The 57411-nt window shown below is 64.0% G+C and carries 52 protein-coding genes and 1 tRNA gene (2 of these 53 cut by a window edge); 39 read left to right on the top strand and 14 right to left on the bottom strand.

What is annotated here, in order from left to right; all coding sequences use genetic code 11:
* From JN280_RS23965 to JN280_RS23950, 4 genes are all read right to left on the bottom strand, one after another.
* Positions 1 to 572, bottom strand: the beginning of a protein-coding gene (locus JN280_RS23965) for an ABC transporter ATP-binding protein (RefSeq protein WP_202305937.1). 1072 nt of this gene lie to the left of the window's left edge; only the first 572 of its 1644 coding nucleotides appear in the window; its start codon is at positions 570 to 572; its stop codon lies beyond the left edge, outside the window.
* Positions 569 to 1360, bottom strand: a complete 792-nt coding sequence (locus JN280_RS23960; RefSeq protein ID WP_446720768.1) for an ABC transporter permease — start codon at positions 1358 to 1360, stop codon at positions 569 to 571. Before JN280_RS23960 ends, JN280_RS23965 begins: the two co-directional genes overlap by 4 nt.
* A 65-nt stretch (positions 1361 to 1425) precedes the next feature.
* Positions 1426 to 2364, bottom strand: coding sequence for an ABC transporter permease (locus tag JN280_RS23955; RefSeq protein ID WP_202305935.1), 939 nt, complete (start codon positions 2362 to 2364; stop codon positions 1426 to 1428).
* A 90-nt stretch (positions 2365 to 2454) separates the two neighbouring features.
* Positions 2455 to 3984 carry an ABC transporter substrate-binding protein gene (locus JN280_RS23950; protein ID WP_202305933.1) on the bottom strand — a complete coding sequence of 510 codons (1530 nt, stop codon included), beginning with the start codon at positions 3982 to 3984 and terminating at the stop codon, positions 2455 to 2457.
* A 313-nt stretch (positions 3985 to 4297) separates the two neighbouring features.
* Here JN280_RS23950 and JN280_RS23945 point away from each other — a divergent pair, with 313 nt between their 5' ends.
* The 9 genes from JN280_RS23945 to glpK all read left to right on the top strand — a co-directional run bounded on the left by JN280_RS23945 (position 4298) and on the right by glpK (position 14369).
* Positions 4298 to 5062, top strand: a complete 765-nt coding sequence (locus JN280_RS23945; RefSeq protein WP_202305932.1) for a DeoR/GlpR family DNA-binding transcription regulator — start codon at positions 4298 to 4300, stop codon at positions 5060 to 5062.
* 133 nt (positions 5063 to 5195) lie between these two features.
* On the top strand, positions 5196 to 6722 hold the full coding sequence (gene glpD, locus JN280_RS23940; RefSeq protein ID WP_244741983.1) for a glycerol-3-phosphate dehydrogenase: 1527 nt from the start codon (positions 5196 to 5198) through the stop codon (positions 6720 to 6722).
* Positions 6723 to 6742: 20 nt separating this feature from the next.
* Positions 6743 to 7825: an ABC transporter ATP-binding protein gene (locus JN280_RS23935; protein WP_202305930.1), complete on the top strand. Its 1083-nt coding sequence runs from the start codon at positions 6743 to 6745 to the stop codon at positions 7823 to 7825.
* Positions 7826 to 7836: 11 nt separating this feature from the next.
* Positions 7837 to 8907 carry an ABC transporter ATP-binding protein gene (locus JN280_RS23930; RefSeq protein WP_202305929.1) on the top strand — a complete coding sequence of 357 codons (1071 nt, stop codon included), beginning with the start codon at positions 7837 to 7839 and terminating at the stop codon, positions 8905 to 8907.
* A 2-nt stretch (positions 8908 to 8909) separates the two neighbouring features.
* Positions 8910 to 9776 carry a carbohydrate ABC transporter permease gene (locus JN280_RS23925; RefSeq protein WP_202305928.1) on the top strand — a complete coding sequence of 289 codons (867 nt, stop codon included), beginning with the start codon at positions 8910 to 8912 and terminating at the stop codon, positions 9774 to 9776.
* 49 nt (positions 9777 to 9825) lie between these two features.
* On the top strand, positions 9826 to 10710 hold the full coding sequence (locus JN280_RS23920) for an ABC transporter permease subunit (RefSeq protein WP_202315010.1): 885 nt from the start codon (positions 9826 to 9828) through the stop codon (positions 10708 to 10710).
* Positions 10711 to 10712: 2 nt separating this feature from the next.
* Positions 10713 to 10994 carry a DUF2160 domain-containing protein gene (locus JN280_RS23915; protein ID WP_202305927.1) on the top strand — a complete coding sequence of 94 codons (282 nt, stop codon included), beginning with the start codon at positions 10713 to 10715 and terminating at the stop codon, positions 10992 to 10994.
* Between the two features lie 77 nt (positions 10995 to 11071).
* A complete protein-coding gene (locus tag JN280_RS23910; RefSeq protein WP_202305926.1) occupies positions 11072 to 12796 on the top strand; it encodes an ABC transporter substrate-binding protein in 1725 nt (574 codons plus the stop codon).
* Between the two features lie 79 nt (positions 12797 to 12875).
* Positions 12876 to 14369, top strand: coding sequence for a glycerol kinase GlpK (gene glpK, locus JN280_RS23905; RefSeq protein WP_202305925.1), 1494 nt, complete (start codon positions 12876 to 12878; stop codon positions 14367 to 14369).
* Between the two features lie 54 nt (positions 14370 to 14423).
* Here the strand turns inward: glpK and JN280_RS23900 are convergent, their stop codons facing one another.
* A complete protein-coding gene (locus JN280_RS23900; protein ID WP_202305921.1) occupies positions 14424 to 15008 on the bottom strand; it encodes a BA14K family protein in 585 nt (194 codons plus the stop codon).
* Positions 15009 to 15173: 165 nt separating this feature from the next.
* On the opposite strand from JN280_RS23900, the gene JN280_RS23895 reads away from it, so the two are divergent.
* From JN280_RS23895 to JN280_RS23870, 6 genes are all read left to right on the top strand, one after another.
* On the top strand, positions 15174 to 15749 hold the full coding sequence (locus JN280_RS23895; protein WP_202305920.1) for an NUDIX domain-containing protein: 576 nt from the start codon (positions 15174 to 15176) through the stop codon (positions 15747 to 15749).
* 152 nt (positions 15750 to 15901) lie between these two features.
* A tRNA-Lys gene (locus JN280_RS23890) sits at positions 15902 to 15977 on the top strand.
* Between the two features lie 142 nt (positions 15978 to 16119).
* Positions 16120 to 16866 carry a cytochrome c biogenesis CcdA family protein gene (locus JN280_RS23885; RefSeq protein WP_202305919.1) on the top strand — a complete coding sequence of 249 codons (747 nt, stop codon included), beginning with the start codon at positions 16120 to 16122 and terminating at the stop codon, positions 16864 to 16866.
* A gap of 151 nt (positions 16867 to 17017) precedes the next feature.
* Positions 17018 to 18385, top strand: a complete 1368-nt coding sequence (glmU, locus tag JN280_RS23880) for a bifunctional UDP-N-acetylglucosamine diphosphorylase/glucosamine-1-phosphate N-acetyltransferase GlmU (protein ID WP_202305918.1) — start codon at positions 17018 to 17020, stop codon at positions 18383 to 18385.
* 163 nt (positions 18386 to 18548) lie between these two features.
* Positions 18549 to 20372: a glutamine--fructose-6-phosphate transaminase (isomerizing) gene (gene glmS, locus JN280_RS23875; RefSeq protein ID WP_202305917.1), complete on the top strand. Its 1824-nt coding sequence runs from the start codon at positions 18549 to 18551 to the stop codon at positions 20370 to 20372.
* Between the two features lie 98 nt (positions 20373 to 20470).
* Positions 20471 to 21229, top strand: coding sequence for a DUF502 domain-containing protein (locus JN280_RS23870; protein ID WP_202305916.1), 759 nt, complete (start codon positions 20471 to 20473; stop codon positions 21227 to 21229).
* Here JN280_RS23870 and recG read toward each other — a convergent pair.
* Positions 21181 to 23289, bottom strand: coding sequence for an ATP-dependent DNA helicase RecG (recG, locus tag JN280_RS23865; protein WP_202305915.1), 2109 nt, complete (start codon positions 23287 to 23289; stop codon positions 21181 to 21183). The genes JN280_RS23870 and recG overlap by 49 nt on opposite strands.
* Before the next feature lie 165 nt (positions 23290 to 23454).
* On the opposite strand from recG, the gene JN280_RS23860 reads away from it, so the two are divergent.
* Together JN280_RS23860 and mfd are read left to right on the top strand one after the other, a co-directional pair.
* The gene (locus tag JN280_RS23860; protein ID WP_202305914.1) at positions 23455 to 23742 is read left to right on the top strand and encodes an FAD assembly factor SdhE; all 288 of its coding nucleotides are present in this window, start codon (positions 23455 to 23457) and stop codon (positions 23740 to 23742) included.
* Between the two features lie 25 nt (positions 23743 to 23767).
* Complete coding sequence (gene mfd / locus JN280_RS23855) at positions 23768 to 27268, top strand: transcription-repair coupling factor (protein ID WP_202305912.1); 3501 nt, start codon at positions 23768 to 23770, stop codon at positions 27266 to 27268.
* A gap of 7 nt (positions 27269 to 27275) precedes the next feature.
* Here mfd and JN280_RS23850 read toward each other — a convergent pair whose 3' ends face one another.
* Entirely contained in the window at positions 27276 to 28172 is an 897-nt protein-coding gene (locus tag JN280_RS23850; RefSeq protein ID WP_202305910.1) for a LysR family transcriptional regulator, read from the bottom strand.
* Positions 28173 to 28309: 137 nt separating this feature from the next.
* Here JN280_RS23850 and JN280_RS23845 point away from each other — a divergent pair, with 137 nt between their 5' ends.
* Positions 28310 to 28564 (top strand): DUF2798 domain-containing protein, encoded by a 255-nt coding sequence (locus tag JN280_RS23845; protein ID WP_202305909.1) that lies wholly within the window; start codon positions 28310 to 28312, stop codon positions 28562 to 28564.
* A gap of 14 nt (positions 28565 to 28578) precedes the next feature.
* Here the strand turns inward: JN280_RS23845 and JN280_RS23840 are convergent, their stop codons facing one another.
* On the bottom strand, positions 28579 to 29256 hold the full coding sequence (locus JN280_RS23840) for a DsbA family oxidoreductase (RefSeq protein WP_202305908.1): 678 nt from the start codon (positions 29254 to 29256) through the stop codon (positions 28579 to 28581).
* 24 nt (positions 29257 to 29280) lie between these two features.
* Complete coding sequence (locus JN280_RS23835) at positions 29281 to 31086, bottom strand: extracellular solute-binding protein (protein WP_202305907.1); 1806 nt, start codon at positions 31084 to 31086, stop codon at positions 29281 to 29283.
* Between the two features lie 228 nt (positions 31087 to 31314).
* On the opposite strand from JN280_RS23835, the gene JN280_RS23830 reads away from it, so the two are divergent.
* A complete protein-coding gene (locus JN280_RS23830) occupies positions 31315 to 31941 on the top strand; it encodes an invasion associated locus B family protein (RefSeq protein WP_202305906.1) in 627 nt (208 codons plus the stop codon).
* Between the two features lie 83 nt (positions 31942 to 32024).
* On the opposite strand, the gene hspQ is transcribed toward JN280_RS23830, so the two are convergent.
* Positions 32025 to 32360, bottom strand: a complete 336-nt coding sequence (gene hspQ, locus JN280_RS23825) for a heat shock protein HspQ (RefSeq protein WP_202305905.1) — start codon at positions 32358 to 32360, stop codon at positions 32025 to 32027.
* A gap of 94 nt (positions 32361 to 32454) precedes the next feature.
* Between hspQ and JN280_RS23820 the strand changes: the two genes are divergently transcribed.
* The gene (locus JN280_RS23820) at positions 32455 to 33420 is read left to right on the top strand and encodes an AEC family transporter (protein ID WP_202305901.1); all 966 of its coding nucleotides are present in this window, start codon (positions 32455 to 32457) and stop codon (positions 33418 to 33420) included.
* Here JN280_RS23820 and JN280_RS23815 read toward each other — a convergent pair.
* Positions 33397 to 34608, bottom strand: a complete 1212-nt coding sequence (locus JN280_RS23815) for a UbiH/UbiF family hydroxylase (RefSeq protein WP_202305900.1) — start codon at positions 34606 to 34608, stop codon at positions 33397 to 33399. The two genes, JN280_RS23820 and JN280_RS23815, sit on opposite strands and share 24 nt — an antisense overlap.
* A gap of 177 nt (positions 34609 to 34785) precedes the next feature.
* Here JN280_RS23815 and JN280_RS23810 point away from each other — a divergent pair, with 177 nt between their 5' ends.
* The 9 genes from JN280_RS23810 (at position 34786) to JN280_RS23770 (ending at position 43693) form a co-directional block, all read left to right on the top strand.
* Complete coding sequence (locus JN280_RS23810; protein WP_202305899.1) at positions 34786 to 35676, top strand: DUF2182 domain-containing protein; 891 nt, start codon at positions 34786 to 34788, stop codon at positions 35674 to 35676.
* Between the two features lie 14 nt (positions 35677 to 35690).
* Positions 35691 to 36305: a DUF1326 domain-containing protein gene (locus tag JN280_RS23805; protein WP_202305898.1), complete on the top strand. Its 615-nt coding sequence runs from the start codon at positions 35691 to 35693 to the stop codon at positions 36303 to 36305.
* Positions 36306 to 36307: 2 nt separating this feature from the next.
* Positions 36308 to 37030, top strand: a complete 723-nt coding sequence (gene pcsA / locus JN280_RS23800; protein WP_202315009.1) for a phosphatidylcholine synthase — start codon at positions 36308 to 36310, stop codon at positions 37028 to 37030.
* A gap of 2 nt (positions 37031 to 37032) precedes the next feature.
* Positions 37033 to 38010: a quinone oxidoreductase family protein gene (locus JN280_RS23795; protein WP_202305896.1), complete on the top strand. Its 978-nt coding sequence runs from the start codon at positions 37033 to 37035 to the stop codon at positions 38008 to 38010.
* Between the two features lie 195 nt (positions 38011 to 38205).
* Positions 38206 to 39771 (top strand): ABC transporter ATP-binding protein, encoded by a 1566-nt coding sequence (locus JN280_RS23790; protein ID WP_202305894.1) that lies wholly within the window; start codon positions 38206 to 38208, stop codon positions 39769 to 39771.
* Entirely contained in the window at positions 39768 to 40868 is a 1101-nt protein-coding gene (locus JN280_RS23785) for an ABC transporter permease (protein WP_202315008.1), read from the top strand. The genes JN280_RS23790 and JN280_RS23785 overlap by 4 nt, the downstream gene beginning before the upstream one ends.
* Entirely contained in the window at positions 40861 to 41775 is a 915-nt protein-coding gene (locus JN280_RS23780) for an ABC transporter permease (RefSeq protein WP_202305892.1), read from the top strand. Before JN280_RS23785 ends, JN280_RS23780 begins: the two co-directional genes overlap by 8 nt.
* Before the next feature lie 52 nt (positions 41776 to 41827).
* Positions 41828 to 42901 carry a BMP family ABC transporter substrate-binding protein gene (locus JN280_RS23775; RefSeq protein ID WP_202305890.1) on the top strand — a complete coding sequence of 358 codons (1074 nt, stop codon included), beginning with the start codon at positions 41828 to 41830 and terminating at the stop codon, positions 42899 to 42901.
* Between the two features lie 165 nt (positions 42902 to 43066).
* Positions 43067 to 43693: a glutathione S-transferase family protein gene (locus JN280_RS23770; protein WP_202305888.1), complete on the top strand. Its 627-nt coding sequence runs from the start codon at positions 43067 to 43069 to the stop codon at positions 43691 to 43693.
* A 27-nt stretch (positions 43694 to 43720) separates the two neighbouring features.
* On the opposite strand, the gene rimO is transcribed toward JN280_RS23770, so the two are convergent.
* Entirely contained in the window at positions 43721 to 45040 is a 1320-nt protein-coding gene (gene rimO / locus JN280_RS23765) for a 30S ribosomal protein S12 methylthiotransferase RimO (protein WP_202305886.1), read from the bottom strand.
* A 221-nt stretch (positions 45041 to 45261) separates the two neighbouring features.
* Entirely contained in the window at positions 45262 to 45954 is a 693-nt protein-coding gene (locus JN280_RS23760; protein ID WP_202305884.1) for a TerC family protein, read from the bottom strand.
* 739 nt (positions 45955 to 46693) lie between these two features.
* On the opposite strand from JN280_RS23760, the gene JN280_RS23755 reads away from it, so the two are divergent.
* The 4 genes from JN280_RS23755 to JN280_RS23740 all read left to right on the top strand — a co-directional run bounded on the left by JN280_RS23755 (position 46694) and on the right by JN280_RS23740 (position 49612).
* Complete coding sequence (locus JN280_RS23755) at positions 46694 to 47932, top strand: TCR/Tet family MFS transporter (RefSeq protein WP_202305882.1); 1239 nt, start codon at positions 46694 to 46696, stop codon at positions 47930 to 47932.
* A 103-nt stretch (positions 47933 to 48035) separates the two neighbouring features.
* A complete protein-coding gene (gene kdsA, locus JN280_RS23750) occupies positions 48036 to 48866 on the top strand; it encodes a 3-deoxy-8-phosphooctulonate synthase (RefSeq protein ID WP_202305880.1) in 831 nt (276 codons plus the stop codon).
* 85 nt (positions 48867 to 48951) lie between these two features.
* Positions 48952 to 49155: a dodecin family protein gene (locus tag JN280_RS23745; protein WP_202305878.1), complete on the top strand. Its 204-nt coding sequence runs from the start codon at positions 48952 to 48954 to the stop codon at positions 49153 to 49155.
* Between the two features lie 91 nt (positions 49156 to 49246).
* The gene (locus tag JN280_RS23740; RefSeq protein ID WP_202305877.1) at positions 49247 to 49612 is read left to right on the top strand and encodes a PRC-barrel domain-containing protein; all 366 of its coding nucleotides are present in this window, start codon (positions 49247 to 49249) and stop codon (positions 49610 to 49612) included.
* A gap of 302 nt (positions 49613 to 49914) precedes the next feature.
* Here the strand turns inward: JN280_RS23740 and JN280_RS23735 are convergent, their stop codons facing one another.
* Entirely contained in the window at positions 49915 to 50928 is a 1014-nt protein-coding gene (locus JN280_RS23735) for an Lnb N-terminal periplasmic domain-containing protein (RefSeq protein WP_446720675.1), read from the bottom strand.
* Between the two features lie 155 nt (positions 50929 to 51083).
* On the opposite strand from JN280_RS23735, the gene eno reads away from it, so the two are divergent.
* The 6 genes from eno to JN280_RS23705 all read left to right on the top strand — a co-directional run.
* Complete coding sequence (gene eno / locus JN280_RS23730) at positions 51084 to 52358, top strand: phosphopyruvate hydratase (protein WP_202305875.1); 1275 nt, start codon at positions 51084 to 51086, stop codon at positions 52356 to 52358.
* Between the two features lie 174 nt (positions 52359 to 52532).
* Complete coding sequence (locus tag JN280_RS23725) at positions 52533 to 52859, top strand: FtsB family cell division protein (protein ID WP_202305874.1); 327 nt, start codon at positions 52533 to 52535, stop codon at positions 52857 to 52859.
* Positions 52860 to 53042: 183 nt separating this feature from the next.
* Positions 53043 to 54086 (top strand): pyruvate dehydrogenase (acetyl-transferring) E1 component subunit alpha, encoded by a 1044-nt coding sequence (gene pdhA / locus JN280_RS23720; RefSeq protein WP_202305873.1) that lies wholly within the window; start codon positions 53043 to 53045, stop codon positions 54084 to 54086.
* A 13-nt stretch (positions 54087 to 54099) separates the two neighbouring features.
* Positions 54100 to 55482, top strand: a complete 1383-nt coding sequence (locus tag JN280_RS23715; RefSeq protein WP_202305872.1) for a pyruvate dehydrogenase complex E1 component subunit beta — start codon at positions 54100 to 54102, stop codon at positions 55480 to 55482.
* A 16-nt stretch (positions 55483 to 55498) separates the two neighbouring features.
* On the top strand, positions 55499 to 56884 hold the full coding sequence (locus JN280_RS23710; RefSeq protein WP_202305871.1) for a pyruvate dehydrogenase complex dihydrolipoamide acetyltransferase: 1386 nt from the start codon (positions 55499 to 55501) through the stop codon (positions 56882 to 56884).
* 190 nt (positions 56885 to 57074) lie between these two features.
* Positions 57075 to 57411, top strand: the 5' portion of a protein-coding gene (locus JN280_RS23705) for an SGNH/GDSL hydrolase family protein (RefSeq protein WP_202305870.1). It continues 302 nt past the right edge of the window; only the first 337 of its 639 coding nucleotides appear in the window; its start codon is at positions 57075 to 57077; its stop codon lies beyond the right edge, outside the window.

Below are 57411 nucleotides of genomic sequence, written 5' to 3'. Positions count from 1 at the left end.
ACGGTCACGTCGAGCGCCGTCGTGGGCTCGTCGGCGATGAGAAGCTTCGGACCGCAGCCGATCGCCGCAGCGATCATGGCGCGTTGTTTCATGCCGCCGGAGAACTCATGCGGATAGGATCTGGCGCGCGCCTCCGGCTCGCGGATGCCAACATCGTCCAGCAGCTCGACCGCGCGCTGCAGCCCCTCACGCCGGCTGATGCCGAGGTGGCGCACCACAGGCGCGGCGACCTGGTTGCCGATACGGCGAAGCGGATCGAGATGCGAGGCCGGATTCTGGAAGATCATGGCCATGTCACGGCCACGAATGCCGCACCAGTCGCGCTCGCCGAGATCGAGCAGATCGCGTCCTTCGAGGCTTATCCGCCCGGCAACCGCCGCGGTCGCGGGGAGCAGTCCCATCAGTGCCCGGCAGGTTATCGATTTGCCCGAGCCGCTTTCGCCGACGATCCCGAGAATTTCGCCGGCGCCCAAGGCGAAGGAAACGCCCCTGACCGTCGGGACCCGGCCGAAGCCGATCGAGAGGTTTTCGACTTGCAGCAATGACGGCTCCACGCTCGATTTTTCGGTCATGCTGCAGCCTGTCGGCGTTGCATCTGGCCGAGCCCGTCGCCCAGAAAGGCGAAGCCAAGGCCAAGCGAGATGGCAGCGAGCCCCGGAAACAGACAGATCCACCAGGCTTGCTGTACGAAAGCCTGACCGTCCGCGATCATCACGCCCCATTCGGCCGTTGGCGGCTGCGCACCCATGCCGAGAAAACCGAAGGATGCCCCGGCCAGCATCACCAGCACGGCATCGCTGACGGCATAGGCGATGACTGGCCCGATGACGTTCGGCAAGACATGGCGCAGCAGGATGGCGCGCCGCGGATAACCGAGGCATTGAGCGGCCTGGATGTATTCGCTCTCGCGTACGGTCAGCACCTCGGCCCGCACGAGACGCGCATAACTCACCCAGCCCACCAGGGCGAGCGCGATCACGAAATTCACGAGGCCGGGCCCGAGCACGCCGACGATGGCAAGCACCAGGACGAAGAACGGGAACGCGACCGTGAGATCGTAGAGGCGCATGAAGACACCGTCGGTGAGACCGCCGAAATAGCCACTGGCGAGACCCACCGCCGTTCCGATGAGGAGCGGCGGCAGCACGCCCATGACACAGAGGAACAGGTCGACGCGCGCAGCGAATAGCACACGCGAGAAGACGTCGCGACCGACCTGATCCGTCCCGAACCAATGCCCGGCGCTCGGCGGGGCGAGCATGTTGAGGATATCCACCGCATCGGGTTCATAAGGGGCGATCAAGGGGGCCGAGAGCGCCAGAAACAGCCATCCTCCCAGTAGGGCGATCGCCACCGCCATGGTGAATGTCGGGCGGGCACGGTGCGGTAAGGCTTCAGGCAAGGCATTCGACATCGCTGCTTTCCTCAGAGGCGGACGCGCGGATCGATGAGGGCAGAAATGATATCGACGACCAGGGTGATCACGACGGTCGCAACCGCGAAGATCAGGGTGAGGCCTTGCACCACATAGTAGTCCCGCCCGAGCAATGCGCTGATCATCAGGGAACCCAGGCCGGGTACGGCATAGACCGTCTCCACTATGATGGCGCCGCCGATCATGAAAGCCACCATGACGCCGAACAGGTTGAGCGTGGGCAGGACGGCGTTGGGCAGGATGGTACCCCAGAAGATCTCTCTTTCGCTGGCGCCCTGAGCCCGCGCGGCCGTCACGAAATCCGCGGTCGCGCGCTCGATCAGCGCGGCTCGCAAGCTCTGGGTCAGCACCGGCACGAGCCAGATCGCGGTCGAGAGCGCTGGCAGAAAAAGGTGATGCAGATGACCGAAGAAGCCTTGCCCGTAGCCTGAGACGGGAAACCAGCCGAGCGCGACGCCGAAGAGGCGCAACATCATGATGCCGAGCCAGAAGACGGGTATCGTGAGTCCCGCGATGCCGAGCACACGGATGATCTGATCGGCCGTTCCGCCGGGGCGGCGGGCGCTGGTGATCGCAAGCACGATGGTGGGGGGCACTGTAAGACAGACGACATAGCCGGTCAGGAACAAGGTCGGCCACATGAAACGCTGGATGAGTTCGCCGACCGGCCGCTGGAAGCGAAGCGACTGGCCGAGATCTCCGCCGAGGAGATTGAGGACATAGGTGACGAACTGCCGCCACAGCGGCAGGTCCAGTCCGTACTGCACGCGGATCGCAGCCACCGTTTCCGCGCTCGCGCGGTCTCCGGCGAGTAGACGCGCCGGGTCGCCCGGTGCCATGTGCAGCAGGAGGAACGTCACCACCGAGATGCCGGCCAACACGCCGAACAACTGCGGCAGCCGGCGGACAAGGATTGGTAGGAAGCTCATCCGATCCTCCGGATATCGAGCTGTCGAGAATTTCAGGACCGCGACACCATGCGCCCGCCACCGGGGCGGCAGGCGGCACGCCGTTCCGGATCACTTGACGATCGTCGCGTCCTCCAGCGTCCACTGCAACGTCGGCAGCAGCTTGATCCCCTCGAGGCGCTTCGAATACGCGACCGCGTTCGGCGGATAGTAGAGAGGGATCTGCGAGACCTCTTCCGTGCTGATCTTCTGGATCTCCTTGTAGATCTCGGCTCGCTTGCCGGGGTCGGTCTCTTTCGTTCCCATCTCGACGAGTTCGTCTACCTTCTTGTTCTCGTAGAAGGTGTTGAAGGAATTGGAGCCGCAGCTCCCGCAGAGCGCCCAGCGCACGGCAAGGTCCGGATCGGGAACCTCGTTGTACCACCAGGTCGCCGCGGCGTCGTATTCGCCCTTCCCGGTCGCGTCCCACCAGGCGCCGGAATCGACATTGACGATGACCGGTTTCAGACCGATGGCCTGCCACTGAGCCTGGAGGAGCAGCGCGGTCTGCTGCTCGACTGTGCCCGTCGTGGCGAGGATCTTCACCTCGCGGCCTTCCATCCCGGACTCCGACAACAGCTGTTTCGCCTTGGCGACGTCATACGGGATCCCGGGGTGATCCTTGTCGTGGAAATCGACGCCTCCGGGCAAGGTGGTGTTGGCGGGCTTGGCATAGCCGAGTGTGATCGCCTTGGTCATCGCCTTGTTGTCGATGGCGGAAGCCGCCGCCTGCCGCGCCTTCACATTCGAGAACGGTTCGCGCCTGTTGTTGAGCAGTGTCATGTTGATGATGGTCGAGGGCTCGAACCGCACCTCGACATCCTCGGCCGCCCTGAGATCCTCGATCTGCGTCCACTGCACCGCCCGCGCGACATCGACCTCGCCGGCCTTAAGCATGGCGATGCGGGTGTCGGGCGATGCGATCTCGATGAGTTCGACGGTCGCGTCCGACTTCGGATATCCCTGGCGCCAGTAATGCGGGTTGGGAACCAGCACGAGTTTCTCGTTCGGCTTCCATTCCTTCACCGCATAAGGGCCCGAAGTGACCGGAATGGCCGAGAACGCCTTTTCCGCTCCCTCTTTCTCGACGCTGGCCTTGGACACGATGCCCATGTTCCAGATCTCGAGATTGCCGAGGAAGGGAGCGAAAGCCGATTTCAGCTTGATCACGACCGTCTTCGGATCGGCTGCCGCCACGGATTCGACCGCGCTCAGCGGCGCCGAATAGGCAGCCTGCTTGTCGGTGCGGATGCGCTCGAGGCTGAAGACAACGTCATCGGCAGTGATCGGCGAGCCGTCGGAGAACTGCGTGTCGCGCAGATGGAATGTGTAGGTGAGGTTGTCGCCGGAAATGTGCCAGCTCTCGGCAAGCGCCGGTTCCAGCGCTCCCGACGCCGGATTGCGCTGCAGGAGCCTGGCGTAAAGCTGACCGTAGGTCTCGATGTTTCCGGCCGCTGCGGAGCGCATCGGATCGAGCGTCGTCGTCGGATAGGGCGAAACGATGCGAATGAAATCGCTTGCCGACGCCGGGAGAACCGCGGCCGATGACAAAGCCAGCATCATTCCCGCGGCGAACGCGCGGGCACCCTTGAGATGTGCCATTCCTTCCTCCCGTTGCGTCGGTGTTTCCTTCAACACCGGCAGCGAGGCTATGTTAGAAACGCCACATCAGTCAACACTGACGTTGCATTACTAACAGTCGCGCTCGCGTCCTTTCCGGCCGGGCGGCGAAGGCGATCGCAATCCAGCAGTGTGGACCGGGCTCGCCGAGCGAATCCGGAGTGTCCTGCCGGATACGGTCCGGCTTGCCGACGCCGGGTGGATTACAGAACCGATCGAGCCTAACGAGGATTGACACCCGCGTGCTTTCGTTTTCGAATGAAGCAGCAAAAAACGAAAACGAAAGGACCTGACCGTGTTCTTGTCGCCGCGCCACACCGAGATCATCCAGATGGCAAAGGACAATGGCCGCGTCCTGGTCGATGAACTCGCGACGCATTTCAACGTCACGCCTCAGACGATCCGCAAGGATCTCAACGACCTTTGCGAACAGCGTCTTCTGACCCGCGTCCACGGCGGCGCGCTCTTCCCCTCGGGTATCGAGAACATGGAATATGAGGCGCGGCGCAAGATCGCCGCGGAGGAGAAGGATGCGATCGGGCGGGCGGCGGCACGACTGATCCCCGACAACGCCTCGCTCTTCATCAATATCGGCACCACGACCGAGGCGGTCAGCAAGGCGTTGCTCGATCATCACGGGCTGATGGTCATCACCAATAACATCAATGTGGCCAATAGGATGCGCGTCTATCCTTCGATCGAGGTGGTGATCGCGGGTGGAGTCGTGCGCGGCTCGGACGGAGGCGTGGTCGGCGAGGCCGCCGTCGATTTCATCAAGCAATTCAAGGTTGATTATGCCGTCATCGGCGCGTCTGCGATCGACCATGACGGGGCGCTGCTCGATTTCGATTTTCGCGAGGTGAAGGTGGCGCAGGCGATCATCGCCAATTCGCGCCATGTCATCCTGGTGTCCGACGCCACCAAGTTCGAGCGTACGGCGCCGGTCCGCATCGGCCATCTCAGCCAGGTCGACACTTTCATCACCGATCGCTGCGACATCGCGTCGGTTCGCAAGATCTGCGAGGAGGCCGAGGTCCAGATGATCGAGACGATACGGTGAACCTCGCCGGCTCCGACAGGGACCCGCGCTGGCGGAGATATTTCGTTTGACATTCGTAATGATTTCGAAATAATCCACAAACGTTTTCGAATAGAACAGCATCATGCTGCGCTGCGAAAGTGGGAGGGAGCGCTTGGATCGACCTGTGATCCACGACATCTTCGTCATCGGCGGAGGCATCAATGGCTGCGGCATTGCGCGTGACGCCGTCGGTCGCGGGTATTCGGTCTATCTCGCCGAGATGGACGATCTGGCCAGCGGCACGTCGTCCGGCTCCACCAAGCTGATCCACGGCGGGCTGCGTTATCTCGAGCATTACGAGTTCCGGCTGGTGCGCGAATCCCTCATGGAGCGCGAGGTCCTCTGGAAGAACGCGCCGCACATCATCTGGCCGATGCGCTTCGTGCTCCCTCATGCCGTCGGCCTTCGCCCTGCCTGGCTTCTCAGGCTCGGGCTTTTCCTCTACGACCACATCGGCGGCCGCAGGCTCCTGCCGGCGACGCGGTCGCTCGATATGCGCAGCGATCCTGCCGGAAAGCCGCTGAAGCCGCTCTTCACGCGCGCCTTCGAATATTCGGACTGCTGGGTCAACGATGCACGCATGGTCGTGCTGAACGCACGCGATGCGGCCGATCGTGGCGCTGTGATCCGCACCCGCACGAGGGTGGTCGGCGCGCGGCGAGAGGACGCCCACTGGACCATCGACCTGGAGGATTTGAGGACCCATGCGGTCGAGCAGGTGAAGGCCAAGCTTCTGGTCAACGCCAGCGGCCCCTGGATCGATCATGTTCTCGCGGGCGCGCTGGGCCAGAACGATGTCCACAATGTGCGCCTGGTTCAGGGCAGCCATATCGTCGTTTCGAAGAAGTTCGATGATCCGCGCGCCTACTTCTTCCAGAACAGGGATGGCCGGATCATCTTCGCCATCCCCTATGAAGACGATTTCACTCTGATCGGCACGACCGACCGCGACTTTGGCGGCGACCCGCATGAAGTGCACATCAGCGACGCCGAGACCGACTATCTCTGCAATGCCGCGAGCGAGTATTTCTCGGCCCCGGTCCGGCGCGCGGATATCGTCTGGACCTATTCGGCCGTTCGGCCGCTCTATGACGACGGCGCGTCCAAGGCGCAGGAAGCGACCCGCGACTATGTGCTGAAGGCGGATGGCGGCGAGGGCAGGGCACCCATCATCAACGTCTTCGGCGGCAAGATCACGACCTATCGCCGGTTGGCGGAAGCCATGCTGGAGAAGATCGAGGGTTTCCTTGGCAGGAAAGGTGCCCCATGGACAGCCGATGCGGCCTTGCCGGGCGGCGATTTCCCGGCCGGTTCGTTCGCCGACCAGGTCCGGCAGCTCGCCGCGGCCTATCCATTCCTGGAAGCCGCCCATGCGCGACGGCTGGTCCGCCTCTACGGAACCCGCGCGAAGACCGTTCTGGGAGAGGCGCGGTCGGCGGCCGACCTCGGCCGCAATTTCGGCGCCGACCTCTACGAGGCGGAACTGCGTTATCTGATGAACCACGAATGGGCGGAGACGGCGGACGACGTCCTGTGGCGTCGTACGAAACGGGGGCTTCGCGTGAGCCGCGACGAGGCGGCCGCGCTCGACCGCTTCATGCGCGGGGGCGCCGGCTCCCGGAACGCAGCGGCAGAGTAGCCCAGGATATTGGAGGGGGCATGCTGGAACTGAGGAACGTATCGAAGACGATGGCGGGAGCGGATCACATCCGCGACGTTTCGCTGTCGCTTCAGCACGGCTCGCTCAACGTGCTGCTCGGCCCGACGCTGTCGGGCAAGACGTCGCTGATGCGGCTGATGGCGGGTCTCGACGTGCCAACCTCCGGCTCAGTCTGGTTCGACGGTCGCGACGTCACCGGCATGCCGGTACAGAAGCGCAACATCGCCATGGTCTACCAGCAGTTCATCAACTATCCGGCGATGACGGTCTACGAGAACATCGCCTCGCCGCTGAGGGTCGCGGGCGCGGCGCGCGACCGGATCGACCGCGAAGTGCGGCGCGCCGCCGATCTCCTGCAGCTGACGCCCTATCTCGATCGCACGCCGCTCAACCTCTCCGGCGGCCAGCAGCAGCGCACGGCGCTGGCGCGCGCGATCGTCAAGAATGCCGGGCTGGTGCTGCTCGACGAGCCGCTCGCCAATCTCGACTACAAGCTGCGCGAGGAATTGCGCGCCGAGTTGCCCAGGATTTTCGCCGAGACCGGGGCGATCTTCGTCTATGCCACCACCGAGCCGCACGAGGCGCTGCTTTTGGGCGGCAACACGGCCACCCTGTCGGAAGGACGGGTCACGCAGTTCGGGCCTACCGTCGAGGTCTATCGCAGGCCTGTCGACCTGGTCACCGCATTGACCTTTTCCGACCCGCCGCTCAACACCATCGCGCTGCGCAAATCAGGCGCCAGCTTCCGGCTCGACGGCGGGGTCGATCTCCCGGTGCCGGCGGATGTCGCCGGTATTGCCGACGGCATCTACACGATCGGCTTCCAGCCCCACCATCTTTCCCTGGCGCGACCCAGCACCGACGCCGTCTCGGTGACGGCAAAAGTGTCGGTCACGGAGATCACCGGTTCGGAGAGCTTCGTCCATCTCGATTTCGCCGATGCGCGCTGGGTGATGCTGACGCCGGGCATCAAAGCCTTCGCCCCCGACGACAGGATCGAGGTCTTCATCGACCATCGCCATATCATGGTGTTCGACGAGGCCGGTTGCGCGGTTGCGGCCGCGCCCAAAATGGCGGCTTGAGGGCAGGGACAATGGCACGCGTCGACCTCGATCATATCCGTCATGCCTACATGCCGAACCCGCGCTCGGATGCCGATTTTGCGCTGAAGGAGGTGCATCACACCTTCGACGACGGCGGCGCCTATGCGCTGCTGGGGCCGTCGGGCTGCGGCAAGACCACGCTGCTCAACATCATCTCGGGGCTTCTGCGTCCCTCGCACGGGTCGCTGTCTTTCGACGGCCGCGACGTTACCCGCCTGTCGACGCAAGAGCGCAACATCGCCCAGGTGTTCCAGTTCCCGGTCGTCTACGACACGATGAGCGTCTACGACAACCTTGCCTTCCCGCTGCGCAATCGCGGCGTGCCGGAGGCCGAGGTGGATCGCAAGGTGCGCGAGACGCTCGACATGATCGGCCTTGCCGAAAGGGCGCAGCGCAAGGCACAGGGGCTGACGGCCGACCAGAAGCAGAAGATCTCGCTCGGCCGCGGCCTGGTACGCTCCGACGTCAACGCCATTCTGTTCGACGAGCCGCTGACGGTCATCGACCCGCATATGAAATGGGTATTGCGGTCGCAGTTGAAGCAGTTGCACCGCCGTTTCGGCTTCACCATGGTCTACGTCACCCACGACCAGACCGAGGCGCTGACCTTCGCCGAGCAGGTGGTGGTCATGTATGACGGCGGCATCGTGCAGATCGGCACGCCGGACGAGCTCTTCGCGCGTCCTAGGCACACTTTCGTGGGCTATTTCATCGGCTCGCCGGGCATGAACGTGCTGCCGGTCACACTCGACGGCACCACGGCGCGCCTCGGCGGGCAGGCGATCGCGCTGCCTGTATCCCCCAGGACCGTTCCCGGCGGCAGGATCGAACTCGGCATCCGGCCCGAATTCATTCGCCTCGGCCGGGAGGGCATGCCCGTCTCTATCACCAAGGTCGAGGACATCGGCCGTCAGAAGATCGTGCGCGCGTCGCTCGAGGGGCGCCCGATCGCGGCCATCGTCGGCGAGGACGAGGAAGTGCCCGCCGATCCGCGCGTCGGCTTCGATCCTGCCGGCATCAATCTCTACGCCGATTCCTGGCGTGTCGAGCTCGGAGCCTGACCATGGAAAAGACCTGGAACAACAAGGCCTGGTTCATGGTGCTGCCGGTTCTGCTGCTGGTGGCTTTCTCGGCGGTCATCCCGCTGATGACAGTGGTCAACTATTCGGTGCAGGACACATTCGGCAACAACGTCTTCTTCTGGGTGGGCTCGGAATGGTTCGAGGAGATCCTGCATTCCGATCGCTTCTGGGCGGCCATGGGCCGCAACCTCATCTTCTCGGCGATCATCCTGGCCATCCAGATCCCGCTCGGCATTCTGATCGCGCTGAACATGCCGCGCAGGGGCTGGGGCGTTCCGGTCTGCCTGGTGCTGATGGCGTTGCCGCTGCTCATCCCGTGGAACGTCGTTGGAACCATCTGGCAGGTGTTCGGCCGCATCGACATCGGCCTGCTGGGCTACACGCTCTCGGCCCTCGGCATAGACTACAACTATGTTAACGACCCGTTCGATGCGTGGGTGACGGTCATCGTCATGGACGTCTGGCACTGGACCAGCCTCGTGGTCCTTCTCTGCTATGCCGGACTGGTCTCGATCCCCGACGCCTACTACCAGGCAGCCAAGATCGACGGCGCCTCGCGCTGGGCCATCTTCCGCTACATCCAGTTGCCCAAGATGAACCGCGTGCTGCTCATTGCCGTGCTGCTTCGCTTCATGGACAGTTTCATGATCTACACCGAGCCCTTTGTCGTCACCGGCGGCGGGCCGGGCAACTCCACCACCTTCCTGTCGATCGACCTGGTCAAGATGGCGGTGGGACAGTTCGATCTCGGACCGGCCGCGGCGATGTCGATCGTCTACTTCCTGATCATCCTGCTGCTGTCATGGGTGTTCTACACCGTTATGACCAATGTCGGCGTGGAGAAGTGACATGACGTCGATCAAGGATCAGACCGCCGATACCACGGCCGAGCGCCTGATGCGCACTGCCGAAGCCAGGACGGCACCTTCGGCGACTGTGGCGGACGATGCGCTGGCGCGGCGGATGCGTCGGCGCGGCGAGGAGTCCCGCTTCTGGTGGCTGGTTCCGACCCTCTACATCATCTTCCTGATGCTGCCGATCTACTGGCTCGTCAACATGAGCTTCAAAACCAACCAGGAGATTCTCGGCACCTTCTCGCTGTGGCCGCAGAACCCGACCCTGCGCAACTACATGGTCATCTTCACCGACCCGTCCTGGTATTCCGGCTACATCAACTCGATCATCTATGTCGTCATGAACACGGTGATCTCGATCGCCGTGGCCTTGCCGGCGGCCTACGCCTTCTCGCGCTACCGTTTCCTCGGCGACAAGCACCTGTTCTTCTGGCTGCTCAGCAACCGCATGGCGCCGCCGGCTGTGTTCGCGCTGCCCTTTTTCCAACTCTATTCCGCCTTCGGCCTGATCGACACCCATATCGCCGTTGCACTCGCCCACTGCCTGTTCAATGTGCCGCTCGCGGTTTGGATTCTGGAAGGCTTCATGTCCGGCGTGCCCAAGGAGATCGACGAGACCGCCTATATCGACGGTTATTCCTTCCCGCGTTTCTTCGTGAAGATCTTCGTGCCGCTGATCGCATCCGGTATCGGCGTTGCCGCCTTCTTCTGCTTCATGTTCTCCTGGGTCGAGCTGCTGATCGCCCGCACACTGACCACCACCGCCGCCAAGCCGATCGCCGCGATCATGACGCGCACGGTTTCGGCCTCCGGCCTGGACTGGGGCGTGCTCGCGGCAGCCGGCGTGCTGACCATCATCCCGGGCGCGCTGGTGATCTGGTTCGTTCGCAACTACATCGCCAAGGGCTTCGCCCTGGGGAGAGTCTGATCATGAACTTCTCCTGGATGGCCTGGACGTGGCCGACGGCGATCTTCTTCGCCACGATCTTCCTGCTGCTGGCGGCCATGGCGGTGTGGGAATATGTCTCGCCGGGCGGCAATCCGCGCGTCGGGCTGCTGCGCTTCGAAACGACCCGCGGCGACCGCCTGTTCCTGTCGCTGCTCGGCAGCGCCTTCATCCATCTCGCTTGGCTGGGCCTCGTCGGGCCCAACCTGTGGTGGGCTCTCGCCCTCTCGATCCTGTACGCCGTCGGCGTATTCCGGTTCGTCTAGGGAGGGAAATGCCGGAGCGGCCGCGTGCCGGCGACCGCTCCGATCGCACTTGCAACCTTTGATAGGGAGGAAACGAAATGCGACGGCACATATTAACATCGACGACGGCGCTTGCGCTATTGATCGGCGCCGGCCAGGCCTATGCCGGAATGGACGAGGCCAAGGCCTTCCTCGACGGCGAGATCGGCGACATGTCGACGCTCGACCGGGCAGCGCAGGAAGCCGAGATGCAGTGGTTCATCGATGCCGCCAAGCCGTTTGCCGGCATGGACATCAAGGTCGTCTCGGAAACCATCACCACCCATGAATACGAATCCAAGGTGCTGGCCAAGGCGTTCTCCGACATCACCGGCATCAAGATCACGCATGACCTGATCGGCGAAGGCGACGTGGTGGAGAAGCTGCAGACCCAGATGCAGTCGGGCGAGAACATCTACGACGCCTATATCAACGATTCCGACCTGATCGGCACCCACTGGCGCTACCAGCAGGCCCGCAGCCTGACCGACTGGATGGCCAACGAGGGCAAGGACGTCACCAACCCCAATCTCGACGTCGACGACTTCATCGGCAAATCCTTCACGACCGCGCCGGACGGCAAGCTCTACCAGCTTCCCGACCAGCAGTTCGCGAACCTCTACTGGTTCCGCTACGACTGGTTCAACGACGAGAAGAACAAGGCCGACTTCAAGGCCAAATACGGCTACGACCTCGGCGTCCCGGTCAACTGGTCGGCCTATGAGGATATCGCCGAGTTCTTCACCGGCAAGGAAATCGACGGCAAGAAGATCTACGGCCACATGGACTACGGCAAGAAGGATCCCTCGCTCGGCTGGCGTTTTACCGACGCCTGGCTGTCGATGGCCGGCAATGGCGACAAGGGCATCCCCAACGGACGGCCGGTCGACGAATGGGGCATCAAGGTCGATGGGAACTCCCGGCCGGTCGGCTCCTGCGTGGCGCGTGGCGGCGACACCAACGGCCCGGCGGCCGTTTATTCGATCGAGAAATATCTCGACTGGATGAAGGCCTACGCTCCGCCGGAAGCCCAGGGCATGACATTCTCGGAGTCCGGCCCGGTGCCGGCGCAGGGCGCCATCGCACAGCAGATCTTCTGGTACACCGCCTTCACCGCCGACATGGTCAAGGATGGCCTGCCTGTCGTCAATGCCGATGGCACGCCGAGGTGGCGCATGGCGCCGTCGCCGCATGGCGTCTACTGGAAGGACGGCATGAAGCTCGGCTACCAGGACGCCGGCTCGTGGACGCTGATGAAGTCGACGCCGGACGATCGCGCCAAGGCCGCCTGGCTCTACGCGCAATTCGTCACGTCGAAGACTGTCGACGTCAAGAAGAGTCACGTCGGCCTGACCTTCATCCGCGAATCGACCCTGCAGCACAAGAGCTTCACCGACCGTGCGCCCAAGCTCGGCGGCCTGATCGAGTTCTATCGCTCGCCGGCGCGGGTGCAGTGGACCCCGACCGGCACCAATGTGCCGGACTACCCGAAGCTGGCGCAGCTTTGGTGGCAGGCGATCGGCGATGCCTCGTCGGGCGCCAAGACCGCGCAGGAGGCGATGGACTCGCTCTGCGCCGACCAGGAGAAGGTGCTGGAACGCCTCGAGCGCGCCGGCGTCCAGGGCGACATCGGCCCGAAGATGGCGGAGGAGCACGATCTGGCCTATTGGAATGCCGAAGCAGTGAAGGCCGGCAAGCTTGCGCCGCAGCTCAAGGTCGAGAACGAGAAGGAAAAGCCGATCACCGTCAACTACGACGAGTTGGTCAAGAGCTGGAGCAAGTAGCGGAACGCGCCAGCCGATGCGAAGTCAGGGGAGGCGGCGTCAGGCCGGCTCCCCTGTTCATGTGGAGGAAGAGGGATATATGACCGGATTGATCCTCGCGATTGACCAGGGAACCACATCGAGCCGAGCGATCGTGTTCGACGGCGCCTTGAAGGTCGTCGGCGCCGGCCAGAAGGAGTTCGAGCAGTTCTATCCCGCATCCGGGTGGGTGGAGCATGACCCCGAGGAAATCTGGGAAAGCATCATTGCGACCTGCAGGGCGGCCATCGATGCGTCCGGTCGGGAGGCTCGCGAGATCGCCGCGATCGGCATCACCAACCAGCGCGAAACCGTGGTGATCTGGGAGAAGGCCACCGGCAAGCCGATCCACAAGGCGATCGTGTGGCAGGATCGGCGTACCGCGCCGCTCTGTGCCAGGCTCAAGAGGCAGGGGTTGGAAAAAGTCTTCACGAAGAAGACGGGCCTTTTGCTCGACCCCTATTTCTCCGGAACCAAGATCGCCTGGCTGCTCGACAATGTTAAGGGCGCTCGCAAGCGCGCCGAAAAGGGCGAACTGCTGGCCGGCACCATCGACAGCTTCCTGATCTGGCGGCTGACAGGCGGCAAGGTCCACGCCACTGATGCCACCAACGCCTCGCGCACCCTCGTCTACAACATCGCGACCAATGCCTGGGATCCCGAGCTTCTCGAGATCCTGCGCATCCCGGCCGCGCTGCTGCCCGAGGTGAAGGACTGCGCCGCCGACTTCGGCACGACCGATGCCGGCCTGTTCGGCGCCCCGATAAGAATCCTCGGCGTCGCCGGCGACCAGCAGGCCGCGACGATCGGCCAGGCATGTTTCGAGCCCGGGATGATGAAGTCGACTTATGGCACCGGCTGCTTCGCGCTGCTGAACACCGGCGCCGATCTGGTCCGCTCGAAGAACAGGCTGCTGACGACCATCGCGTACCGGCTGAACGGCAAGACCACCTATGCGCTGGAAGGCTCGATCTTCGTCGCCGGCGCCGCCGTGCAATGGCTGCGCGACGGGCTCAAGGTGATCGGCCATGCGCAGCGCAGCGGCGAGTTGGCGGCAAAGGCCGACCCCACGCAGGACGTCTATCTCGTCCCGGCCTTCGTCGGCCTGGGGGCGCCGCATTGGGATGCGGAGGCGAGGGGCGCGATCTTCGGCCTCACCCGTAACACGGGGCCCGCGGAATTCGCGCGCGCTACGCTCGATTCCGTCGCGTTCCAGACACGCGACCTGCTCGACGCAATGAAGAAGGACTGGCGCGACGGCAAGGCCAAGACCGTGCTGCGTGTCGATGGCGGCATGGTGGCGTCGGACTGGACGATGCAGCGCCTTGCCGACATTCTCGACGCGCCGGTCGACCGCCCGACGATCCTGGAGACGACGGCGATGGGCGCCGCTTGGCTGGCGGGCTCCAAGGCCGGCGTCTGGCCGAAGGCCCGGCAATTCGCCAAAGCCTGGGCGCTCGACCGTCGGTTCGAGCCCGTTATGGAGGATGCGGAACGGCGCCGGAAGCTGAAAGGCTGGCGCGACGCTGTGCGCCGCACCCTGACGAATCATTGAGATGCCAGCCTATCCGCGCCCTTGCTCACACGGGCATCGACCGCCGATCACCCGTCAATAGGGCGATATGCACTGGCGGCGCGGACCGTTGTAAGGCTGGAAGGTATTGTCCCAGGCGCGATATGAGCGGTAACGGTTGTAGCACCAGCGCTCATGCGCGCTTCCACCGCCGCTGTAGTAGCGCGGCCCGGAATTGGCGATCGCGCCCGTGATCAGTGCGCCGGCGATAAAGGCCGCGCCCGGGAACCAATAGTCGTTGTAGTAGCGATAGCCAGGCCTGTAGTAGCGGTAACCGCGATAGCCATTGTAGTAGGCCCAGTTTCGACCGCCGCCGCCGCGCCAATAGCGATCGCCACGCCATCCTCTGCCGCGCCAGCCGTCATAGCGGGGCCCGCCGCGGCCGCGATTGTAGTAGGGCATGTCGGTTCCGCCCCACGGACCACGTCCGGCCCAGCGGCCGCCATAGTTTCTGCCGCCGCGGCGGTCCCTGACGTACTGTATGTCGCCCTGCTGCCCGCCTATCACTGCGGCTGGGTTTTTAGGAGCGAAAGCCGGCGCGGCATTGAGCGGCACGGCGCTCGAAAGCGCGAAGGATGCCGCCAACAAGGAGGCGCACAGGCCAGACAACAGCTTCCTCATCACGGTTCTCCCCGTAAAAGCCAGATATCGGAACGCGAAACGCGCCGACCGGGCATTGGTTCCGCAATCGCCGCGCACGCTCACGGCTCACCGAGGATCTTCGGCCACTATTGCAAAGCGATAGCGATCGGGCTTAGTCGGCCGGGGAACGCGTGGAGGATTCTAATGCAGGAAAGAGTTCGGATCAAATCCGTCGAAGTGCTCGCCGACGACTGGGCCGTGCTGAAGAAGTCGGTATTCGACTACCGTCGGCGGGACGGCGCTTGGGAAACGCAGACGCGGCTGACCTTCGATCGGGGCGATGGCGCGGTGATTCTGCCGTACGATCCCGGGCGCGACACCGTGCTCCTCATCAGACAGTTCCGCTATCCGGCCTATGTCACCGGCCACCCCGACCCGCTGATCGAAGCCTGTGCAGGATTGCTGGATGCGGACGACCCCGAAACGGCGATCCGGCGCGAAGCCGAGGAGGAACTCGGCTACCGGCTCCGCGACGTCAGGCATCTCTATACGGCCTATACGAGCCCCGGCAGCCTCACCGAACGGCTGTCATTCTTCACGGCTGACTACGCACCGGCCGACCGTGTCTCCGACGGCGGCGGTCATCGCGATGAGGGCGAGGACATCGAGGTGATCGAGATGCCGCTAGACGAAGCGCTGGCTGCGACGCGCGACGGGCGCATCATCGACGTCAAGACGATCATGCTCATCCAGCACCTGAAGCTCGAAGGCCATCGCTGAAGGCCCGGGCCGCCACGCCTTTTCCGTCCGACCTGCGGCCGGCGTTGCGCAGCCGATCGATCGGCGGTGAACAGCCGTGTTTTTCCGGTTGACCGAAAGAACCTCTCTCCCTATGGTCCGCCGCAATTTCCGGGGCGGGCGACGCCCTTCGGGAGCGCATAGCTCAGCCGGTAGAGCAACTGACTTTTAATCAGTAGGTCCTGGGTTCGAGTCCCAGTGCGCTCACCACCAATAAATCCGACAATCAGGTTCAGGTTTTCGACTCGCGACCCTTTGCCACGCAATGGTGATTGGAGCCCTGTAGCCCTCCCGTCTATATGCTGCCCGCGGAACTGCCCGGAGATCGGCTCCGGCAAGGGATGGTGGGCGAATGGCGATCGATGTAGGCTATCTGAGCGCTGTAGGGGCGGGGGCACTCTCCTTCCTGTCGCCTTGCGTGCTGCCCTTGGTGCCGCCCTATCTCTGCTATATGGCCGGCGTGTCGGTCGACGACTTCCGCGAGCAGAAGGCCGTCTCCGAATCCACCCATGTCAAGAAGGCGCTGATCGTCTCGTCGGTCGCCTTCGTGCTCGGCTTCTCCACCGTCTTCGTTGCTCTGGGTGCCGGCGCCTCGACGATCGGCCGGCTGCTGCGGGTCTGGCAGGAGCCGCTGGCGATGGCCGCCGGAATCCTCATCATCCTGATGGGCCTGAACTTCCTCGGGTTGATCCGCATCCCGCTGCTGTCCCGCGAGGCGCGGTTCCAGGCCAGGGGCAAGCCGGCGAGCATGGTCGCCGCCTATGTCATGGGCCTCGCCTTCGCCTTCGGCTGGACGCCCTGCATCGGTCCGGTGCTCGGACCCATCCTCACGCTCGCCGGCGGGCGCGAGACCGTCGGCGAGGGCGCATTGCTCCTTGCCGCCTACTCGCTCGGGCTCGGCATCCCCTTCCTTGTCGCGGCCGTTTTTTCCGGCGCGTTCATGCGCTTCCTGGGCAGGTTCCGCGTGCATCTCGGCCGCGTCGAGAAGGTGATCGGCGGCCTGCTCGTGATCGCCGGCGTGCTTTTCGTCACCGGCGGCATGACCCAGTTCTCCTATTGGCTGCTGGAGACCTTCCCGGCGCTGGGGCGCCTCGGCTGAGCGGCGGGAGCAAGATCGAAATCGCCCATCCGGCTGAGATGACGAACGATCGAACTGCCGCTATACCCGCCATGACCGAAATTTAACCGCAATGAGGCAGCATGGGCTCGGTTTCCATCTGCCTCTTTCCCCCAGCCGGACGACAGCCGTCATGACCGAAAGAACCTGCCTCTCGATCATCCTCGCCGCGGGCGAAGGCACACGCATGAAGAGCGCCTTGCCGAAGGTGCTGCATCCGATCGCGGGCCTGCCGATGGTGGCGCATGTGGTGCGGGCCGCCCGGGCGGCGGGCGCGGGCGATATAGCGATCGTGGCAGGTCGCGGCGCGGAGGCGGTCAGGAAGGCGGTAACGCCTTTCGCGCCCGAAGCCGAAGCCTTCGTGCAGGCGGAAAGGCTTGGAACAGCGCATGCCGTGCTGGCGGCCAGGGCAGCCATCGAGCGTGGCTATGACGACATCCTGGTGCTGTTCGGTGACACGCCGCTGGTCAGCGACGAGGCGCTGCGCACGGCCCGCCAGAGGCTCGCCGAAGGTGCCGCCGTTGCCGTGATCGGCTTCAGGCCACCCAATCCGACGGGATATGGGCGACTAATCGAGAAGGACGGCACGCTGCTCGCGATTCGCGAGGAGCGAGACTGCTCGGACGAGGAGCGCGAGATCGCCTTCTGCAATGCCGGCCTGATGGCGATCGCGGGTCGCGATGTCCTGCGCCTGCTCGACGCCGTCGGCAATGCCAACGCCAAGGGCGAATATTATCTCACTGACATCGTCGAGATCGCGCAAGCCTCCGGGCTGCGGGCCGTGGCAACGGAAGCGCCGTTCGAGAATGTGCTGGGGATCAACAACCGGGTCGAGCTCGCCGAGGCGGAGGCGATCTGGCAGAAGATCCGTCGTCGTCAGGCGATGCTCGATGGGGTGACGCTCATCGCGCCCGAAACCGTCTTCTTTTCCTTCGATACGACGATCGGCGCCGACACCGTCATCGAGCCCAATGTCATGTTTGGTCCCGGCGTCACAGTTGCCGCCAACGCTGTGATCCATGCCTTCTCGCACCTGGAGGGGGCGGCGGTCGCCGAAGGCTGCCAGGTGGGCCCGTATGCGCGGCTGCGCCCGGGCGCCGACCTCAGGGAAAAGGCCAAGGTCGGGAATTTCTGCGAGGTCAAGAAGGCGGTCATCGACGCCGGCGCCAAGGTCAACCACCTGACCTATATCGGCGACGCCTTCGTCGGCGCAAAGGCCAATATTGGGGCCGGGACGATCACCTGCAACTATGACGGCTACAACAAATTCGTCACCGAGATCGGCGCCGGCGCCTTCATCGGCTCGAACTCGTCGCTGGTCGCGCCGGTTCGCATAGGCGACGGTGCCTATGTCGCGTCGGGCAGCGTCATAACGTCGGAGGTGCCGCAGGACGCCCTGGCCTTCGGCCGAGCGCGCCAGGCGACCCTGCCCGGCAGGGGAAAGCAGTTGCGGGAGCAGCAGGCGGCGGCCGCCGCGGCCTCCATAGCCAAGTCCGACTGACGGACCGAAGCGGACATTCATGACCCGATCGGCTGCCATGGACATCCCAATGGCCGATGGGTACGACACGATATGTGACTTTCACCGGGCCCGGATCGGGCCTAAATGACGGCTGAATTGCCTGCGATGTCGCGCAGGGCGGTGTCCATCTGGGGGTGCTAGAATGTGCGGGATCGTCGGGATCGTCGGCCGTGAGCCGGTTGCCGCCCTTATCGTCGATGCGCTGAAGCGACTCGAGTATCGCGGCTACGACTCCGCCGGCGTCGCCACGATCGAGCGTGGCGAGTTGGCGCGGCGGCGCGCCGAAGGCAAGCTGATCAATCTGGAACGCCGGCTGAAGACTGAGCCCCTCGACGGCACCATCGGCATCGGGCACACACGCTGGGCTACGCACGGCGTGCCCAACGAGACCAATGCCCATCCGCATTTTGGCGATGGCGTGGCGATCGTCCACAACGGGATCATCGAGAACTTCGCCGAGCTGCGCGAGGAATTGAAGCGCGACGGCTACGAGTTCGCCACGCAGACCGACACCGAAGTCGTGGCGCACCTGATCTCGCGTGAACTGAAGCGCGACACACCGCCCGTCGACGCGGCCTACAAAGCCCTGAAACGCTTGGAAGGCGCCTTCGCGCTTGCCATCATGTTCCGAGGCGACGAAGACCTGATCGTCGGCGCCCGCAACGGTCCGCCGCTGGCGGTCGGCCACGGCGATGGCGAGATGTTCCTCGGATCCGACGCGATCGCGCTCGCCCCGTTCACCAACTCGATCACCTATCTCGAGGATGGCGACTGGGCTGTCGTGCGCCGGGATCGCGTCCAGATCTACGACATGGGTGGCGCGCCGGTCGAGCGCCCGCGCCAGCAGTCGATCGGCACCAGCTTCATGGTCGACAAGGGCAACCACCGGCACTTCATGGAGAAGGAGATCCACGAGCAGCCGGAAGTGATCTCCCACACGCTTGCCCACTATATCGACTTCACGCAAGGCACGTCGCGGCCGCTCGATCTGCCGTTCGATTTCGGGTCGCTCGATCGCCTGGCGGTCTCCGCCTGCGGCACGGCCTATCTGGCTGGGCTGATCGGGAAATACTGGTTCGAGCGCTACGCACGCCTCCCGGTCGACATCGATATCGCCTCGGAATTCCGCTACCGCGAGATGCCGCTATCCAGGAAGAGCGCCGCGCTGTTCGTGTCTCAGTCGGGCGAGACGGCCGACACGCTCGCCTCACTGCGTTACTGCCGCAAGGAAGGCGTTCCGATCGCCGCGGTCGTCAATGTCCGCGAATCCACCATCGCGCGCGAATCCGACGTCATATTCCCCACGCTCGCCGGGCCGGAGATCGGCGTCGCCTCGACAAAGGCCTTCACATGCCAGCTCTCGGTCATGGCCTCGCTTGCGGTCCGTGCCGGCGTGGCGCGCGGCACGGTCTCGGCGGAGCAGGAAAAGGCACTGATCCGGCAGCTCTCCGAGGCGCCGCGCTTCGCCAGCCAGGTGCTGAAGCTCGAGGAGCAGATCGAGAAGGTGGCGCGCGAACTCGCGAAGGTCGATCATGTTCTCTATCTCGGCCGCGACACCAACTACCCCCTGGCCATGGAAGGCGCGCTGAAGCTCAAGGAGATCTCCTATATCCATGCCGAGGGTTATGCTGCGGGCGAACTGAAGCACGGGCCGATTGCGCTCATCGACGAGTCCATGCCCGTGATCGTCATCGCGCCGCATGACCGCATTTACGACAAGACGGTGTCCAATATGCAGGAAGTGGCTGCGCGCGGCGGCAGGATCATCCTGATCACCGACCGCGCGGGCGCCGAGCGGGCGTCGATCAAGACCATGGAAACGATCGTTCTTCCCGACGTGCCGGAGTTCATCACGCCGATGATCTATGCGCTGCCCGTGCAGATGCTCGCCTATTTCACGGCCGTCTTCATGGGTACCGACGTGGATCAGCCGCGCAATCTCGCCAAGTCGGTCACGGTCGAATAGCCGCAGCCGGCTTTCGCGCCACGGGGGAGGCAGCGACGGCTTGCCGCGTCGCCCGCAACCCGCCTATATAGCGCGGGTCCGCCAACGCCGCGCAGTCCATGTCCGATCCCTCGAAGTCGCTTTCCGGCATGACAAGGCTGAGGAATTATTTCCTCACAGGGGTGGTCGTCTGCGCACCGCTCGCGATCACCGCCTATCTCGTATGGAGCCTGATCGGCTGGGTCGATTCGTGGGTGAAACCCTACATCCCGTCGAGCTACAACCCCGACAACTATCTGCCCTTCGCAGTGCCCGGTTTCGGCCTGCTCGTCGCGCTGGTACTGATCACCCTAATCGGTTTCCTTACCGCCAATATCATCGGCCGGTCGATCGTGTCCTTCGGCGAGAGGCTGCTCAATCGCATGCCGTTGGTGCGGACCCTTTACAGCGGGCTCAAGCAGATCTTCGAAACGGTGCTCGCCAATCGGGCGGATCTGTTCAACAAGGTTGCGCTGTTCGAATATCCGCGCAAGGGGGCCTGGTCTATCGTCTTCATCGCATCCCACGAGGACAACGAGATCCACGCCGCCCTGGAACCTCGCGAGGGCAGGACGGTGGCGGTATTCCGGCCCATCACGCCCAACGTCACCACGGGCTATCTGCTCTATGTGCCCGAGAAGGATCTCATTCCGCTCGAGATGAGCGTCGAGGATGCTGCAAAGCTGCTGATATCGGCCGGGCTGGTCGGTCCCGAATACGAGGCCACGACGAGGGCGCTGGCGGACGAAGCCTTAGCGAAAGAGGGCCGTCAGGTTTTCCCGAGGCCAAGTCACCCTGCGCGCAGGAGCCGCACCGCTTCGTCGCGGCCAAAGAGATAGAGAAGCAGTCGCAGGGCCGCGCCGCGTTCGGACTGAAGCTCGGGATCCTCGGCGAGGAACTGGCGCGCATCGTCGCGCGCTGTCTCCAGGAGGTCGGCGTGGTGCTCGATCCGCGCCACCTGGAAACCCGGGGTGCCCGATTGTCGCGTGCCCAGGAGCTCGCCTTCGCCGCGCAGCTTCAGATCCTCCTCTGAGATGACGAACCCGTTTTCGGTCTCGCGCATGACGGAAAGGCGGCGCTTGGCGGTCTGGCCGAGCGGAGACTTGTAAAGCAGCACGCAGGTCGACGGTTTGGAGCCGCGTCCGACACGGCCGCGCAGCTGATGCAACTGGGCGAGCCCAAATCGCTCGGCATGTTCGATCACGATGATCGTGGCATCGGGAACGTCGACACCCACCTCGATGACGGTCGTCGCAACCAGGATGCGCGTCTCTCCATCCTTGAAGACGCGCATCGCCTCGTCCTTCTCCGCTCCCTTCATGCGCCCGTGGACAAGGCCGACATTGCCGCCGAAGGCCGGCTTCAGCATGGCGAAACGGTCCTCGGCGGACATCAGCTCGATCTCGTCGGACTCCTCGACCAGCGGGCAGATCCAGTAAACCTTCTGGCCGTCGCGGATCGCGTCGCGCATGCGGACGATGAGCTCGTCGAGCCGCTCGAGCGGCAAGGTGACGGTTCGGATCGGAAGGCGGCCTGCCGGTTTTTCCGTCAGGCGCGAGACATCCATGTCGCCGAACGCCGTCAGCACCAAAGTGCGTGGAATTGGCGTCGCCGTCATCACCAGCATGTCGGGAGCGTCGCCCTTGGCGGTGATGGCAAGCCGCTGATGCACGCCGAATCGGTGCTGTTCGTCAACGATCGCCAGCACGAGATCGTGATAGACGACGGGCTCCTGGAACAGCGCGTGCGTGCCCACCACGATATCAATCGACCCGTCGGCCAGCCCTTTCAGCGTATCGGTCCGCTCGCGGCCCTTCTCCCGCCCCGTCAGGATGGCGATGCGAATGCCGGCACGCTCAGCGAGCGGCGCCAGCGAGGCAAGATGCTGGCGGGCAAGAATCTCCGTCGGCGCCATCAACGCGGCCTGGCCGCCCGCTTCGACGGCGCGCGCCATCGCCAGCAGCGCCACCACCGTCTTGCCGGAACCGACATCGCCCTGAAGCAGGCGGATCATGCGCTCCGGCTCGGCCAGGTCGGCGTGGATCTCCGCGATCGCGGTCTCCTGCGAGCCGGTCAGCCTGTAGGGCAGGGCGGCCCGCACCCTTTCGACGATGCTGCCGTCGCCGGAAAGGGGCCGTCCCGAGAGCCGGCGCACGCGGTTGCGGACCAAGGCCAGGGAAAGCTGGCCGGCGAGGAACTCGTCATAGGCGAGCCGCCGCCATGCCACACTGTCCGGCGACAGGTCGATCGGATCGGCCGGATGATGAATTCGATCCAGGGCGTCGTGGAAGGTCGGGAAGCTCTGGCGGCGCGCGATGTCGGCGTCCAGCCACTCCGGCAGTTGCGGCAGGCGCGACAGCCCCTGGCCGACGGCACGCCGCAACACCTTGACCGAAAGCCCGGCCGTCAGCGGATAGACGGGCTCCACCAGCGGCAACCCTTCAGCGTCGCCGGCCCTGGCGATATGGTCGGGATGGACCATTGAAGGGCGGCCGTTGAACCATTCCATCCGTCCGCTGACGACCACCTGCTCGCCTTCGGGCAGCGCCTTCGCCAGCCACTCGGTATGGGCATGGAAGAAGGTCAGCGCAATCTCGCCAGTGTCGTCATGGGCGTAGACCCGATAGGGCACCGATCTGTTGCCGCGCGGCGGCGGCTGATGGCGGTCGACCCGCAATTCCAGCGTGACGATGGCGCCCTCGGCGGCATAGGCGATGCCCGGCCGGTTCCGCCGATCGATCACCGAATGCGGCAGCACGAAGAGGAGATCCCCGACACGGGCACCGCGATCGCTTATGTCGGTCGCGACCACCTTCTCGATCAGCCCGGCGACCTTGGGACCGACGCCGTCGAGCGCGGTGATCGGTGCAAAAAGCGGATCGAGCAGCGAAGGACGCATCAGCGATGCACCGGCAGGCGCAAGCACCATGGCCCGTCGGGCCGGCGGGAGAGGAGGTTCGGGTCACGCATCGCCGCAGATGTTAAGCCCGACCGAGGCCGTTGCAAGGCTGACAGGCAGTTCTATCCACGCTATATGCCGCGCTCGGCGAAAGGACCATCCACCATGACCGGAACGACACGATCCAGCGAGGGCCTCGATGCACGGCGGCGCAAGCTTCTCTTCCGGTCCTGGCACCGCGGCATGCGCGAGATGGACCTGATCCTGGGCACATTCGCCGATGCCGAGATCGGCGCCTTGACCGAGATCGAAATCGACCAATATGAGGGGCTCCTCGACATTCCAGACACCAAGCTCCTCCCCTGGATCACCGGCGAACGGCCGATCCCCGCCGACCAGGACAGTCCGATCCTGCGGCGTGTCCTCGCGTTCCGCCAAGCCATGACTTTTTGACCGACCCGAGACCTTCTGACCAACCATGTCCCTGATCGAAAAAATCGCCATCCGTCCCGACACCGGCAGCTTCGTCACGATCGACGGCGTGGCGGACGGCTACGAGGCTTTCGCGCTCGCGGCGCTGTCCGGCGAGATCGCCAGGGATCGGCCGCTGATCTTCGTCGCCCGGGACGGTCAGCGTCTGCCTTCGATCATGGAGGCGCTGGCCTTCGCCGCACCCGATCTGCCGCTCCTGGAGCTCCCGGCCTGGGATTGTCTGCCCTACGACCGCGTATCGCCCGGCTCCGACGCCGCCGCGCGACGCCTCGATGCGCTCGCCGCGATGATCGCGCTGGCCAGGACGTCGCACCGCGCCGTGATCCTGACCACCGCCAATGCCGTGCTCCAGCGCATTCCGCCGCCCGGGATCATCGAGGCGCAGACCTTGCGCGCCAAGCCGGGCAACCAGATCGACATGAAAGTGCTGATCGGACGGCTCGAGACATCCGGCTTCGAACGGGTGCCCACTGTCCGCGACGTAGGCGAATTCGCCGTACGCGGCGGCATTCTCGACCTTTTCGCGCCGGGTTCGCCGGAGCCGCTGCGGCTCGACTTCTTCGGCGACACGCTGGAATCGATCCGCGCCTTCGACGTGGCGACCCAGCGCACCACCGGTCAGCGCAAATCGTTCCAGTTGCAGGGCATGAGCGAGGTGGCGCTGACGCCCGAGACGGTCAGCCGCTTCCGCCGCAACTACATTGAAGCCTTCGGCGCTCCGTCGCGCGACGACGGACTCTATGCCGCCGTCAGCGAAAGCCGTCGTTTCGCCGGCATGGAACACTGGCTGCCCTTCTTCTACGACAAGCTCGCGACCCTGTTCGACTACCTGCCGGAAGCTCCCGTCGTGTTCGACCATCTCGCGCGCGAGGCGCTGAGCGAGCGGCACGAACTCATTCTCGACCACTACGAGGCCCGTAAGCGGCAGGCGGACGGCGCCCTGAAGGACGCCGTGCCCTACAAGCCGGCTGCGCCTGCGCTGCTCTATCTGACGCCCGATGAGGTGACCGGCGCGATCGCGGACAAGGTCGCAGGGGAATTCACGCCCTTCGACGCGCCCGATCTGCCGTCCAGCTACGTCCGTCACGCCGGCGCCAGGGCAGGCCGCAGCTTCGAGCAGGAGCGAACCGATCCCTCGGCCAATGTCTTCGACTCGGTTGTCAGCCATATCGGCGGCGTGCGCGCGCAGGGACGCAAGGTCGTCGTCGCCGGCTGGACCGAGGGTTCGCTCGACCGTCTCGCACAGATTCTCGCCGAGCACCACCTCGGCAACCTGAAGCGCGTCTCCACCCTCGACGAAGTCGCCCGGCTGGAGGCGGGACAGGCGGGGCTCGCGGTGCTGCCGCTGGAAGCCGGATTCGAGACGGAAAGGCTGGTCGTCGTCGCCGAGCAGGATATTCTCGGCGATCGCCTGGTCAGGCGGTCGAAGAAGCGCAAGCGCGCGTCCGATTTTATCGCCGAGGTCGCAGCGCTGTCTTCCGGCGACATCGTCGTGCATGCCGATCACGGCATCGGCCGGTTCATCGGGTTGCGCACGATCGAGGCCGCCGGCGCGCCGCATGACTGCCTGGAACTGCATTATGCCGGCGACGACCGGCTGTTCCTGCCGGTCGAGAACATCGAACTCCTGTCGCGCTACGGTTCGGAATCGGCCGAGGCGACGCTCGACAAGCTGGGCGGTGGCGCCTGGCAATCGCGCAAGGCACGCCTGAAGCGGCGCCTGCTCGAGATGGCCGGCGCTCTCATTCGGCTGGCCGCCGAGCGCCAGATGCGCGAGGCGCCCGTCATGATGCCTCCCGACGGGCTCTATGGCGAATTCGCCGCCCGCTTCTCCTATGAGGAGACCGACGACCAGCAAACGGCGATCGACGCCGTCGTCGACGACCTGTCGCTCGGCAAACCCATGGACCGGCTGATCTGCGGCGACGTTGGCTTCGGCAAGACGGAGGTCGCGCTGCGGGCGGCCTTCCTGGCGGCGATGGAAGGCTTCCAGGTCGCGGTCGTGGTGCCGACCACGCTTCTGGCGCGTCAGCATTTCAAGACATTCTCCCAACGTTTCTCGGGCCTGCCGATCACGGTCAGGCAGGCTTCACGGCTGGTCGGCTCGAAGGAACTGGCCGAGACCAAGAAAGGCATCGCCGACGGCACCGTGGACATCGTGGTGGGCACGCATGCTCTGCTCGGCTCTGCGATCGGCTTCAAGAACCTCGGTCTGCTCATCATCGACGAGGAGCAGCATTTCGGGGTCAAGCACAAGGAGCGGCTGAAGGAGCTGAAGAGTGACGTGCATGTGCTCACGCTTTCGGCGACGCCCATCCCGCGCACATTGCAGCTTGCGCTCACCGGTGTGCGCGAGCTGTCGCTCATCACCACGCCGCCGGTCGACCGCATGGCGGTGCGCACCTTCATCTCGCCTTTCGATCCGCTCGTCATCCGCGAAACCCTGCTGCGCGAACGTTACCGGGGAGGCCACTCCTTCTACGTCGTGCCGCGCATTTCGGACCTGTCGGAAATCCATGATTTCCTTCGCGAATCGGTGCCCGAGCTGAAGGTCGCCGTGGCTCACGGCCAGATGGCGGCCGGCGAGCTCGACGACATCATGAATGCCTTCTACGACGGCCAGTACGATGTGCTCCTGTCGACCACGATCGTGGAATCAGGTCTCGACATCCCGACCGCCAACACCTTGATCGTGCATCGTGCTGACATGTTCGGCCTCGCCCAGCTCTACCAGCTTCGCGGCCGGGTGGGGCGTTCCAAGGTGCGCGCCTATGCCTTGTTCACATTGCCCGCCAACCGCACGCTGACGGCCAATGCCGACCGGCGGCTCAAGGTGCTGCAGTCGCTCGACACGCTGGGCGCAGGCTTCCAGCTCGCCAGCCATGACCTCGACATACGCGGCGCCGGCAATCTTCTCGGCGAGGAACAGTCGGGCCACATCAAGGAGGTCGGCTTCGAGCTCTACCAACAGATGCTCGAAGAGGCCGTCGCCGAGATCCGCGGCACCGGCGAGGTGAGCGACGGCAGCTGGTCGCCTCAGATAACCATCGGCACCGCGGTCATGATCCCCGAAAGCTATGTGCCGGACCTGCAATTGCGACTGGCTCTCTACCGGCGGCTCGGCGATATCGAAACGACGGAGGAGATCGACGCCTTCGGCGCCGAATTGATCGACCGCTTCGGGCCGATGCCGGAGGAAGTGCAGCACCTGCTGAAGATCGTCTTCATCAAGGCGCTTTGCCGCAAGGCCAACGTCGAAAAGCTCGATGCGGGCCCCAAGGGCGTGGTCGTCCAGTTCCGCAAGAAGGAATTCGCCGACCCGGCCGGGCTTGTGCGTTTCATAGGCGAGCAGGGTTCGCTGGCCAGGATCCGGCCCGACCAGAGCGTGGTCTTCATCCGGGATTGGCCGAACGCTGAAAAGCGCCTCGCAGGTTCCGCCGTGGTCATGACCCAGCTCGCCAGATTGGCAGACAAAGCGGCGGCGTGACCAAGCGCTATTCGAGCCGGAGCCGCGGCACTTCCTCGATGAGCAAGTCGAGAAACGCCCGGGTTTTCGCCGGGGGCCGTCGCATATTAGGCCACACGGCGTGCAGGGGAGCCGGGGCGGTCTCGTACTCGGCCAGGATCACTTTGAGCCGCCCGGCCTCGACCAGATCGCGGATCTGGAAGAGCGGCGCATAGCTGATGCCCGCCCCGGCCAGCACCGCCGCATAAAGAGCCGTCGAGTTGTTGCTCCTCAGCCGCCCGGCTACCTTGATCTCCCTGGACTTGCCCTCGGCCCGATAGGACCAGCTGGCCGTCCTGCCGTCGACAACCCGCGTCACGCAGGCATGGTCGGCGAGCTCCTTCGGATGGCTCGGCGTTCCGTGCGCGGCGAGGTATTGCGGGGAGCTGAAGAAAACCCTGCGCAGGGCGCCCAGTCGTATCGCTTTGAGGTCGGAATCCGGCAACTCGCCGGCGCGGATGGCGAGATCGATTTCACCTTCGGTGAAGTTCTCGATCCGATCCGATAGCTGGAGTTCGGCATCAACGTCCGGAAACAAATCTATGAATTTGCTCAGGATCGGCATCACGAATGCCGGCCCGAACAGGGTCGGCGCACTGACCCTCAGGCATCCGGTCGGCGACGAGCGCAGGCTTGCTGCGGCGTCCCGCGCGTCGAGAAGCTCTGCGACAGCCGGCCGGACCCGTTCGAAGAAGGCCTGACCCGCGTCGGTGGTCCTGGACCTGCGCGTCGTGCGCTGAAGGAGTTCCAAGCCAAGGCTCTGCTCAAGCGCCATCAGCGAGCGGCTTATTGACTGAAGGGAACGCCCCAGCTTGCGGGCCGCGCCCGTGAGGCTGCCTTGCTCGACCGTTTCGATGAATGCCTCGAGATCGTGGATGCGATCCATTAATTCTCTCGAATTCCGTGAGAATCTGTTTCAGATGATGGATATTATCACAACCCCGGGGACGATCTAGATGATAAGCGCGGCGGCGAGGTTCGCGCCGCTCAACCTTCCGATCAAATCGTTGGAACCGTCACATCATGCTCCCGAGACTCCCGCACAGGCATTTCGGCCTCGCTCTGTCCTTTGTCCTCTCCATCATCATGTCGGGCATCATTTCCGCGGTGATGACCCTGGTCCACAAAGGTTTGAGCGCGGACTTCGTGGCGTCCTGGCCACCGTCCTGGGCGTTTTCCTGGGTCGTCGCGTTTCCGAGCCTGCAGATAGCGCTGCCGATCGCCAGACGACTTGCCGGCGCGCTGGTCGCACCGCCGCGGGTGGAAAACTCGCGCTGATATCGGGTACGCCGTCAGCTTGCGTCGAGTTCGCCACGCGCCTTGGCCGCGGCGACCTGGCGGATGGCATCGGCGATCGTCTCGACCTCCTGGGCGCCCATGACGGCATATTTGCTTTCCAGCAGGAAGCACGGCACACCGGTTATGCCCATGCGCGAGGCGGTTGCGATCTCGGCGCGCACGGCCTCGACATCGGCATCCGTCGGCAAGAGGGACTCGACGACGGATGCGTCCATGCCCGCTTCGCGCGCGGCGTTGATCAGCACGGCATGGTCGCCGACATTGGCGCCTTGCTCGAAATTGAGCTGGAACAGGCGGCGCACGAGGCGGTTCTGGATATCGGGACCGGCAGGTCCGGACCAGCGTATGACGCGATGCGCGTCCAGCGTATTGGGCGCGACCTTGATGGCGTCGAATGCGAAATCGATCCCCTCGACGGCTCCGAGCCCCTCGATCCTTTCATGGATCTGCCGGATGCGCTCCTCGCTGCCGAACTTGTCGATCATGTATTGTCGGCGGTCCTTGCCCTCGGGCGGGATCGTCGGATCGAGCTGGTAGGGCCGCCAGCGTATGTCGACATCGATGTCGGACAGGGCGGCAGCCGCCTTGTCGAGGCGCTTCTGTCCAATGAAGCACCAGGGGCAGACGACGTCGGACACGACGTCGACCGTTATGGATTGCTTGGCGCTCATCGGCTGCTCCATACGAAAGGATGACTACTTTTCCTCGCGCCACCAGGTCGGCAGCTGATAGCCATATATAGGCGTCTTTTCCGGATGTTTGATACGGCTCCACCGCGCCACCCATTGTTCGGGCAGGAAATAGAGCGGGACCACATAGGACCCGCTCATCAGGACGCGGTCATAGGCGCGCACGGCCTGGATGAAGGAATCGCGGTCGCGTGCCTTCAGCAGCGTATCGATCAGCGCATCGGCAGCCGGATTGGCGGCCCCGGCGAAATTCCACGTGCCTTGCTGGTCGCGTGCGGCCGATCCCCAGCGTGCCACCTGCTCGACGCCGGGCGACAGCGACGAGGGATAGGCGAAAGCGATGACGTCGAAATCGAACTGATTGAGGCGCTGCTGATACTGCGCGGCGTCGACCGAGCGGATGGTGACGTCGATGCCGAGCCTGGCAAGCGTCTGCTGCCAGGCCATGGCGAGTTGCTGGCTGTCCTGGCCCTTCAGCATGACCTCGAAGGCGAGCGGCGCGCCGTTCTTGTCGACCATGCGGCCGTCCTCGATGGTGTAGCCGGCGGCCTTGAGCTTGTCGAAGCCGACCCTCAGGAAGTCGCGGTCACGCCCACTGCCGTCCGAAGCCGGCGGTCGCCAGCCGTTTGCCATGACCTCGGGAGTCACCGCATCAGGGAAGGGGGCCAGCAGGGCCTTTTCCGCCTCGCTCGCCGGGCGCTCGAAGGATGAAAGCTCGGAATTGTCATAGAAGCTCTTGGTGCGTGTATAGGCGCTGGACAGAAGGCTACGGTTCGCCCATTCGAAGTCGAACAGCGATACCAGCGCCTCGCGCAAGGCGCGATCTTGGAACTGCGGACGCCGGCTGTTCATGACGAAACCGAACATTCCCGAGGCGAGCTGCGTCTTGAACGTCTCCTGCACCACATCGCCGCGCTTCACGGCAGCGAAGTCGTAGTCGTGCTTCCAGCGCCCGCTGCTTCCGTCGATGAAGACATCGACGAGGCCCTTCTTGAAGGCCTCGAACATCGCGTTCTCGTCGCGGAAATAGGTCAGCCGGATCTCGTCGTAATTGTCGAAGCCGACTTTTGAAGGGATGTCCTTCGCCCAATAGTCCGGGTTGCGCCGCAGCGTGATGCTGTCTCCCGGGCGCACCGATTCCAGCCGGTAGGGGCCGCTGCCGATCATCGGCTTCAGCGTCGACTTGTCGAAACGCTCCGCATCGGTGGCCTGCTTCGGCAGGATCGGCATCAACCCCAAGATCAGGGGCAGTTCGCGGTCGGGCTGCCTGAAGGTGATGCGCAAGCCGCGTTCTCCGACCTTCTCCATCTTGCCGATCTTCTTGGCGGTCACGGCGTAGCGCGGATGACCCTTGTCGCGCAGGAGTTCGATGGTGAAGATCACGTCCTCCGGGGTGACCGGCTGTCCGTCGGAAAATCGCGCCCGCTCGTCGAGCGTGAACTCGACGAAGGTTCTGTCGTCGTCGGTCTCGACGGTCTTGGCCAGTAGCGGATAGAGGGTGAACGGCTCGTCGCTGGAGCGCTGCATCAGGCTGTCGAAGACGTTGTAGCCGAACACGAGGTCGAGCGTGCCGCGGGCCGCACTGCCCTGGACGATGAAGGGGTTGATGCTGTCGAAGGTGCCCGACCAGGCATAGTCGATCCTTCCGCCCTTGGGAGCATCCGGATTGACGTAGGGGAAATGCTTGAAGTCGGCGGGCAGCGCCGGCTCGCCATGCATGGCGATCGCATGCTTCGGTTCGGCGACCGCCGGTCCGAAGGCCCCGGCCAGGCAAAGGAGTCCGGCTAGAACAGCCGAAAGCGATCGCCGCATCGTGGTGGCTCCTGGTTTCCGTCTCGCGCGCGTGATTCGCTGCCACCCTATCACGCCCGCCGCAAACATCGGAAAGGATGCGGGATTTGCGGCAATCCGGGCTGGATTTGACAGACGACGCGGTGTAACACGCCCCCGACAGTCATTCTGTTGCCTCATTTGGGCAACACCAAGCGGCCAACCGACTCGGGCGCCGGGTCTGGCGACATATGAGAGGATTCGATCAATATGACGAGCGTGACGATAAACGCTTCCCGTCTTTCCGTCATGGCTGCCGCTGCGGCCGGCGTTCTGGCCGCTGGCCTTGTTCCGGCCGCGGCGCAGCAGCCGCAGATCCCTCAGGGCTGGTTCAAGGCCTGTTCCAAGCAGGAAGACGTCGATATCTGCAACGTGCAGAACATCGTCGTCGCCGACACGGGTCAGATGATCACCGGCATCAGCCTGATCGAGCTCAAGGGCAAGGTGAACCGCAAGGTCTTCCAGGTCTCCGTGCCGAGCGGACGCATGGTGCCCCCGGGCATCGGCCTGCAGATCGACGGCGGCAAGACGCAGAAGCTCGACTATGTGATCTGCTTTCCCGACCGTTGCGTGGCCGAGACGCAGCTTTCCGACCAGCTCGTCAACTCCTTCAAGAAGGGCTCCGAGCTGACCCTCACCTCGGTCAACTTCCAGAATCAGCCTAACCCGATCAAGGTCAGCCTTCAGGGCTTCACCGGCGTCTACGACGGCCCGCCCATGCAGCAGTCCGACATCGAGGACCGCCAGAAGAAGCTGCAGGAGTTCGTGACCAAGAACAACGAGGACTTCGCTAAGAAGCTCAAGGAAGAGCAGGACAAGGCGAAAGCGGGGAACTAAGGAGCGAATAGCGAATAGTCGGTAGCGAATAGGGAGCGGCAAATTCCCCCTATTCGCTACATGCTATTCGCTACTCGCTCTCTTCAATGATGCGCCCGGCCCTTGGGCTCGTAGCCGCCATCGGGCAGGGCGTCGAACATTTCCTTCAACTGCGGATGACGTACCGGCTCGCCGGAGTCGTCCTCGAGCAGGTTCTGCTCCGATACATAAGCGATGTATTCGGTCTCGGCGTTCTCCGCCAGCAGGTGATAGAAGGGCTGGTCCTTGCGCGGGCGGACCTGCGCGGGAATGGCCTCATACCATTCCTCGGTATTGGCGAATTCCGGGTCCACGTCGAAGATCACGCCGCGGAAGGGAAACAGCCTGTGACGCACCACCTGGCCGATCCGGAACTTCGCTGTCTTAACGCCTGTCATCATACTCTACCTCGCCCCCTATTTGGCGCAGTGCAGCGCACAATTCAATCCCGTGCGCCTTTGACGCACCGCCCAAAGGCAGCCCAGGCGGTCGCAGATGTCTGACGTAATCGGCCTCGTACTGCCCTTCTTCGGCCTGATCTTCATGGGCTACCTGGTGGCGCGCATCACCCGGCAGCCGCTGGAAGCGCTCGGCTGGATGAATACCTTCATCATCTATGTCGCGCTTCCGGCTCTGTTCTTCCAACTCCTGGCCAAGACGCCCTTCGAACGTCTGACCGAATGGGGCTTCATTTTCGGAGCCGTCCTGTCGACCTACGTGATCTTCTTGATCATGTTCGTGGCGTCCTACCTCATCTCCCGCGGCGAGATCGCGGAATCGACCGTCAAGGGCCTCGCCGCCGCCTATGGCAACATCGGCTATATGGGACCGGGGCTGGCGCTGCTTGCTTTCGGCGAGGAGGCGGCGGTGCCCGTCGCCCTGATCTTCTGCTTCGAGAACATCATCCATTTCGCGGTCGCGCCGATGATGATGGCGCTGTCGGGCGCCGACCGTGCGGCAAGCCCCGGCGCGTTGGCGCTCGGCGTCGTCAGGAAGATCGTGTTCCATCCCTTCATCATCGCCACGGCGGTCGGCGTCGCGGGCGCCTATTTCGAGTTCCGTCCACCGGTGCCGATCGAACGCTTCCTCGAATATCTGTCGCGCGCGGCAGCACCTTGTGCGCTGTTCGCCATGGGCGTCACTCTCGCGCTGCGACCGTTGAAGCGTGTGCCGGTGGAACTCGCGCCGATCGCTGCACTGAAGCTCGTCGTGCATCCGCTGCTCTGCTACCTGGTGCTGAGCTGGGTCGGCGACTACCCGCCGACCTGGTTGTTCTCGGCGGTGCTTCTTGCTGCACTGCCTACGGCGACCAACGTGTTCGTCATAGCCCAGCAATACGGCGTATGGGTACAGCGCGCTTCGGCAAGCGTGTTGCTCACCACAGTCATCTCGGTCGGAACGGTGACAGCGCTGCTCTATGCCATCAAGAGCGGCGTCCTACCGCCGGATCTGTTCCCTTAGGCCGGCCAGGGCTGACGCCAGGCCGCTGCCCGGCTGCATGCCCTCGCGCATGAAGAATGCCCGAACGGGCGCGAAGCCGCGCAGGAAACCAAGGCCGGCGCTTCGTGCCATCTGCGCCGGGAGCATGTTCGACAGGAGCGACATGTTGAGTAGATTGACAGCGCCGGTGCGCGCCAGGATGTCGGGCCGGCGCTTGCGGTCATAAGCCGCCAGCGTCGCCCCGCTGCCGGGGTCGGCTCGGTTCGCAGCAGCCGTTTCGACCAGGTCGATGACATCCCTGACGCCGAGGTTCAGACCTTGTGCGCCGATGGGAGGAAACACATGTGCCGCCTCTCCGATCAGGGCCACACGGTTCTGCGCGAAGCGTGCGGGCAATGTCGCGGACAGCGGATAGATCTGGCGGCCGGGTTCGACAGTCACCCGGCCGAGCATCGACTGCATCTTCTCCTCGACCCTCATCGACAGCGTCGCATCGTCGAGCGCGGCGAGCTCGTCCGCCGTTTCAGGCCTTACGACCCATACGAGACTGGACCGGTCGCCCGGTAGAGGCACCTGGGTGAACGGACCGGTCTCGGTGTGGAACTCGGTTGAGGTGAAGCCGTGGCCACGGCTGTGGCCGAAATTGAGAACGAGTGCCGCCTGCGGATAGTCGTGCATCGTCGTACGGATCCCCGCGGTCTCGCGGGCCGGCGAGGCGCGCCCGTCAGCGGCCACTGCCAGCGCGGCCGAAAGCCTGGTCCCATCAGCCAGTTCGGCCGCAGCCTCGGATCCGGCAAGATTCCAGCGCGAGACCAGCGACTTCTTCCAGTCGATCAGCGGTTCCGCCCGTACCGCTTGCTCGAGCGCGGCATTCAGGATGCGGTTCGGTATATTGAGGCCGAAATGGCGTTCTCCGATCTCGGCCGCGCGAAAGGTGACCACCGGGCTGCGGATCAGCCGGCTGGTTCCATCGACGATGCGCATGACGCTGAGCGGCGCCGCATCCGATTCTATCGTGGCCAGGACGTGGAGCGAGTTCAGGTATTTCAACGCCGGCGTCATGAGCGCTGTCGTGCGGCGGTCGTCGCTGCGCACTTCGGGACCGGCCAGGGTCACCGCGAAGCCGCTCCTCGCCAGGCCGAGCGCTGCGATCAGCCCGACAGGCCCGGTGCCCGCGATGAGAATCCCGTTTTCGACCTGTCTGTCCAAGATGCCGTTTCCGATCAAAAAGCGCCGGCGCCACCGATGCCGGATCCAGGCCGCCGGCTGACCTCGATCGGGCGAATGACGTTCATGCCGGTCAATTGCTGATACCAGGCACTTCAAATCCGTCACCGCCCCGGTATATGGCAATGCGGCAACCGCGATCAACGTGGCGTATCGACTGTGGCGGGCAAGGACGATGACTTCGGCAATCTCGATGTCGCCGGGCGGACGCTGGCGGCCGTTGCCGTGCGGCCGCGCCGGACGGTCTATTCCCTGTTGGGCGCGGCAGTGTGTCTCTCATGGATCCTGCTGGCCCTCATGGCCGCGAGAAGCGTGATGCTGACGCCTGGACCTGCCGCTCCGGGCGCGGGTCTCGCCGAATCGCTTTCCTCGCTGCCGTGGCCGGCGTTCCTCGACGCCTTCTTCCGGCTTTGCGTGACATCCGCGCCATTGGACGCGGCATATGGCGGCCAGTTCGCAGCGCTCACGGCAATGTGGCTCTTGATGGCGCTTGCCATGATGCTTCCGTCGGCCGTGCCGATGATCCGCACTTATTGCGAGATCGCCGATACGGCCGCCGCCAAGGGCGGGGGCGCGGTGCATCCGATGGTTCTGGTCGGCGGGTATCTCACGGTGTGGCTGGCGGCTTCCTTTGTTTTCGCCGGGCTTACGATCGCCGTGAACGCCGGCCCGGTCGGCAGCGTCGCGGAGCCGCTTCGCGGAGGCGCGGCGGCAGCAGCCCTCATTTTTGCCGGGCTCTACCAGTTCAGCGGTTTCAAGGATGCCTGCCTCAGGAAATGCCGCAATCCTTTCAACATCCTTTTCTCGCGCTGGAGCCGGCGGCCATCCCGCATCTTCACGCTCGGCATGGAGCAGGGGCTGTGGTGCCTCGGCTGCTGCTGGGCGCTCATGCTGGTGATGTTCGCCGTCGGCATCATGAACCTTTTCTGGATGGCTCTCATCGCACTGTTCACCATCGTGGAAAAACAGGTTCCGGGCCGGCTTCCGACCATGGCGGCCGGTGCGATACTCCTTGTGTGGGGTGCTGCCCTGCTATTAATTGCCGTGTAACGGAGACGCTATCGATGGCCGACCAAAGCTGGGCGATGAAGGGAGAGCTGGTGCTGTCCTGCAACTGCACCGTCTTCTGCCCCTGTGTGCTGTCGCTCGGCAACCATCCGCCCACCGAGGGTTATTGCCAGACCTGGGCAGGCTTCCGCATCGACGCCGGTCATTTCGGCGATGTCGACCTCTCCGGGCTCAATCTCGGCCTGGTCATGGAAATCCCCGGCTATATGAGCCGCGGCAACTGGACGGCCGGCCTGTTCGTGGACGAGCGCGCCTCTATCTACGCGACCAAGGCGATCGGCAAGATCTTCTCGGGCAAGGCTGGCGGCACGACGTCGCTGCTGTCGATCCTGGTCGGCAAGTTCCTCGGCATCGAGCAGGTCCCGATCACCTACGAGGTCCGCGACAAGACACGCATCTTCCAGATTCCGAAGATCATCGACGGCGCGGTAACGCCGATCTCGGGCAAGGACCGCGACAAGGACACCGTGATCACCAACTCCGAATACTGGATCGCGCCGGAGGTCATCGTCGCCCGCTCCGACAAGAGCCGGATGCGCGCCTTCGGGCGCAACTGGAACTTCGCCGGCCGTTCGGCCGAGATCTGCAAGCTGGACTGGCGCGGCCCGTGAACCTGAGGAAACAAAAAGTAACCTGGCCGCAGGCCCGAGCCTTTTCGGTTCACCTGCTGACGGCTTCCGGCTCGTTTCTTGCTTTCCTGTCTGTCGTGGCCGCCAGCGAGCAGCGCTGGACGGCGATGTTCTGGTGGCTGGGGCTCGCCTTGCTCGTCGACGGCATCGACGGGCCGATCGCGCGCAAGCTTCAGGTCAAGGAAATCCTGCCGACCTGGTCAGGCGAGTTGCTCGACAACATCATCGACTACATGACCTATGTCCTCATCCCGGCCTTCGCGCTCTATCAGCGCGGCTTCATGGGCGAGGGCCTGTCGTTCCTGTCGGCGGCGATCATCGTCGTGTCGAGCGCCATCTACTATGCCGACACCGGAATGAAGACCAAGGAGAATTTCTTCAAGGGTTTCCCCGTTGTCTGGAACATGATCGTGTTCACTCTGTTCGTCATCGAACCGGGCGAGCAGGTGTCCTTCGCGGTCGTCGTCATCGCCGGCATATTGACCTTCGTGCCCATGAACTTCCTGCATCCGGTCCGTGTCGTCCGGCTGCGCGTCATCAACCTGCCGATGACGCTGCTGTGGTGTCTCTTCGGCGGCATCGCGCTGATCCAGGACATGCATGCGGCGCAGTTCGTCAAGATCGGCATCGCCATCACAGGCATCTATCTGTTCGTCATCGGCGGCGTGATGCAGGCATTCCCCAATCTCGGTCTGAAGAAGAGCTGAACATGTCCAAAGCTGTCAGGATCCACGCCCACGGCGGTCCGGAGGTGCTGTCTTATGACGACGTCGACGCGGACAAACCGGGTGCCGGCCAGGTGCTGATCCGCCACCGGGCGATCGGCCTCAACTTCCTCGACACCTACTTCCGCAGCGGCCTCTATCCGGCGCCGAACGGCCTGCCGCTCGTGCCGGGCGGCGAAGCGGCGGGCACCGTGCTGGAAACGGGCAAGGGCGTCGACTGGCTGAAGCCCGGCGACCGCGTCGCTTACACGATACCGACCGGCGCCTACTGCGAAGAGCGCGTCGTCCCGGCCGAGCGCCTCGTCATGATCCCCGACGGTGTCTCGGACGAGCAGGCTGCCGCGCTGATGCTGAAGGGCCTGACGGCGGAATATCTTTTGCGCCGCACCTTCAAGGTGAAGCCGGGCGACACCGTTCTTTTCCATGCCGCGGCCGGCGGCGTCGGCCTGATCGCCGGCCAGTGGGCAAAGCACATCGGCGCCACCGTCATCGGCACCGCCGGTTCCGCCGAAAAGGTGGCATTGGCCGGGCAGCTTGGCTACGACCATGTGATCAACTACCGTGACACAGACTTCGTCGCCGCGGTGAACGAGATCACGGCGGGAGCAAAGTGCGATGTGGTCTATGATTCCGTGGGCAAGGACACCTTCCCGGGATCGCTCGACTGCCTGAAGCCGCTCGGCATTTTCGTCAGCTTCGGCCAGTCGTCCGGTCCGATCCCGCCATTCAACATGGCGCTCCTGTCGCAGAAAGGATCGCTCTACGCCACGCGGCCGACCCTCTTCACCTACATCGCGAAACGAACCGATCTCGAAGCTGGAGCCAAGGCTCTCTTCGACCTCGTTGCAGCCGGGGTCATCGATGTCAGGATCAATCAGCGGTATGCGCTGAAGGATGCGGCGAAGGCGCACACAGACCTGGAGGCCCGGAAGACGTCCGGAGCGACAATCCTCATTCCGTGACGGGAATTCGAACGGATCCCGACCCGCACGGTGGCAGGTACGGCACCGCTGCTTTCGATGAAAAGCGCCCCGGCCACCTGCTGATTTTCTTGAAGCTCTTTCAAGATGCGTGCCGCTTTGCGTTGTCGGCCAGTCGCGCCTACCATGGTTTCGGGAACATAGAACACGTCTGCCGAATGCAGACCGGGAGGCACTGTGAGTGCTAACGACGCTACCGAGAACCTGCTCGAGGTCCGGGGCCTGACGAAGATATTCGGCACGCTCAAGGCCTGCGACAATATCGACCTCACAATCGGCAAGGGCGAAATACACGCTCTTCTGGGCGAGAACGGCGCCGGCAAGTCGACGCTGGTAAAAATGCTGTTCGGCTCCCTCGAGCCCCATTCCGGCGAGATCCGCTGGAAAGGCGAGCCGGTCCGAATTTCCAATCCCCATGCTGCGCGCAAGCTCGGCATCGGCATGGTCTTTCAGCATTTTTCGTTGTTTGAGGCTCTGACCGCGGCGGAGAACATCGCCCTGTCGCTCGATGACGACACGCCGATCAGCACGATCGCTGCCAAGGCGAAGGCGCTATCTTACAGCTACGGCCTGCCGCTCGACCCCTATTCGCTGGTCGGCGACCTGTCGGTCGGCGAGCGGCAACGCATCGAGATCATCCGCTGCCTGCTGCAGACGCCGGAACTGATCATCCTGGATGAACCGACCTCCGTGCTTACGCCGCAGGAAGCGGACAAGCTGTTCGAGACGCTGGAACGATTGCGGGCCGAAGGCAAGTCGATCCTCTATATTTCGCATCGCCTCGAAGAGGTGAAGCGCATGTGCGATCGTGCCACCGTGCTGCGCCACGGGAAGGTGGTCGGCCACTGCGACCCGCGCAAGGAGACCGCCGCCTCGCTCGCCCGGCTGATGGTCGGTAGCGAAGTGCAGGCGGTCGTTCGTGCGCCTGCTCCGGACACCGGGCGCACCGAAGCCCTGCTCGAGATCCGCAAGCTCAACCGCGCCCCGGCGACACCATTCTCGATTCCGCTGCGCGACATCAATCTCGATGTGCGCGCCGGCGAGGTGATCGGAATTGCCGGCGTCGCCGGGAACGGCCAGGGCGAATTCTTCGAGGCCGTGTCCGGCGAGGTGCTGCAGAAGGAGCCGGGCACGATCCGCATCCGCAACAAGGACGCGGGCCGTCTGCCGATCTCCGGCCGCAGGATCCTCGGCGCCGCCTTCGTGCCCGAGGAGCGACTGGGCCATGGCGCGGCGCCGCGCACGAAGCTCTCGGAGAACCTGCTCCTGTCGCGCCACGCCACCGACGCAAGGAGCTATCTTGGTGCTGCCGGCATCATCAAGACGAGCGCGATCGCTGCCGCCGCGCAACGCATCATTCAGGTGATGGACGTGCGCAAGAGCGCCGTGGACCCTGAGGCGGCCTCCCTGTCGGGCGGCAACCTGCAGAAGTTCATCGTCGGCCGCGAACTCGACAGGCAGCCGGCAGTGATGGTCGTCAACCAGCCGACCTGGGGCGTCGACGCGGGCGCTGCGGCGCGAATCCGCCAGGCGCTGATCGAGCTTGCACGCAACGGCTCCGCAGTGCTGGTGATCAGCCAGGACCTCGACGAGTTGTTCGAGATCTCCGACGCGATCGCCGTAATGCACAATGGCGAACTGTCCGCCCCCATTCCTCGCGCCGAGGCGACCTTCGAGAAGATCGGCCTGCTGATGGGCGGTGCCGAGCCCGGCCATATCGAACACACTCCGGAGACGGCCTGATGCGCATCGAACTCGTCAAGAGGCCTCAGCAATCGGCGCTGTTCAGCGCGCTGTCGCCCTTCATCGCTCTCGCGCTGACGCTCGTCGCCGGCGCCATCATGTTTTCGGCCCTCGGCAAGAACCCCGCCGACGCGCTCTTCTATTACTTCATCGATCCGCTTCGCGAGGTCTGGTCGCTGCACGAACTGGCGGTGAAGGCCGCACCGTTGATCCTGATCGGGGTCGGACTGTCGATCTGCTATCTTTCCAACAACTGGAATATCGGCGCCGAGGGCCAACTCATCATCGGCGCCATAGCGGGCTCCATCCTGCCGGTCGTCTTTCCGGCCTTCCAGTCGTGGATCGTGCTGCCCCTGATGCTGATCCTGGGCATGGCCGGCGGCGCCGCCTACGCCGCGATTCCCGCCTGGCTCAAGACACGCTTCAACACCAACGAGATCCTGACCAGCCTGATGCTCGTCTATGTGGCGCAGTTGTTCCTCGACTGGATGGTGCGTGGCCCTTGGCGGAATCCGGAGGGCATGAACTTCCCGGAGACGCGCAATTTCCACGGCTATGCCATCTTGCCGGAGATCTGGCCGAATTCGGGTCGAGCTCATTGGGGGTTCGTCTTTGCCCTGATCGCCGCTGTCGCCCTCTGGTTCATGTTGTCCAAGACGCTGCGCGGCTTCGAGGTCAAGGTCCTCGGCCAGAGCCCGAGGGCAGGGCGCTTCGCCGGCTTCTCCTCGGCGCGCATGGTTTTCTTCGCTTTCCTGGTGTCGGGCGCTCTGGCGGGCCTCGCCGGGATATCAGAAGTGTCCGGCGCGATCGGTCAGCTTCGGCCTGTCATTTCGCCCGGCTACGGCTTTGCCGCGATCATCGTCGCCTTCCTTGGCCGCCTCAATCCGCTCGGCATCGTCGCCGCGGGTCTGGTCCTGGCGCTTTCCTATCTCGGCGGCGAGGCAGCGCAGATCTCGATCGGCGTCTCGGACAAGGTGGTACGCGCGTTCCAGGGCATGCTGCTCTTCTTCGTGCTCGCCTGCGACACGCTCATCCACTACCGCATCCGCTTCGTCGGCGTGACCGCGAAGACTGGGGAGGCAACGCAAAATGCTTGAAGACATCCTGATCACGATCGCGACGGCCGCGACGCCGCTGCTGATCGCCGCAATGGGGGAACTGGTCGTCGAACGCTCGGGCGTGCTCAACCTCGGCGTTGAAGGCATGATGATCATGGGCGCGGTTACCGGCTTCGGTGTCGCCTATGCGACCGGGTCGCCTTGGCTCGGGGTCGGATCGGCCATCGTGGTCGGTGCAGCGTTTTCCCTGCTCTTCGGCTTCCTCACCCTGACGCTGGTGACGAACCAGGTCGCGACCGGCCTTGCCCTGACGCTGCTCGGCCTCGGTCTTTCGGGCATGCTCGGCGAAGCCTTCGTCGGATTGCCGGGCATCAAGCTGACCAGCATCCATATCCCCTATCTCTCCGACCTGCCGTTGGTCGGTCAGCTGGCGTTCGGGCAAGATCCCGTCTTCTATATTTCGATCATTCTGACCGCCGCGGTCGCCTGGTTCCTGTTCCGGTCGCGGGTCGGCTTGACCTTGCGCTCTGTCGGCGACAATCATGCCTCGGCCCACGCGCTCGGGATCAGCGTTATCGGGATCCGCTATCTGGCGGTCATGTTCGGCGGCGCCTGCGCGGGGCTTGCCGGCGCCTATCTGTCGCTCGTCTACACGCCGCAGTGGATTGAGAACATGACCGCGGGACGTGGCTGGATCGCGCTGGCGCTTGTCGTCTTCGCCTCTTGGCGCCCCTGGCGGGTACTGGCCGGAGCCTACCTGTTCGGCGCGGTCTCGATTGGCCAGCTTCACGCGCAGGCGCTGGGGATAGGTGTTCCCTCGCAGCTGCTTTCTTCGCTTCCCTATCTGGCGACCATCGTCGTGCTTGTTCTAATCTCGCGCAACAGACGATCGACCATGGTCAACACACCGGCTTCTCTGGGGCTGCCGTTTGTGCCAGATCGCTGACCGCAAGGGACGGGACAGCGCCCCAGGCAACAACCGAAAGAGGACGAACACCATGAAGAAAACCATTCTGGCATATGCCGCCGCGGCGGCGGTGCTGTCATTCGGCACGATGGCGGCAGAAGCCAAGACGAAGGCCTGTTTCATCTATGTCGGACCGATCGGCGATTTCGGCTGGTCATATCAGCATCATCAGGGCGCGCTCGAGATGCAGAAGAATCTCGGCGAGGACAATGTCGAACTGGCCTACCTGGAAAGTGTGCCCGAAGGTGCCGACGCCGAACGCGCGATCGAACGCTTTGCCCGTTCCGGCTGCAACATCATCTTCACGACGTCCTTCGGCTATATGGACCCGACCAACAAGGTCGCGGCAAAATTTCCCGATGTGAAATTCGAGCACGCGACCGGCTACAAACGCGAGCACCCGAACGTCTCGACCTACAATTCCAAGTTCCATGAAGGCCGCTACGTCCAGGGGGTGATCGCGGCGAAGATGTCGAAGGCGGGCGTCGCAGGTTACATCGCTTCCTTCCCGATCCCCGAAGTGGTGCTGGGCATCAATGCTTTCGTGCTCGGCGCGCAGTCGGTGAACCCGGACTTCAAGGTCAAGGTCGTGTGGGCCAACACCTGGTTCGATCCCGGCAAGGAAGCCGATGCGGCCAAGGCGCTGATCGACCAGGGTGTGGACATCGTCACCCAGCACACCGACTCCACCGCCCCGATGCAGGTGGCGACCGAGCGCGGCATCAAGGCCTTCGGCCAGGCCTCCGATATGATCAAATTCGGACCCGAGACGCAGTTGACCTCGATCGTCGACAATTGGGGGCCGTATTATACCGAACGGGTCAAGGCCGTGATGGACGGTAGCTGGAAACAGCAGGATGTCTGGGGTGGCATGAAGGAAGGCCATGTCGTCATGGCGGCTTACGCAAACATGCCTGATGACGTGAAGGCGCTGGCTGCATCCATCGAAGGCAAGATCAAGTCGGGCGAATTCGACCCCTATACCGGCCCGATCAGCAAGCAGGACGGCAGCGAATGGCTGAAGGCCGGCGAAAAAGCCGATGTCGGCACGCTGCTCGGACTGAATTTCTACGTGAAAGGCGTCGACGACAAGCTGCCTCAATAATCGGCGCAGCGGTTCTTGCACAAAGGGCGTCCGTGACCAGGCGCCCTTTGTCGCTATTCTCGGCGTGCTTCGCCGGGGCCTCGACCTCCTGCCAAACCTCCTGACAGGCGGCTGTCAGGATCCGCCTGATAAGGTCGCGGCAGCTTTCATGAAGGAGGTAGCCCGATGTTGAAGTTCTATCACACACCCTGGTCGCGCTCGGCGGGCATCCATTGGCTGCTGGAGGAGATCGGGCAACCCTATGAGATCGAACTCGTCGACATCAGGGCACCGGGCGGCGTTCCGGAAGCCTATCGGGATATCCAGCCAAACAAGAAGGTGCCGGCGATCGACCACAACGGAACCATCGTCACCGAAAGGGCGGCGATCGTTCTCTATCTGACCGAGGTTTTTCCGGAGGCCGGGCTCGCCCCGAAGCCCGGGGATGCAAACCGTGCTGATTTCCTGACCTGGCTCGTCTATTCCGATTCAGTATTCGACCCCGCCGCCGCCGCACGTGCCCAGGGCTGGGAATACCGCCCCAGCGCTTTCTCCTTCGGCAGCTTCGACGACATGGTGAGAAATCTTGAGAAGCGCCTGGCGAAGCACCCGTATATCGCAGGAAACAAATTTACAGCCGCCGACACGCAGTTCGGCAGCGGCATCCATTTCGTGATGAACATCCTGAAGGTGCTGCCCGAGCGTCCGGTCTTTCAGGACTATCTCGCCCGGGTGAGCGAACGCCCGGCCTTCGGGCGGTACATGGCAAAGGACGCCGAGCTCATCCACAAGGTGACCCCGATCGCATTCTAACCCGGGCAGGCCTCGCCGGATCGCCCCTCAGACGGCCGTCCCGTAGAGATCGTAGGCATCGGCGCGGTCGACCTTGACCGTGACGATGTCGCCGACCCTGAGCGGACGTCGTGACTGGATGTGGACGCAACCGTCGATCTCCGGCGCGTCATATTTGGTGCGGCCCTTGCCGGCGGTGCCATGCGCCTCGTCGACGAGGACGGGCAGGCGCTTCCCCACCTTCTTCTGCAACTGAGCAGCAGAGACCTTCTGTTGGCGTTGCATGAACCGGTGCCAGCGCGCCTCCTTGATCGCCTGCGGGACCTCGGCAAGTCCGAGATCGTTGGATCGCGCACCCTTGACCGGCTCGTATTTGAAGCAGCCTGCACGGTCGATCCTGGCCTCGTCGAGCCAGTCGAGCAGCATCTCGAAATCCTCGTCGGTCTCGCCGGGAAAGCCCACGATGAAGGTGGAGCGAACCGCAAGATCAGGGCAGATCTCGCGCCAGCGCCGGATCCGATCCAGCGTCTTTTCCTGATGAGCCGGACGGCGCATGTTCTTCAGCACCTGCGGGGAAGCATGCTGGAAGGGTATGTCCAGATAGGGAAGGATCTTGCCGTCCGCCATCAGCGGAATGACCTCGTCGACATGCGGATAGGGATAGACATAGTGCAAACGGACCCAGATCCCGAGTTCGCCCAGCTCACGGCTGAGATCGAGGAACTTGGCGTGCACCTCGCGATCCTTCCAGCGGCTCGCCTGGTATTTCAGGTCGATACCATAAGCGCTGGTGTCCTGGGAAATGAGCAGAATCTCCTTCACGCCGGCCGCGGCCAGCCTCTCCGCCTCGCGAAGAACGTCGGCCGCGGGCCGTGAAACGAGGTCGCCGCGCAGGGCAGGGATGATACAGAAGCTGCACCGATTGTTGCAGCCCTCGGAAATCTTCAGATAGGCGTAGTGCCGGGGCGTCAGCTTCACACCTTGCGGCGGCAGCAGATCGACGAAGGGATCATGCGCCGGCGGCGCCGCCTCGTGCACGGCCGCCATGACGCTCTCATAAGCCTGCGGCCCGGTGATGGCGAGCACGTTGGGATGCTTTTCGCGGATCACCTCCGGTTCGGCTCCGAGGCAGCCGGTGACAATGACCCTGCCGTTCTCCGACAGCGCCGCGCCGATGGCGTTGAGCGACTCGTCGCGCGCGGAGTCGAGGAATCCGCAGGTGTTGACCACCACGAGGTCCGCACCGTCGTGCTTGCGCGAGATCTCGTACCCCTCGGCGCGAAGGCGGGTGATGATCCGCTCGGAATCGACGAGCGCCTTCGGGCATCCGAGGCTGACGAAACTGACGCGAGGGGCTGCGGCGGACATTCTTCGGTTCCGGCTTTGTCGATGAAACGGCGGCGGCGTAACACAGTTCAAACCGGAATGGTATCGTCGCGAGCGCGCCAAATGACGCGAGCGCGTACCGATCCGGTCAGGAATGCGATCAGGGGCGCGGCGGCGAAGCTGTTCTCCCAACCGCAGCCGAAGGGGCCCCTTGCCGAAACAATGCGGCCCAATCGTGGCCGGCCATCGCTGCGTCCGCCGCTCTAGTGGCCGCCGCTTTTCGACCCTAGCCAGGGGCTCAGGAAGCCGAACTGATCGGGAAACTGCTCCACCGCACCGCCCGCCAGCATCCTCAGCGCGACATAAAGGACGATCAGCAGGCCGACATAGGCGATCCAGCGATATTTGTGGAGCAGCCGGGCCACGAAGGATGCGGCGAAGCCCATCAGCGCCACGGAGAGGGCGAGGCCGAAGATCAGCACGGTCGGATGTTCCAAAGCCGCACCCGCCACTGCCAGCACATTGTCCAGCGACATCGACACGTCGGCGATGACGATCTGCCACGCGGCCTGGGCGAAGGTCTTTGTCGGCGGCTTGCCGCCCGCGGCTCCGTCTGCGTTCAGATCCGCGGCGGAGAGGGCTTCGGTAGCATCGTGTTCGGCTTCGTAGGTGACACGCAGTTCGCGCCACATCTTCCAGCATACCCAGAGCAGCAGGAGACCGCCGGCGATAAGGAGCATCGGCCCGATCTTCAGCAGCCAGGTGGTGATCAATGCAAACCCGATGCGCAGCACGGTCGCGGCTCCGATGCCGATCAGGATGGCTTTCTTGCGTTGGCTGGACGGCAGCCCGGCCGCCGCCAGACCGATGACAATCGCATTGTCGCCGGCCAGCACAAGATCAATGGCAATGACCTGAAGGAGCGCCGACAGGCCAGCAGTGGTAAAGATTTCCATATACTGGCGACCTTCCCGTCCGCGCGCGGCGATGTGACAAGCCCGTTAACGTGCGAATTGGGCTCGCGTCAAGAATTGCCTGCACAGCGATCGATTTTCAGCACTTAGAAGCCCGGCGGCTCCGGGCCATTGCGAGAAAGAAGCCGCCTGCTCTAGCGCGACGGGGCGGCGCCTAAAGGCGGTTGACGAGCAAAGCTGGCGGTGCCCCGATCCCAAGGCCAGATTAACAGGCGACCCGAAACGTCTGCAGCCGCTGCAGGCACCGGGCTTTTTTGGCGGGGACCCAGTCAGTGCCCGCGGGGCGGGGATGGCACTGCGCCTGTTAGCCTTCGTGAGGCGGTTCACAGAATATGTCACAATTCGCACCGCGATACCGCTACGTTGGGAGTAGCGGATATCCGTCGGTTCAGACGTTGGTGGACCTCCATCCGGCGAAGTATAGCATCCATGAAATATCTAGCTCTTTCGGCTGCAACCTACGGCAATTGCCGGGACCGGAGTGCCGTCCGCAATTGGCGAGCGACGCCTGCCGGCCAGATGTCAGCAGCCTCCTGACAGACTGCTGGCAGGAGGCTCGGTGTGACGGGTAGCCAGGACAGGGCGGCCGGACTATAAGGCCGCTCCGCGCGGGCGTCGGCATTCGTTCTCGACTGCCAGGGACCTCAAGCTGCCGGTCTGGCTTCGCGTTTTCCGGAGGCCGCCTGGTTGCCAGGCCGTCGCAAGCAGAGAGCTGCAAGCCATGTCCATCCTGTCCGGATCCCGTCGCAGGGCCGTCATAGCATTCATCTTCGTCACCGCGGTGCTCGACATCGTGGCGATGGGCATCATCATCCCGGTGTTTCCCTCGCTGATCGAGGAGTTCGTCGGCTCGAACGCCGAGGCCGGCTGGATCAACGGCGTCTTCGTAGCGCTGTGGGCCGGCATGCAGTTCGTGGCTTCGCCTGTTATCGGCTCGCTCTCGGATCGCTATGGCCGCCGACCCGTCATCCTCTTGTCCTGCGCCGGGCTCGCCGCGGACTATGTGCTGATGGCACTGGCGCCCAGCCTGTGGTGGCTGGCGCTCGGCCGGCTTGTCGCCGGCGTCACCTCGTCGAGCTTCACCACCGTCTTCGCCTATATGGCCGACATTACCGCTCCGGAAGACCGTGCGCGCGGTTACGGGCTCATAGGCGCGGCCTTTTCGGGCGGCTTCGTCCTGGGTCCCCTGGTCGGTGGATTCCTCGGCGAGATTTCGCCGCGCGCGCCCTTCTGGTTTGCGGCAGGGCTCTCGGGCGTGGCCTTCCTCTACGGTCTGCTGATCCTGCCGGAATCGCTGCGGCCAGAAAAGCGGATGGCCTTCTCCTGGCGGCGGGCGAATCCCTTCGGCGCCGTGAAGCTGCTCGGTTCGCACCCCGAGCTCACCGGCCTGGCGACGGTCAACTTCCTTCTGCACTTCGCCCACCACGTCTTCTCGGCGGTGTTCGTGCTCTATGCCGCGTACCGCTATGGCTGGGGGCCATGGCAGGTCGGTGCGCTTCTTGCGCTGGTCGGGGCTCTCGACATGACGGTCCAGGGCGTTCTGGTCGGCCCCGCTGTGAAACGTTTCGGCGATCGGGCGGTCATGGTGTTCGGCCTGTTCGGCGGCGCCGTCGGTGTCGCCTGCATGGGCCTTGCGCCGACCGGGATTCTGTTCACGCTCTCCATGGTGCCCAACGCCTTGTGGGGCCTGGCGATGCCGACGATCCAGTCGCTGATGACCCAGCGCGTCTCGGAATCGGAGCAAGGTCAGCTGCAGGGCGCCAATATGAGCGTGGCGAGCGTCGCCGGCGTCGTCTCGCCCTTGTTCTTCGGTGCGGTCTACGCGTTCAGCCTGCGTGCAGACTCTTGGCTTCCCTACGCGGGCGCATCGTTCCTGATCGCGGCGGGGGTGCTGCTGGCCGGTGCCATTCTCGGTTGGGTTGTCGCGAAGCAGGCAGAACGGCGCGAGCAGCCGGCATGACAAATGGCCCGGCTGGGGATAAAAGCCGGGCACGACCGCAACCACAGGGCAAGCGCGTCATTGGCGGCCAAGCAGGGTCGCCGTGATGCGCATTCGAGGCAACATGACCAATCCCAACAAGAACGTCTCCGCAGGAAATGTCGTTTTCGCCAATGATGCGCCGCTGGCGCTCATCGCCGGGCCCTGCCAGCTGGAATCGCGGCAGCACGCCTTCGATATGGCGGGGGCGATCAAGGACATGACCGGCCGGCTGGGCATAGGCTTCGTCTACAAGACCAGCTTCGACAAGGCCAACCGCACGTCGCTCTCAGGGCAGCGTGGCGCCGGGCTCGACGCCGCCCTGACTGTTTTCGCCGATCTGCGCAAGGAATTCGACCTGCCGGTGCTGACGGACGTCCATACTGCGGAGCAGTGCGCCATCGTCGCCGACGTCGTCGACATACTGCAGATCCCGGCCTTCCTGTCGCGCCAGACCGATCTCTTGGTGGCTGCCGCCGAAACCGGCAAGATCGTCAATGTAAAGAAGGGCCAGTTCCTGGCGCCTTGGGACATGAAGAACGTCGTGGCCAAAGTCACCGGCTCCGGCAATCCGAACGTTCTGGTCACCGAACGGGGCGCTTCCTTCGGCTACAACACGCTGGTTTCCGACATGCGTTCGCTGCCGATCATGGCCGAGATCGGCGCTCCGGTGATCTTCGACGCCACGCATTCCGTGCAGCAACCGGGCGGCAAGGGCGGCTCCACGGGCGGTGAACGCCGCTTCGTCGAGACGCTTGCACGCGCCGCGGTGGCTGTCGGCATCGCCGGTGTCTTCATCGAGACCCACCAGGATCCCGACAACGCGCCATCGGACGGCCCGAACATGGTGCCCCTCCACGAGATGCCAGCTTTGCTTGAAAGACTTATGGCTTTCGACCGGGTCGCAAAGGCATGACGCGAATATTCTTGGCGGTACTTGAGCCGCTCTTCGTGCGGCGGTAGTCTTTCGTTCCCTGCAGCCATAGCGGAGGAGCACAGCGATGGCCGTCGCCCGGGTTACCGAAATCACCGCGTCGTCGAAGAAGAGTTTCGAGGATGCCATCGAAGAGGGCATCGCCCGCGCCGCCAAGACGCTCAAGAATGTCGAGGGCGCCTGGATCCAGGATCAGAAAGTCGTGGTCGAGGGTGGCAAGATCGCCGAGTACCGCGTCAACATGAAGGTCACCTTCATCCTCGTCGACTGAAATCGCGTTCGGCCAAGGCGGCCGAATTGTCGGAACCATCCGGCCGCGTCTCCATTGTCCCCACTGACAAAACGGACAAGAGGAGCAAAGCATGACAACGCTTTCCGGACATACCGACGCTATCACCGCCTCGCGGGTCATGGGCACGAATGTCTACAACACCGAGGGCAAGCAGATCGGCACGATCGAGGACATCATGCTCGAAAAAATGTCGAACGGCATCATGTTTGCCGTTATCGGCTTTGGCGGCTTCCTCGGCATCGGCGAGAAATATCACGCCGTCCCGTGGTCCATGTTGGACTACGACAGGAGTATGGGCGGCTATGTCGTGCCGCTCACCCGCGAACAGCTCGAGGCGGCTCCCGCCTATGACATCAACGAGCTTACCCGCGACGACGGCCATATGGCTCGCGACGCATCCTTCGCCTACTACAAGGTGAAGCCATACTGGCAGTAAGGTTGGAATGCCCACGGAAACGGCCCTTGACGGGGCCGTTCCGTGTGCCGCGTTCAGTCGTGAGGCTGAATCACCGATATCGGCAGTGAACCTTGAGAAGGTTGTGGATCGCACGACGTCAGGAATGCCGCCGCGATGAAAATCAAACTCAGAATGCCGCTCAACTCGGACATGGCGAAACTCCCTCGGTTTCGCCCCACGCGAATCTGATGATAGCGCCCAACGTCGCCTGCACACCGATAAATTGTGGTGTCGTCGGGTTTCCTTTCGTGAATCGAGCCCAGAGCCGGCGTTGACGGCCGTCAGTCGGACAATGGATACGGGGAGGGCACACCGATGCGGACAATCCGCGAAAAATCGGGCGAAAGCCCGGCCGCCTGGGCGCGCGAGTCGATGTGGGAGGCCGCACGCAGCGCCTCGAGCGACAGCCCGCCCGTCAGGGCGCCCCTGTCATAGGCATAGTCGGGCAAATAGCCGTTCACGATGAGCCGCCAGTCGAAGGGCACGGTGTCGCCGACCGCGCGCATCATCTTCACGATCGTCGTCGTGCAGTTGGTCGTGATCGAATTGTAGAATCGGGGTTCGGTGGCAAGCTCGTTGGAGTCGCCCACATATTCGAGGAGAAGTGCCTTCGCGGCTTGTGGAGGGACCCGCAGCCGGTAGAGCTGAACGTCTTCCTTGCGGAAGTTCGACCGAACGCCGACCACGTCGCGCTCGTCCGCGGCGACGATGACGAGCGGATTGCTCTTGAACAGGTCGCCGACCGGCGAGAACTTGCCTGCCGTATCGCGCCGCACTTCGATCGACCAGGCGAGATAGTCTCCACCCTCGAAGCCGAAGCTCAGTATGACATGGGCCATTTCCGGTCCCGCCCAGTAGGACAGGAAGAGATCGAGGGTGCGCAGCTTGCCGAGGTCGTAGCTGCGCGTGGCCCAGCGGGGCGTGAAGTCCGTTGCGCTGTGCCACGCGAAGTCGCGGACATTGGTCAGCGTCAGGACGTCGCCATCGACGGTGCCGGTAACCTGACGAGCGACTTCGGGCGCCCAGTCGCCCTGTGCCGGTGGCTTGATGCTGCTCCACCAGAGAAGCAGGGCACCGAAGGCGATCGCGAAGGCGACGAGCATCGGCAAGCGAAGACGACTGAAAAGCGCGGCGACCGTGCCGAGTCCGAACAAGCCGGCGAGGCCGGCGGCCAGCCCATTGACGGGCTCGGAAGCAGGCAGCCGGTACCACAGGGCCAGCGCGGCCCAGACAGTGATGCCGGCCACGGCCAGCATTAGGATCGTGGTTGAAAAAGCCCGCGCGGCCCGACGCAATCCCGCCTCCCTCATCGGCGACTCATGAACCTTTTCAGCCTAGGGCCTTGCGAGCGCATACGACAATAAATCTCGCACCGCTGATTGCCTTTTGCGCTGCATTGTCTAAGACGGGCCCGGCCTTCCATCTGCTTCAATGAGGGGATTTCCTTGATATGACTGCCATTATCGAGATCGTAGGACGCGAGATCCTGGACAGCCGTGGGAACCCCACAGTGGAAGTCGATGTGATGCTCGAAGACGGCTCGATGGGCCGCGCCGCGGTTCCCTCCGGCGCCTCGACTGGCGCCCACGAGGCGGTGGAGTTGCGCGACGGTGGGCCGCGCTATCTGGGCAAGGGCGTGGAGCGCGCGGTCGAGGCCGTCAACGGCGAGATATTCGAGGCGATCGGCGGCATGGAGGCCGAGAACCAGATCCACATCGACCAGACCATGATCGAGCTGGACGGGACCGCCAACAAGAGCAGACTCGGCGCGAACGCCATTCTCGGCGTCTCGCTTGCGGTGGCGCGAGCCGCCGCGCAGGCGTCCGGCCTGCCGCTTTATCGCTATGTCGGCGGACCGAACGCTCGCGTGCTGCCGGTGCCGATGATGAACATCATCAACGGCGGCGCGCATGCCGACAACCCGATCGATTTCCAGGAGTTCATGATCATGCCGGTGGGAGCGCCGACGCTGCGCGACGCCGTGCGCTGGGGCTCCGAGATATTCCATACGCTGAAGAAGCGCCTCAAGGAGGCCGGCCATAATACCAATGTCGGCGACGAGGGCGGTTTCGCGCCCAATCTGAAGAGCGCACAGGCGGCGCTCGATTTCATCATGGAGTCGATCGACAGCGCCGGCTACAAGCCCGGCGAACAGGTGGCGCTGGCGCTGGACTGCGCGGCGACGGAGTTTTTCAAGGAAGGCAACTATGTCTATGAGGGCGAGCGCAAGACGCGCGACCCGAAGGCGCAGGCCAAATATCTTGCCAAGCTCGCGGCCGACTATCCGATCATTTCGATCGAGGACGGCATGGCCGAGGACGACTGGGACGGCTGGAAGGCGCTGACCGACCTCGTCGGCAAGAAGACCCAGCTCGTGGGCGACGACCTCTTCGTTACCAATTCCGCGCGTCTGCGCGACGGCATCCGCATGGGCGTCGGCAATTCGATCCTGGTCAAAGTCAACCAGATCGGCTCGCTGACCGAGACGCTCGACGCAGTCGAGACGGCGCACAAGGCCAATTACACGGCGGTGATGTCGCACCGGTCCGGCGAGACCGAGGATTCCACCATCGCCGACCTTGCCGTCGCGACCAATTGCGGACAGATCAAGACGGGCTCCCTCGCACGCTCCGACCGGCTGGCGAAATACAACCAGCTCATCCGCATCGAGGAGGAGCTCGGCAACCAGGCGCGCTACGCGGGCACGAGCATCCTGAAAGGGTGAGGGCTGCAGTCTGCCCTTGCTCGCAGGGCTGGTGAGGCTTTCAAAGGGGCGCTGAGGCGCCCCGTTTCCTTTGGCAGGTTCTGCTCGCCGTCTATCCGAAACAAGGGCCCCCTCGACCTCGTAACCTGCCATTAATCATGACGAGGCAATGATGGCGCCGAAAAGGATGCGCCTATGTGGACACGCCAGCACAAGAAGAGAAACACCGGCAGGCTGATCGTGCCGACCATCTCGGCCGCCTTCCTCGCCTATTTCGGCTTCCATGCCTATAATGGCGAATTCGGCATCTACTCCCGCTACCGGCTCGAGGCTCGCACCGTCGAGTTGCAGGCGCAGCTGGACGCCTTGAAGGCTCGCCGCGTCGAGCTCGAGCGCCGTGTTCAGCTCCTGCATGACGGGACCCTCGAGAAGGACATGCTCGACGAGCAGGCCCGACGGGCTCTGAACCTTTCGCATGCCGACGAGATAACCATCATGCGGCCTCGCCCGGACGCGAATTAACTGAAATCTGATTAAGTCTAATTATCCCTGCAACTATAAACACTTAGCGTGCATATCAGCCATGCGATTTTCCGCATGGCCGAAGTGCGGCCGGCATGTTAGCTTTCCCTCAGATCTGTGGGGAGGACATGATCTTCGATCTCCCCGCCATGTCCGCGAAGAGACAGTCACAGGGAGTGATGAATGGCGACTGCCGCTAACAAGGCGCCGGCGAAATCCAAGCCGGACGCGAAGTCCTCAACCGCGCTTTCAGCGCCGAAACCGGCCGAGTTCACCAAGCAGGAAGAGCTTTCCGCCTATCGCGGGATGCTGCTGATCCGGCGCTTCGAGGAGAAGGCCGGCCAGCTCTACGGCATGGGCTTCATAGGCGGCTTCTGCCATCTCTACATCGGCCAGGAGGCCGTGGTGACCGGCCTGAAGATGGCGATGGTCGACGGCGACCAGATGATCACCGCCTATCGCGACCATGGCCACATGCTCGCCATGGACATGTCGCCGCGCGGCGTGATGGCGGAGCTGACCGGCCGCAGGGGTGGCTACTCCAAGGGCAAGGGCGGCTCCATGCACATGTTCTCCAAGGAGAAGAACTTCTACGGCGGTCATGGCATCGTCGGCGCCCAGGTCTCGCTCGGCACCGGACTCGCCTTCGCCAACCGCTATCGCGAGAACAAGAACGTGTCGCTGACCTTCTTCGGCGACGGCGCGGCGAACCAGGGCCAGGTCTATGAGAGCTTCAACATGGCCTCTCTGTGGAAGCTGCCCGTCATCTACGTCATCGAGAACAACCGCTATGCCATGGGCACCTCGGTTGCCCGCTCGTCGGCCGAGACGGACTTCTCCCACCGCGGCGCTTCCTTCCGCATTCCCGGCATCCAGGTCGACGGCATGGACGTGCGCGCGGTCAAGTCCGCGGGCGAGTTGGCGCTCGAGCATTGCCGCTCCGGCGCCGGTCCGATCATCCTCGAAATGCAGACCTATCGCTATCGCGGCCATTCGATGTCCGACCCGGCCAAGTACAGGTCGAAGGACGAAGTGCAGAAGATGCGCTCCGAGCATGATCCGATCGAGCAGGTGAAGGCGCGGCTGATCGCCAAGAAATGGGCCAGCGAGGACGACCTCAAGGCCATCGACAAGGAGGTGCGCGACATCGTGGCCGATTCCGCCGATTTCGCCCAGACCGATCCGGAGCCGGATGCATCCGAGCTCTGGACCGACGTGACGCTCTGAGGGAGGCAGGGATATGCCGATCGAAATTCTGATGCCCGCGCTCTCGCCGACGATGGAAGAGGGCAACCTGTCGAAATGGCTGAAAAGCGAGGGTGACAAGATCACCGCCGGTGACGTCATCGCCGAGATCGAGACCGACAAGGCCACCATGGAAGTCGAAGCCGTCGACGAGGGCACCCTGGGCAAGATCCTGGTGCCGGCCGGCGCCGAAGGGGTCAAGGTGAACACGCCGATCGCCGTGCTGCTGCAGGATGGCGAGGCCGTCGGCGACATCGGCAAGGCCAAGGCGCCGGAAGCCGCGCTGGCCAAGCCTGAAGCGGCGCCCCCCGCCGCCGAGGAGAAGGCGCCCGCGCCTGTTCCGGCGGCTCCCAAGGTGGACACGGCGGCGGATCCCGACGTTCCCGCCGGAACGGAGATGGTGACCATGACCGTGCGCGAGGCGCTGCGCGACGCCATGGCCGAAGAGATGCGGCGCGATCCCGATGTCTTCGTGATGGGCGAGGAGGTCGCCGAATACCAGGGCGCCTACAAGATCACGCAGGGGCTGTTGCAGGAGTTCGGACCGCAGCGCGTGGTCGACACCCCGATCACCGAGCACGGCTTCGCCGGTGTCGGCGTCGGCGCGGCGATGGCCGGCCTGAAGCCGATCGTCGAATTCATGACCTTCAACTTCGCCATGCAGGCGATCGACCAGATCGTCAATTCCGCGGCCAAGACGCTCTATATGTCCGGTGGCCAGATGGGCGCGCCGATCGTCTTCCGCGGCCCCAACGGCGCGGCCGCCCGCGTCGCGGCCCAGCACAGCCAGGACTATGCCGCCTGGTACGGGCACATCCCCGGCCTCAAGGTCGTGGTGCCTTTCAGCGCGGCCGACGCCAAGGGCCTGCTCAAGGCCGCGATCCGCGATCCCAATCCGGTGATCTTCCTCGAGAACGAGATCCTCTACGGTCACACCTTCGAGGTGCCGAAGCTCGACGATTTCGTGCTGCCGATCGGCAAGGCGCGCATCCACAAGCCGGGCAGGGACGTGACGATCGTCTCCTTCGGCATCGGCATGACCTATGCCGTCAAGGCCGAAGCTGAACTGCGCGGGATGGGGATCGACGCCGAGATCATCGACCTGCGGACGATCCGGCCGATGGATCTCGACACGATCGTGGCGTCGGTCAAGAAGACCAACCGCCTGGTCGTTGTCGAGGAGGGCTTCCCGCAGTCCTCCGTCGGCGACTTCATCGCCAACCAGGTTTCGCAGCGCGCATTCGACCATCTCGACGCCCCGGTAATCACCGTCGCCGGCAAGGACGTGCCGATGCCCTATGCGGCGAACCTGGAAAAGCTCGCTTTGCCAAATGTCGGCGAGGTTGTCGCGGCGGTGAAAGCCGTCACTTACCGCTAGGCCCGGGGAGGGAGCCATGCCGATCAACATCACCATGCCCGCCCTCTCGCCCACGATGGAGGAGGGCAACCTGTCAAAATGGCTGGTCAAGGAAGGCGACCATGTCTCGCCGGGCGACGTGATCGCCGAGATCGAGACGGACAAGGCCACCATGGAAGTCGAAGCGGTCGACGAGGGCACCGTCGCCAGGATCGTCGTTCCGGCAGGCACGGAAGGCGTCAAGGTCAATGCGCTCATTGCCATCCTTGCCGGCGAGGGCGAGGATGCGGGTGCGGCCGCGAAGGGTGACGGCGCAGCCAAGCCAGCCGCCGAACCCGCCAAGGCCGAGCCCGCCAAAAGCGAGCCGGCCAAGGCTGAAGCTCCGGCGCCCGCGGCCAAGCCGGCCGGCAACGGCGCGGCAGGTCCGGTCGAGGCCGCCAAGCCTGCGGCATCGAGCGGCGACGGCAATCGCGTCTTCGCCTCGCCCCTGGCTCGCCGCATCGCCAAGGACGCCGGCCTCGACGTTTCGGCGATCGCCGGGTCGGGACCGCACGGTCGCGTCGTGAAGGCCGACGTGGAAGCCGCCATCGCCGGTGGCGGCGCCAGGCCCGCCGCCGAGGCCAAGGCTCCCACCGCTGCGCCGGTTCCGAGCCCTGCGCCCGCGGCGAAGCCGATGTCGGACGAAGCGGTCCTGAAGCTGTTCGAGCCCGGCTCCTACGAGCTCGTGCCGCACGACAATATGCGCAAGACCATCGCGCGCCGTCTGGTCGAGGCCAAGAGCAGCGTTCCACATTTCTATCTGACACTCGACTGCGAAATCGATGCGCTGCTCGCCTTGCGCAAGCAGCTCAACGACGCCGCACCGATGGTCAAGACGGAGAAGGGCGAGGCTCCAGCCTACAAGCTTTCCGTCAACGACATGATCATCAAGGCGATGGCGATGGCGCTGATGGCCGTGCCGGATGCCAATGCGTCGTGGACGGAAGGCGCGATGGTGAAGCACAAGCGTGCCGATGTCGGCGTCGCCGTGTCCATTCCCGGCGGACTGATCACGCCGATCGTGCGCAAGGCCGACCAGAAGACCCTGTCGGTCATCTCCAACGAGATGAAGGACCTCGCAGCCCGGGCGAAAACCCGCAAGCTGAAGCCCGAGGAATATCAGGGCGGCACGACCGCGGTCTCCAATCTCGGCATGTTCGGCGTCAAGGATTTCGCTGCCGTCATCAACCCGCCGCATGCGACGATCCTGGCGGTCGGCGCAGGCGAGGAGAGGGCTGTCGTCCGGAATGGCGAGATCAAGGTCGCCAACATGATGTCGGTCACGCTCTCGACGGACCATCGCGCCGTCGACGGCGCGCTCGGCGCCGAGCTTCTCGGAGCCTTCAAGCGCTACATCGAGAGCCCCATGGGAATGCTGGTCTAGGACGGGGCGCTGCCGCGGCGGTCCGAGCTCCGGACCGCTCCGCCGGCGCGGCCTCCTCCGCGCCCGGTTTTCGTGGGCAACGCCCGACAGCGTCCACCGCTTGCGCCGGACCGCAACGGCGGCTCTTATGTCTTTTCCGCAGCGGCCCGACGCGGCGGCCCAAGGATCGGATCGAGGGGGAGTTCGGACGATGAAGACGGTTCTGTGTTACGGGGACTCGCTGACCTGGGGCTACAATGCCGAGGGCCCGTCCAGGCATGCCTATCAGGATCGCTGGCCGAGCGTTCTGCAGGCGGAGCTCGGCACCGGCGCGCACGTCATCCCCGACGGCCTCAACGGCCGCACGACGGCCTTCGATGACAATCTCGCCGGCGAGGATCGCAACGGCGCGCGTACCTTGCCGGTCGCGCTCGGTACCCATTCGCCGCTCGACCTGGTGATCATCATGCTCGGCGCCAACGACATGAAGCCGTGGATCCACGGCAACGCCTTCGTCTCTAGGCACGGCATGGCCCGGCTTGCCCAGA

The sequence above is a fragment of the Mesorhizobium sp. L-8-10 genome, from assembly GCF_016756635.1.
Lineage (GTDB): Bacteria > Pseudomonadota > Alphaproteobacteria > Rhizobiales > Rhizobiaceae.
Note: the sequence above shows the minus strand (reverse complement) of the source record. Positions and strands in the feature narration are given on the sequence as shown.

Excerpts from the sequence above, each read along its gene's own strand:
- JN280_RS23960 (WP_446720768.1), bottom strand. The coding sequence starts at position 1,360 with ATGGCGGTGGCGATCGCCCTACTGGGAGGATGGCTGTTTCTGGCGCTC.
- JN280_RS23955 (WP_202305935.1), bottom strand. The coding sequence starts at position 2,364 with ATGAGCTTCCTACCAATCCTTGTCCGCCGGCTGCCGCAGTTGTTCGGC.
- JN280_RS23950 (WP_202305933.1), bottom strand. The coding sequence starts at position 3,984 with ATGGCACATCTCAAGGGTGCCCGCGCGTTCGCCGCGGGAATGATGCTG.
- JN280_RS23935 (WP_202305930.1), top strand. The coding sequence starts at position 6,743 with ATGCTGGAACTGAGGAACGTATCGAAGACGATGGCGGGAGCGGATCAC.
- JN280_RS23930 (WP_202305929.1), top strand. The coding sequence starts at position 7,837 with ATGGCACGCGTCGACCTCGATCATATCCGTCATGCCTACATGCCGAAC.
- JN280_RS23925 (WP_202305928.1), top strand. The coding sequence starts at position 8,910 with ATGGAAAAGACCTGGAACAACAAGGCCTGGTTCATGGTGCTGCCGGTT.
- JN280_RS23920 (WP_202315010.1), top strand. The coding sequence starts at position 9,826 with ATGCGCACTGCCGAAGCCAGGACGGCACCTTCGGCGACTGTGGCGGAC.
- JN280_RS23915 (WP_202305927.1), top strand. The coding sequence starts at position 10,713 with ATGAACTTCTCCTGGATGGCCTGGACGTGGCCGACGGCGATCTTCTTC.
- JN280_RS23910 (WP_202305926.1), top strand. The coding sequence starts at position 11,072 with ATGCGACGGCACATATTAACATCGACGACGGCGCTTGCGCTATTGATC.
- glpK (WP_202305925.1), top strand. The coding sequence starts at position 12,876 with ATGACCGGATTGATCCTCGCGATTGACCAGGGAACCACATCGAGCCGA.
- JN280_RS23900 (WP_202305921.1), bottom strand. The coding sequence starts at position 15,008 with ATGAGGAAGCTGTTGTCTGGCCTGTGCGCCTCCTTGTTGGCGGCATCC.
- JN280_RS23895 (WP_202305920.1), top strand. The coding sequence starts at position 15,174 with ATGCAGGAAAGAGTTCGGATCAAATCCGTCGAAGTGCTCGCCGACGAC.
- JN280_RS23885 (WP_202305919.1), top strand. The coding sequence starts at position 16,120 with ATGGCGATCGATGTAGGCTATCTGAGCGCTGTAGGGGCGGGGGCACTC.
- glmU (WP_202305918.1), top strand. The coding sequence starts at position 17,018 with ATGACCGAAAGAACCTGCCTCTCGATCATCCTCGCCGCGGGCGAAGGC.
- glmS (WP_202305917.1), top strand. The coding sequence starts at position 18,549 with ATGTGCGGGATCGTCGGGATCGTCGGCCGTGAGCCGGTTGCCGCCCTT.
- JN280_RS23870 (WP_202305916.1), top strand. The coding sequence starts at position 20,471 with ATGTCCGATCCCTCGAAGTCGCTTTCCGGCATGACAAGGCTGAGGAAT.
- recG (WP_202305915.1), bottom strand. The coding sequence starts at position 23,289 with ATGCGTCCTTCGCTGCTCGATCCGCTTTTTGCACCGATCACCGCGCTC.
- JN280_RS23860 (WP_202305914.1), top strand. The coding sequence starts at position 23,455 with ATGACCGGAACGACACGATCCAGCGAGGGCCTCGATGCACGGCGGCGC.
- mfd (WP_202305912.1), top strand. The coding sequence starts at position 23,768 with ATGTCCCTGATCGAAAAAATCGCCATCCGTCCCGACACCGGCAGCTTC.
- JN280_RS23850 (WP_202305910.1), bottom strand. The coding sequence starts at position 28,172 with ATGGATCGCATCCACGATCTCGAGGCATTCATCGAAACGGTCGAGCAA.
- JN280_RS23845 (WP_202305909.1), top strand. The coding sequence starts at position 28,310 with ATGCTCCCGAGACTCCCGCACAGGCATTTCGGCCTCGCTCTGTCCTTT.
- JN280_RS23840 (WP_202305908.1), bottom strand. The coding sequence starts at position 29,256 with ATGAGCGCCAAGCAATCCATAACGGTCGACGTCGTGTCCGACGTCGTC.
- JN280_RS23835 (WP_202305907.1), bottom strand. The coding sequence starts at position 31,086 with ATGCGGCGATCGCTTTCGGCTGTTCTAGCCGGACTCCTTTGCCTGGCC.
- JN280_RS23830 (WP_202305906.1), top strand. The coding sequence starts at position 31,315 with ATGACGAGCGTGACGATAAACGCTTCCCGTCTTTCCGTCATGGCTGCC.
- hspQ (WP_202305905.1), bottom strand. The coding sequence starts at position 32,360 with ATGATGACAGGCGTTAAGACAGCGAAGTTCCGGATCGGCCAGGTGGTG.
- JN280_RS23820 (WP_202305901.1), top strand. The coding sequence starts at position 32,455 with ATGTCTGACGTAATCGGCCTCGTACTGCCCTTCTTCGGCCTGATCTTC.
- JN280_RS23805 (WP_202305898.1), top strand. The coding sequence starts at position 35,691 with ATGGCCGACCAAAGCTGGGCGATGAAGGGAGAGCTGGTGCTGTCCTGC.
- JN280_RS23795 (WP_202305896.1), top strand. The coding sequence starts at position 37,033 with ATGTCCAAAGCTGTCAGGATCCACGCCCACGGCGGTCCGGAGGTGCTG.
- JN280_RS23780 (WP_202305892.1), top strand. The coding sequence starts at position 40,861 with ATGCTTGAAGACATCCTGATCACGATCGCGACGGCCGCGACGCCGCTG.
- JN280_RS23775 (WP_202305890.1), top strand. The coding sequence starts at position 41,828 with ATGAAGAAAACCATTCTGGCATATGCCGCCGCGGCGGCGGTGCTGTCA.
- JN280_RS23770 (WP_202305888.1), top strand. The coding sequence starts at position 43,067 with ATGTTGAAGTTCTATCACACACCCTGGTCGCGCTCGGCGGGCATCCAT.
- rimO (WP_202305886.1), bottom strand. The coding sequence starts at position 45,040 with ATGTCCGCCGCAGCCCCTCGCGTCAGTTTCGTCAGCCTCGGATGCCCG.
- JN280_RS23760 (WP_202305884.1), bottom strand. The coding sequence starts at position 45,954 with ATGGAAATCTTTACCACTGCTGGCCTGTCGGCGCTCCTTCAGGTCATT.
- JN280_RS23755 (WP_202305882.1), top strand. The coding sequence starts at position 46,694 with ATGTCCATCCTGTCCGGATCCCGTCGCAGGGCCGTCATAGCATTCATC.
- kdsA (WP_202305880.1), top strand. The coding sequence starts at position 48,036 with ATGACCAATCCCAACAAGAACGTCTCCGCAGGAAATGTCGTTTTCGCC.
- JN280_RS23745 (WP_202305878.1), top strand. The coding sequence starts at position 48,952 with ATGGCCGTCGCCCGGGTTACCGAAATCACCGCGTCGTCGAAGAAGAGT.
- JN280_RS23740 (WP_202305877.1), top strand. The coding sequence starts at position 49,247 with ATGACAACGCTTTCCGGACATACCGACGCTATCACCGCCTCGCGGGTC.
- eno (WP_202305875.1), top strand. The coding sequence starts at position 51,084 with ATGACTGCCATTATCGAGATCGTAGGACGCGAGATCCTGGACAGCCGT.
- JN280_RS23725 (WP_202305874.1), top strand. The coding sequence starts at position 52,533 with ATGTGGACACGCCAGCACAAGAAGAGAAACACCGGCAGGCTGATCGTG.
- pdhA (WP_202305873.1), top strand. The coding sequence starts at position 53,043 with ATGGCGACTGCCGCTAACAAGGCGCCGGCGAAATCCAAGCCGGACGCG.
- JN280_RS23715 (WP_202305872.1), top strand. The coding sequence starts at position 54,100 with ATGCCGATCGAAATTCTGATGCCCGCGCTCTCGCCGACGATGGAAGAG.
- JN280_RS23710 (WP_202305871.1), top strand. The coding sequence starts at position 55,499 with ATGCCGATCAACATCACCATGCCCGCCCTCTCGCCCACGATGGAGGAG.